Annotated in this window: 47 protein-coding genes and 5 pseudogenes (1 of these 52 only partly in view); 28 read left to right on the top strand and 24 right to left on the bottom strand. The window is 71.4% G+C overall.

Annotated elements, in window-relative coordinates; genetic code table 11:
- From ACFWVP_RS03040 to ACFWVP_RS03030, 3 genes are all read right to left on the bottom strand, one after another.
- On the bottom strand, window positions 1–840 hold an 840-nt coding region (locus tag ACFWVP_RS03040; protein ID WP_384493176.1), incomplete at its 3' end, for a carboxylesterase family protein.
- A 104-nt stretch (window positions 841–944) separates the two neighbouring features.
- On the bottom strand, window positions 945–1,796 hold the full coding sequence (locus ACFWVP_RS03035; RefSeq protein WP_384493175.1) for a hypothetical protein: 852 nt from the start codon (window positions 1,794–1,796) through the stop codon (window positions 945–947).
- 369 nt (window positions 1,797–2,165) lie between these two features.
- Window positions 2,166–2,813 (bottom strand): DUF4232 domain-containing protein, encoded by a 648-nt coding sequence (locus ACFWVP_RS03030; RefSeq protein ID WP_384493174.1) that lies wholly within the window; start codon window positions 2,811–2,813, stop codon window positions 2,166–2,168.
- A gap of 392 nt (window positions 2,814–3,205) precedes the next feature.
- Between ACFWVP_RS03030 and ACFWVP_RS03025 the strand changes: the two genes are divergently transcribed.
- Complete coding sequence (locus ACFWVP_RS03025; RefSeq protein WP_384493173.1) at window positions 3,206–4,486, top strand: YhgE/Pip domain-containing protein; 1,281 nt, start codon at window positions 3,206–3,208, stop codon at window positions 4,484–4,486.
- 37 nt (window positions 4,487–4,523) lie between these two features.
- Here ACFWVP_RS03025 and ACFWVP_RS03020 read toward each other — a convergent pair.
- The 3 genes and pseudogenes from ACFWVP_RS03020 to ACFWVP_RS03010 form a co-directional block, all read right to left on the bottom strand.
- Window positions 4,524–5,018: pseudogene (locus ACFWVP_RS03020) on the bottom strand (GNAT family N-acetyltransferase).
- An 86-nt stretch (window positions 5,019–5,104) separates the two neighbouring features.
- The gene (locus ACFWVP_RS03015) at window positions 5,105–7,138 is read right to left on the bottom strand and encodes a prolyl oligopeptidase family protein (protein WP_384493172.1); all 2,034 of its coding nucleotides are present in this window, start codon (window positions 7,136–7,138) and stop codon (window positions 5,105–5,107) included.
- 227 nt (window positions 7,139–7,365) lie between these two features.
- Entirely contained in the window at window positions 7,366–8,406 is a 1,041-nt protein-coding gene (locus ACFWVP_RS03010; RefSeq protein WP_384493171.1) for an NAD(P)-dependent alcohol dehydrogenase, read from the bottom strand.
- Between the two features lie 169 nt (window positions 8,407–8,575).
- Here ACFWVP_RS03010 and ACFWVP_RS03005 point away from each other — a divergent pair, with 169 nt between their 5' ends.
- Window positions 8,576–9,520: a helix-turn-helix domain-containing protein gene (locus ACFWVP_RS03005; RefSeq protein WP_384493170.1), complete on the top strand. Its 945-nt coding sequence runs from the start codon at window positions 8,576–8,578 to the stop codon at window positions 9,518–9,520.
- A gap of 60 nt (window positions 9,521–9,580) precedes the next feature.
- Here the strand turns inward: ACFWVP_RS03005 and ACFWVP_RS03000 are convergent, their stop codons facing one another.
- The 4 genes from ACFWVP_RS03000 to ACFWVP_RS02985 form a co-directional block, all read right to left on the bottom strand.
- Window positions 9,581–9,733, bottom strand: coding sequence for a hypothetical protein (locus tag ACFWVP_RS03000; protein WP_384493169.1), 153 nt, complete (start codon window positions 9,731–9,733; stop codon window positions 9,581–9,583).
- On the bottom strand, window positions 9,673–10,101 hold the full coding sequence (locus ACFWVP_RS02995) for a hypothetical protein (RefSeq protein ID WP_384493168.1): 429 nt from the start codon (window positions 10,099–10,101) through the stop codon (window positions 9,673–9,675). The genes ACFWVP_RS03000 and ACFWVP_RS02995 overlap by 61 nt, the downstream gene beginning before the upstream one ends.
- Before the next feature lie 72 nt (window positions 10,102–10,173).
- A complete protein-coding gene (locus ACFWVP_RS02990) occupies window positions 10,174–11,577 on the bottom strand; it encodes an MFS transporter (RefSeq protein ID WP_384493167.1) in 1,404 nt (467 codons plus the stop codon).
- Window positions 11,578–11,610: 33 nt separating this feature from the next.
- Window positions 11,611–12,204 (bottom strand): ArsR/SmtB family transcription factor, encoded by a 594-nt coding sequence (locus ACFWVP_RS02985; protein WP_384493166.1) that lies wholly within the window; start codon window positions 12,202–12,204, stop codon window positions 11,611–11,613.
- A gap of 309 nt (window positions 12,205–12,513) precedes the next feature.
- Here ACFWVP_RS02985 and ACFWVP_RS02980 point away from each other — a divergent pair, with 309 nt between their 5' ends.
- Entirely contained in the window at window positions 12,514–13,242 is a 729-nt protein-coding gene (locus ACFWVP_RS02980; protein ID WP_384493165.1) for a hypothetical protein, read from the top strand.
- Window positions 13,243–13,384: 142 nt separating this feature from the next.
- On the opposite strand, the gene ACFWVP_RS02975 is transcribed toward ACFWVP_RS02980, so the two are convergent.
- A complete protein-coding gene (locus ACFWVP_RS02975) occupies window positions 13,385–15,199 on the bottom strand; it encodes an ABC transporter ATP-binding protein (protein ID WP_384493164.1) in 1,815 nt (604 codons plus the stop codon).
- 860 nt (window positions 15,200–16,059) lie between these two features.
- On the opposite strand from ACFWVP_RS02975, the gene ACFWVP_RS02970 reads away from it, so the two are divergent.
- The 11 genes from ACFWVP_RS02970 (at window position 16,060) to ACFWVP_RS02920 (ending at window position 26,783) form a co-directional block, all read left to right on the top strand.
- Window positions 16,060–16,608, top strand: a complete 549-nt coding sequence (locus ACFWVP_RS02970) for a hypothetical protein (RefSeq protein WP_384493163.1) — start codon at window positions 16,060–16,062, stop codon at window positions 16,606–16,608.
- Between the two features lie 113 nt (window positions 16,609–16,721).
- Entirely contained in the window at window positions 16,722–17,075 is a 354-nt protein-coding gene (locus ACFWVP_RS02965) for an NUDIX hydrolase (protein ID WP_384493162.1), read from the top strand.
- Window positions 17,076–17,098: 23 nt separating this feature from the next.
- Window positions 17,099–19,066, top strand: a complete 1,968-nt coding sequence (locus tag ACFWVP_RS02960) for an ABC transporter ATP-binding protein (protein WP_384493301.1) — start codon at window positions 17,099–17,101, stop codon at window positions 19,064–19,066.
- A gap of 251 nt (window positions 19,067–19,317) precedes the next feature.
- A complete protein-coding gene (locus tag ACFWVP_RS02955; RefSeq protein ID WP_384493161.1) occupies window positions 19,318–19,500 on the top strand; it encodes a hypothetical protein in 183 nt (60 codons plus the stop codon).
- A gap of 59 nt (window positions 19,501–19,559) precedes the next feature.
- Window positions 19,560–21,635, top strand: coding sequence for a DUF4139 domain-containing protein (locus ACFWVP_RS02950; RefSeq protein WP_384493160.1), 2,076 nt, complete (start codon window positions 19,560–19,562; stop codon window positions 21,633–21,635).
- A gap of 8 nt (window positions 21,636–21,643) precedes the next feature.
- Complete coding sequence (locus tag ACFWVP_RS02945; protein ID WP_384493159.1) at window positions 21,644–23,206, top strand: mucoidy inhibitor MuiA family protein; 1,563 nt, start codon at window positions 21,644–21,646, stop codon at window positions 23,204–23,206.
- 224 nt (window positions 23,207–23,430) lie between these two features.
- On the top strand, window positions 23,431–23,757 hold the full coding sequence (locus ACFWVP_RS02940) for a hypothetical protein (RefSeq protein ID WP_384493158.1): 327 nt from the start codon (window positions 23,431–23,433) through the stop codon (window positions 23,755–23,757).
- 104 nt (window positions 23,758–23,861) lie between these two features.
- Entirely contained in the window at window positions 23,862–24,536 is a 675-nt protein-coding gene (locus ACFWVP_RS02935; RefSeq protein ID WP_384493157.1) for a HEAT repeat domain-containing protein, read from the top strand.
- 3 nt (window positions 24,537–24,539) lie between these two features.
- Entirely contained in the window at window positions 24,540–25,559 is a 1,020-nt protein-coding gene (locus ACFWVP_RS02930) for a MerR family transcriptional regulator (RefSeq protein ID WP_384493156.1), read from the top strand.
- Between the two features lie 122 nt (window positions 25,560–25,681).
- On the top strand, window positions 25,682–26,083 hold the full coding sequence (locus ACFWVP_RS02925; RefSeq protein WP_384493155.1) for a hypothetical protein: 402 nt from the start codon (window positions 25,682–25,684) through the stop codon (window positions 26,081–26,083).
- Window positions 26,084–26,165: 82 nt separating this feature from the next.
- On the top strand, window positions 26,166–26,783 hold the full coding sequence (locus ACFWVP_RS02920; RefSeq protein WP_384493154.1) for a DUF1707 domain-containing protein: 618 nt from the start codon (window positions 26,166–26,168) through the stop codon (window positions 26,781–26,783).
- 146 nt (window positions 26,784–26,929) lie between these two features.
- On the opposite strand, the gene ACFWVP_RS02915 is transcribed toward ACFWVP_RS02920, so the two are convergent.
- Entirely contained in the window at window positions 26,930–27,565 is a 636-nt protein-coding gene (locus tag ACFWVP_RS02915; RefSeq protein WP_384493153.1) for a sugar O-acetyltransferase, read from the bottom strand.
- A gap of 135 nt (window positions 27,566–27,700) precedes the next feature.
- Window positions 27,701–28,345, bottom strand: coding sequence for a dihydrofolate reductase family protein (locus ACFWVP_RS02910; RefSeq protein ID WP_384493152.1), 645 nt, complete (start codon window positions 28,343–28,345; stop codon window positions 27,701–27,703).
- Window positions 28,346–28,520: 175 nt separating this feature from the next.
- Between ACFWVP_RS02910 and ACFWVP_RS02905 the strand changes: the two genes are divergently transcribed.
- A complete protein-coding gene (locus ACFWVP_RS02905) occupies window positions 28,521–29,156 on the top strand; it encodes a hypothetical protein (protein WP_384493151.1) in 636 nt (211 codons plus the stop codon).
- A 131-nt stretch (window positions 29,157–29,287) separates the two neighbouring features.
- Here the strand turns inward: ACFWVP_RS02905 and ACFWVP_RS02900 are convergent, their stop codons facing one another.
- The 4 genes from ACFWVP_RS02900 to ACFWVP_RS02885 form a co-directional block, all read right to left on the bottom strand.
- The gene (locus ACFWVP_RS02900) at window positions 29,288–30,313 is read right to left on the bottom strand and encodes a LacI family DNA-binding transcriptional regulator (RefSeq protein ID WP_384493150.1); all 1,026 of its coding nucleotides are present in this window, start codon (window positions 30,311–30,313) and stop codon (window positions 29,288–29,290) included.
- Window positions 30,310–30,684: a hypothetical protein gene (locus ACFWVP_RS02895; RefSeq protein ID WP_384493149.1), complete on the bottom strand. Its 375-nt coding sequence runs from the start codon at window positions 30,682–30,684 to the stop codon at window positions 30,310–30,312. Before ACFWVP_RS02895 ends, ACFWVP_RS02900 begins: the two co-directional genes overlap by 4 nt.
- 583 nt (window positions 30,685–31,267) lie before the next feature.
- On the bottom strand, window positions 31,268–32,476 hold the full coding sequence (manA, locus tag ACFWVP_RS02890) for a mannose-6-phosphate isomerase, class I (RefSeq protein WP_384493148.1): 1,209 nt from the start codon (window positions 32,474–32,476) through the stop codon (window positions 31,268–31,270).
- Between the two features lie 49 nt (window positions 32,477–32,525).
- Window positions 32,526–33,491, bottom strand: a complete 966-nt coding sequence (locus tag ACFWVP_RS02885; RefSeq protein WP_384493147.1) for an ROK family protein — start codon at window positions 33,489–33,491, stop codon at window positions 32,526–32,528.
- Between the two features lie 632 nt (window positions 33,492–34,123).
- Here ACFWVP_RS02885 and ACFWVP_RS02880 point away from each other — a divergent pair.
- Window positions 34,124–35,236, top strand: a complete 1,113-nt coding sequence (locus ACFWVP_RS02880; protein ID WP_384493146.1) for a cellulase family glycosylhydrolase — start codon at window positions 34,124–34,126, stop codon at window positions 35,234–35,236.
- Between the two features lie 374 nt (window positions 35,237–35,610).
- A complete protein-coding gene (locus tag ACFWVP_RS02875; protein WP_384493145.1) occupies window positions 35,611–36,075 on the top strand; it encodes an ATP-binding protein in 465 nt (154 codons plus the stop codon).
- A gap of 256 nt (window positions 36,076–36,331) precedes the next feature.
- Here the strand turns inward: ACFWVP_RS02875 and ACFWVP_RS02870 are convergent, their stop codons facing one another.
- Window positions 36,332–38,503 (bottom strand): hypothetical protein, encoded by a 2,172-nt coding sequence (locus ACFWVP_RS02870; RefSeq protein ID WP_384493144.1) that lies wholly within the window; start codon window positions 38,501–38,503, stop codon window positions 36,332–36,334.
- Window positions 38,504–39,432: 929 nt separating this feature from the next.
- Between ACFWVP_RS02870 and ACFWVP_RS02865 the strand changes: the two genes are divergently transcribed.
- The 3 genes from ACFWVP_RS02865 (at window position 39,433) to ACFWVP_RS02855 (ending at window position 42,113) form a co-directional block, all read left to right on the top strand.
- A complete protein-coding gene (locus ACFWVP_RS02865) occupies window positions 39,433–39,954 on the top strand; it encodes a hypothetical protein (RefSeq protein WP_384493300.1) in 522 nt (173 codons plus the stop codon).
- Between the two features lie 109 nt (window positions 39,955–40,063).
- Entirely contained in the window at window positions 40,064–41,221 is a 1,158-nt protein-coding gene (locus ACFWVP_RS02860; RefSeq protein WP_384493143.1) for a macro domain-containing protein, read from the top strand.
- Window positions 41,222–41,396: 175 nt separating this feature from the next.
- Complete coding sequence (locus tag ACFWVP_RS02855) at window positions 41,397–42,113, top strand: hypothetical protein (RefSeq protein ID WP_384493142.1); 717 nt, start codon at window positions 41,397–41,399, stop codon at window positions 42,111–42,113.
- A gap of 412 nt (window positions 42,114–42,525) precedes the next feature.
- Here ACFWVP_RS02855 and ACFWVP_RS02850 read toward each other — a convergent pair whose 3' ends face one another.
- Window positions 42,526–42,882, bottom strand: coding sequence for a hypothetical protein (locus ACFWVP_RS02850; RefSeq protein WP_384493141.1), 357 nt, complete (start codon window positions 42,880–42,882; stop codon window positions 42,526–42,528).
- A 566-nt stretch (window positions 42,883–43,448) separates the two neighbouring features.
- Here ACFWVP_RS02850 and ACFWVP_RS02845 point away from each other — a divergent pair.
- The 3 genes from ACFWVP_RS02845 to ACFWVP_RS02835 all read left to right on the top strand — a co-directional run bounded on the left by ACFWVP_RS02845 (window position 43,449) and on the right by ACFWVP_RS02835 (window position 46,407).
- Window positions 43,449–44,132, top strand: a complete 684-nt coding sequence (locus tag ACFWVP_RS02845; protein WP_384493140.1) for a response regulator — start codon at window positions 43,449–43,451, stop codon at window positions 44,130–44,132.
- Window positions 44,133–44,227: 95 nt separating this feature from the next.
- Window positions 44,228–45,748, top strand: coding sequence for an ATP-binding protein (locus tag ACFWVP_RS02840; RefSeq protein ID WP_384493139.1), 1,521 nt, complete (start codon window positions 44,228–44,230; stop codon window positions 45,746–45,748).
- A gap of 8 nt (window positions 45,749–45,756) precedes the next feature.
- A complete protein-coding gene (locus ACFWVP_RS02835) occupies window positions 45,757–46,407 on the top strand; it encodes a hypothetical protein (protein WP_384493138.1) in 651 nt (216 codons plus the stop codon).
- A gap of 222 nt (window positions 46,408–46,629) precedes the next feature.
- Here ACFWVP_RS02835 and ACFWVP_RS02830 read toward each other — a convergent pair whose 3' ends face one another.
- Entirely contained in the window at window positions 46,630–49,971 is a 3,342-nt protein-coding gene (locus ACFWVP_RS02830) for a S8 family serine peptidase (RefSeq protein ID WP_384493137.1), read from the bottom strand.
- 275 nt (window positions 49,972–50,246) lie between these two features.
- Between ACFWVP_RS02830 and ACFWVP_RS02825 the strand changes: the two are divergent.
- The 3 genes and pseudogenes from ACFWVP_RS02825 to ACFWVP_RS02815 form a co-directional block, all read left to right on the top strand.
- Window positions 50,247–51,248, top strand: a pseudogene (locus tag ACFWVP_RS02825) (SGNH hydrolase domain-containing protein); the annotation flags it as partial.
- 345 nt (window positions 51,249–51,593) lie between these two features.
- The gene (locus ACFWVP_RS02820; protein WP_384493299.1) at window positions 51,594–51,920 is read left to right on the top strand and encodes a hypothetical protein; all 327 of its coding nucleotides are present in this window, start codon (window positions 51,594–51,596) and stop codon (window positions 51,918–51,920) included.
- Between the two features lie 138 nt (window positions 51,921–52,058).
- Window positions 52,059–52,320: pseudogene (locus ACFWVP_RS02815) on the top strand (SAM-dependent methyltransferase); the annotation flags it as partial.
- A 147-nt stretch (window positions 52,321–52,467) separates the two neighbouring features.
- On the opposite strand, the gene ACFWVP_RS02810 reads toward ACFWVP_RS02815, so the two are convergent.
- Window positions 52,468–53,262 (bottom strand): MBL fold metallo-hydrolase, encoded by a 795-nt coding sequence (locus tag ACFWVP_RS02810; protein WP_384493136.1) that lies wholly within the window; start codon window positions 53,260–53,262, stop codon window positions 52,468–52,470.
- 91 nt (window positions 53,263–53,353) lie between these two features.
- Between ACFWVP_RS02810 and ACFWVP_RS02805 the strand changes: the two genes are divergently transcribed.
- Window positions 53,354–53,953 carry a CGNR zinc finger domain-containing protein gene (locus ACFWVP_RS02805; RefSeq protein ID WP_384493135.1) on the top strand — a complete coding sequence of 200 codons (600 nt, stop codon included), beginning with the start codon at window positions 53,354–53,356 and terminating at the stop codon, window positions 53,951–53,953.
- 34 nt (window positions 53,954–53,987) lie between these two features.
- Here the strand turns inward: ACFWVP_RS02805 and ACFWVP_RS02800 are convergent.
- A pseudogene (locus ACFWVP_RS02800) lies at window positions 53,988–54,231 on the bottom strand (rhodanese-like domain-containing protein); the annotation flags it as partial.
- A gap of 81 nt (window positions 54,232–54,312) precedes the next feature.
- Between ACFWVP_RS02800 and ACFWVP_RS02795 the strand changes: the two are divergent.
- Window positions 54,313–54,600 (top strand): metal-sensitive transcriptional regulator, encoded by a 288-nt coding sequence (locus ACFWVP_RS02795; RefSeq protein WP_384493298.1) that lies wholly within the window; start codon window positions 54,313–54,315, stop codon window positions 54,598–54,600.
- 20 nt (window positions 54,601–54,620) lie between these two features.
- On the opposite strand, the pseudogene ACFWVP_RS02790 reads toward ACFWVP_RS02795, so the two are convergent.
- Window positions 54,621–55,031, bottom strand: a pseudogene (locus tag ACFWVP_RS02790) (sulfite exporter TauE/SafE family protein); the annotation flags it as partial.
- 501 nt (window positions 55,032–55,532) lie between these two features.
- Window positions 55,533–55,733, bottom strand: partial view of a RidA family protein gene (locus ACFWVP_RS02785; protein ID WP_384493134.1) — the 3' end only. The gene runs 222 nt beyond the window's last position; 201 of the gene's 423 nt are visible here — the last part of the coding sequence; the start codon falls outside the window, past its right edge; the stop codon is at window positions 55,533–55,535.

The following is a 55,733-nucleotide window of genomic DNA, read 5'->3' as shown; positions in this document are numbered from 1 at the left end:
CCCGCCGTCCACCGCGTCGCCGCCCCGTCTGTGCACGCCGGCCCCGCCACTGATCGGGTCGGCCCCGCCTACCACCTCGTCCGGGGCGTCCAGCAGCCGTTCGCGGCTCACGGCGGCGAACTCCTCCGCCGTGGCGGGCACCCTCAGTGCCTTCGCCATGGCCCTCACGGTCCTCGCGCCCCGGGCGCGCGTCACGGTCCGCGGCGGGCCGCTCCGCAGGATCGCCCGGTGGAACAGGCCTTCCGCACGGGGGCTGGTCAGCAGGGCGGCGATGCTGATGGCCCCGGCCGACTCGCCGCACACGGTGACGCACCCGGGGTCTCCGCCGAATCCCGCGATGTTGTCCTTCACCCAGGCCAGGGCCGCGATCTGGTCCAGCAGGCCCCGGTTGTCCGGTGCGTCGGGGAACACACCGAAGCCCTCGACGCCGAGCCGGTAGTTGACCGAGACGAGGACGACGCCGTCGCGGGCGAAGGCACGGCCGTCGTACAGGGGCATGGCCGCCGAGCCGTTCCGCGGTGATCCCCCGTGGATCCACACCATCACCGGCAGCGGTCCGCGGTCGGCCTCCGGGGTCCAGATGTTGAGGTTGAGGCACTCCTCCCCCGGGATGTCCACTCGGGGATCAGCCGGTCGAGCGGCGGCCGGTAGGGGCGTTGCGGGGCGGTGGGTCCGAACTTGCGCGCGTCCTGCCCCCTCCCAGGGCCCGACAGGTGCGGGGGCGCGGAACCGGTGGACGCCGAAGGGCGCGCCAGCGTACGGGATCCCCAGGTACGCGGCGATCCGTTCCCGGACGCTGCCTCGTACCTTGCCCTGGCGGGTCGTCGCGATGATGTCCATGTCGGTCCTTTTCACGAGAAGTGCCCGCCTGCCTGCCGCGGAGGGGCGACAGGGGAGGCGGTGAGTGAGGCTCTGAAGGGGTTACGGAGTGTTGGCCGGGACGCTCAGGGCCAGGCTGTTCCGGCGGACGTCGGACCAGGTGGTGGTGTCGGTGCAGATGCCGCAGCCGGGGCCGAAGAACTGGGCACGGGCCGTCCGGTCGCCCATGAGGTGGGCTCGGAACCACGCGGTGGTCGGTGCGGCGAACGGGCCGGGGTCGCCGACGACCGTGAAGTGGTCGGCCCCGCGCAGCTCGCCGTAGAGGGCCGGTATGTGGTCGGCGGCGTTGTAGAAGGCCTTGACGAGGAAGGGGAAGACGATGCTGTCCTTCCGGCCAGCAGCAGCGCGGGGACGCGCACCGCGTCGATGTCGGCCGGCGGACCGGGCTGGATCGGCAGGACGGTGTCGATGCGGGGGTGCGCGCCGACCACGATGGCCGCCGCGCCGCCCTGCGAGTGGCCCGAGGCCCCGATGTGCTCCAGGTCGACGCGGTCCCGGAAGACGCTGTCCGGGTCGGCGTCCCTGCGGGTGAGCATGTCGATGCCCGCGCGCATGGAGATGCCGAGGTTGGACTGCGGGGTGTTCGCCACGGCGACGACGAAGCCCTGGCTCGCCCAGTGGAGCAGCAGGTCCCGGTAGACGAGGGGAATGCCGTTGGTGCCGTTGCCCCACACGATCACGGGGTGGCGGCGGTCGCTGTTCGCGATGTCGCGCGGGTAGTAGAGGGTGGTGATCGCTCCGACCTCGACCGCGGTGGCGTACGGGCCGGGGGCCGCGAAGTCAGCGGTGGCCGTGGTTATGGGGGTGGCGACGGCGGAGGTATCCGTGGGGGTGGATGCCGTGGCCGCGCCGGCCGGCGCGCTCAGGACCAGGGCGAGGGCGACCGACGGGACGAACAGTTTCCGTCTCCACAGCACGGCGACTCCTGACGTCGTCAAGGTGAACTGAGTGATCCATCCGGATCACATCGGTGTCTGACCGCACATCTTGTGGGAGTGACCGGCGGCCGTCTCTGCGCAATCGCGGCAATCACCGACGGCGGAGTTCGTGCGACTTACCGAGGGGTGGGGGCCCTGCGGCGGTGCCATGCTCGGTCGGGTCAGGGCATGTCAGGGGCGGGGGTCGACTTCTCGTGGCCGGCCGGGGCCGGTCGGCCCTCCGCGGCCGGTTCCCGCTTGTGCGTCGTGCCGGTGGACGTCAGCGGGAGGCTGTCGCGGGACTTGACGCTGCGGGGGGTACTTCCAGCCGGGGTGACGACGCCTCCCGGACACCCCGGACCCGCCCGGTCAGCCGGCCACGGCCGTGGTCGTGAAGCGGTCGCCGCAGACGTGGAGTTGAGGGGTGCGCAGGGTGAGTGCCTCGGTGGAGCCGGGCGGATAGACCCTGAGGTAGTCGGGCCGGTCCCAGCAACCGGGGCCGTCGATGCCCTGGTTCAGCGTGTGGAGGGAGACGTCCGCCGTGCCACCGGGAGCGATCACCGTCCGCTCCCGTGTGCCGCCCTCGCGCCCGGCCGGGTCGCCGATCACACTGCCGTCACGCTTGATCAGTGAGACGCCGGGGAAGCCGTGCAGGGTGCAGGGCTCCTCGGACGTGTTCTCGAACGTGAGCCGGTAGTGGATCTGCCCCGCGCCCGCTTCGCCACGGCCCAGGCTCATGGACAGGCCGTCGGCCGTGCAGCGCCCGGAATCCTGACCGGTGGCCGCGGGCTCCGAACCGGCGGGTTCGCCGGGGGCTGTCGTGGGCGCGGAGGACGGCACACCCGCGGAGGACGGCACACCCGCGGAGCTCGCCGTACCCGGTGCGGTGCCGCCGGGCACGGAACGCGTCGCGCCGGCCGGTGCGGCCGTGTCCGAGGAGTCGCCGCAGCCGGCGGCGGTGAGCGCGAGCGACGCCATGGCGACCGGGACGAGGAGGTGCCGACGGCTCGTCCACACCCCCCGGTGCTTCCTCCGGCCCCGCGGCCGGAGCGTTCGCTCGGACGGTGATGCGGTGGTGCGCGAGAGTGAGTCCATATCCCTCGCCTGCTCGGTTCGGGCCCTTCCGAACCCGCCGGTGCGCGATCCGAGGCTCGAATTCTCTTCCAGGTCGTCCGCCCTGCCGGGGTAAGGAGACGGTGATGCTGCCCGCGAGTGCGGCCGTACCCCCTGACGACCTGGCGGCCTTCCACCGGCGTGCGCGGCGTAGGTGAGGAGGGCTACGCCAACAGGGCGAAGTAGAGGGAGGTTTCTGACGACTCGCCGTACCTCCTCGCCCTGACCGGCCACCTCGCCCACGATCGGCTCCGGAGCGGACCCCCACCCGCAGGTCCCAGAGACGACGGAGATCGATGACCGCCGACGGCACCACCCCCGACACCGGCCCGCAGACACGCGCCGGCGCTCTTCTGCGCAGGCCCAGGCTGTGGCTGATGCCCACCGTCCTCACCGGGCTGCTCGCCCTGCTGCTGTCCCTGCTCTACATGGGCGGCATCGTCAGTCCGCAGAGTGAGCTGCACGACCTGCCCATCGCGCTCGTCGACTCGGACCGGGGCGAGCCGCTGCCCGGGCAGAAGGAGAACCTGGGTGCGCAGATCACCCGGGCCATCGTCTCCGACGGCGCGTCCGACAAGGCCGAGTGGCGCACGCTCACACGCCGCCAGGCCCAGGACCAGTTGGAGACCGACAGGGTCTACGGCGTCCTGGTCATCCCCGCCGGCTTCACCGAGGCCGTCGCCGCGCTCACCACCTCGAAGGCCACCGCCCGCCCGACGATGACGGTGCTGACCAACCCCGCCAAGGGCAGTCTCGGGTCCTCGCTGGCGAGCCAGATCAGTACGGCGGCCGCGCAACAGGCCTCATCGACGATCGGCAGGCAGCTGACGGCGGCCGCCTCGGGCGCGGACTCGACGCGCAGGCTCCTGCTCGCCGACCCCGTCTCCGTCAGGACCGAGGTCGGCCAACCCGTCGGCAGCCACAGCGGTCTCGGCCTGAGCGCCTTCTACTACACCCTGCTGCTGGTGCTGGCCGGCTTCATGGGCGGCAACGTCATCAGCAACGGCGTCGACACCGGACTCGGCTACGCCGACAACGAGATCGGCCCCTGGCACACCCGCCGCCCGACCGTGCCGATCAACCGCTCCCAGACACTGCTCCTGAAGATGGCCATGACGGCGGGCATCACGGTCATCAGTGTCTCCCTCGTGGTACTCGCCTGCGTCGGCATCCTCGGCATGGACGCGTCGCACATCCCCCTGCTGTGGATCTACTCCTACTGCGCGGCCCTCGCGGTCGGTCTCGGCGTGCAGGCCATCAACGCGGCCTTCGGCGGGATCGGCCAGCTCGTCTCCATGTTCGTGTTCATCGTCCTGGGACTGCCGTCGTCGGGTGCCACCGTGCCGCTCCAGGCGGTGCCGGGTTTCTACCGTTTCCTGTCGCACTTCGAGCCCATGCGGCAGCTCAGCGACGGCGTCCGCGCGATCCTGTACTTCGACGCGCGCGGCGACGCCGGACTCACCCGCGCCTGGGTCATGATCGCGATCGGTACGCTGCTGGCTCTGGTCTTCGGCTTCCTGATGACCTCGTACTACGACCGGAAGGGCCACAAGCGCCTGACGCCGCAGCCCGCCTGATCCGGCAGCCGCCGGCACCCGGAGGCGCCGTACTCCCTCACCCGGTGGTGATGTCCTTGCGCATCAGGGTGCACATCGTCTCGTAGCGGCGCAGCGACCCGTCCGGGGCGCGTTCGTCCCGGGCGTCCGGCTCGCGGTCGTTGGCGACGTGGCCCAGGCGTTCGTACAGCGCACGGGCCCGGAGGCTGTTCTCCTCCACGCCGAACTCGGCGTGGCGCAGTCCACGGTTCCTGATGCGTTCCTAGGCGGCCCCGACGAGGAACGTGCCGACTCCGCAGGACCGCAGCGCGGGATGTACCGAGAGCTGCCACAGGGCGCCGACGCCCTCCTCGACCCGGTAGTCGATCCCGCCTTTCGCCGCGGGGACGTCCGTCGCGGTGCAGACCGCGAGGTAGTCGACCTCGCCGGGCCCGGCCCGCCTCAACTGGCGTGCCGCACCGGCCGGATGGGGTTCGGACCCCGACCATCCGCAGGACGCCAGGTCTGCGGGCCTCAGATCGCGGACCGTCAGCCGCACCCGCACATCGATCATTCTCATCGCCCCCGGTCGGCATGCCCTGGTTCCGGGCGCACGGGGCGCAACGCCCTTTCGCCCCGGCGCACGGCGGAACGCGGCGGTCAGCCGGAGGCCGGCCCGTCCGGCCGGGCGAGGTGCTGCCACAGGAACGTCTGCACCAGGGCCCTGTTGTGGGCGGCCTGTTCGTTGTCGTTGGCGCCCGCGTGGCCACCGCCGGTGTTCTCGTGGAACAGGACCTGGTGGCCGAGTTCGCGCAGCCGCGCGGCGGCCTTGCGGGCGTGACCGGGGTGGACGCGGTCGTCGCGGGTGGAGGTCGTCAGCAGCACCGGCGGGTAGTCCTGGTCCGCCGTGAGCTGGTGGTAGGGCGAGATCGCGCGCAGGTGAGGACGGTCTGCCTCGTCGTCCGGGTTGCCGTACTCGGCGATCCAGGACGCGCCGGCGAGGAGCTTGTGGAAGCGGAGCATGTCCAGCAGCGGAACCTCGGCGACGATCGCGCCGAACAGCCGCGGGTAGCGGGTGATCATCGCGCCCATGAGCAGGCCGCCGTTGCTGCCGCCCGTGGCGCCGAGCATGGCGGGGGTGGTGATGTCGCGGGCGACGAGGTCCGTGGCGACGGCCGCGAAGTCCTCGAAGGCTCGCGGCCGGTCCGCGCGGAGCGCGGCCTGGTGCCAGCCCGGTCCGTATTCGCTGCCCCCACGGATGTTGGCGATCACGTAGGTGCCGCCGCGCTCCAGCCACCCCCGGCCCGTCACCGCGCCGTAGTAGGGGGTGAGTGGGACCTCGAAGCCGCCGTAGCCGTAGAGCAGGGCGGGCCCGGGTCCGGTGGCGGTCCTGTCGGGCCCGATCACGAAGTACGGCACGCGCGTGCCGTCCTGGGAGACCGCGAAGAACTGCCGCACCTCCAGCCCGGACGCGTCGAAGCGGGCCGGAGCCTGCTTGATGATCTCCGAGTCGGCGCCGACGTGCCCGTGGTGGAGGGTGGACGGCTGCAGGAACCCCGACACGTCCAGGAAGTACTCGTCGGAGACGTCCGGGTCCGTGTCCACGACGGTGGCGGCGGACAGCGCCGGGACGTCCGCGAGCGAGGTACGCGTCCACGGGCCGTCGGGCGTGGGGGTGAGCACCTCGATGCGGGTGCTGACGTCGTGCATCGTCTCCAGGATCAGGTGGTGCCGGGTCCAGGAGTGCCCGGCCAGGGACGTCCGTTCGTCCGGGGTGAACAGCACCCGTGCGGTGCGGTCGCCCGCGAGGAAGGAGTCGAAGCCGAACGCCAGCAGGGAGCCCGCCCGCTGTCCGAGCCAGTCGGACTTCAGGGTGACGAGCAGGTGCTCGCGGTGGACGTCGGCGTCGGCGTCGTCGGGTACGTCGATCCTGACGAGCGAGTCGTCGGGGGCCAGCAGATAGGTCTCACCGCGGTAGAAGTCCATCGACCGCGAGACGAAGTCCCGTTCGAAGCCGGGTGTGCTGTCGTGCCATCCTCCGGCCGACACGTCCTCCGTCCCCGCTTCGAAGACGAGGGCGGCCTGGTCCAGCGGTGTGCCGCGCCGCCACCTGCGCACCGTGCGCGGATAGCCTGAGTCGGTCAGCGAGCCGGGTCCGGAGTCGGTGCCGATGAAGACGGTGTCGTCGTCGATCCACCCGATCCTGGTCTTCGCCTCCCCCACCTGGAACCCGTCCTCGACGAAGGTCCGCGTGGCGAGGTCGAACTCCCGCACCACGACGGCGTCACCGCCGTCGCGCGACAGGTACACCAGTGCCCGGTCGTGGTCCGGCGGGCGCACCCGCGCACCGGCCCACACCCACTTCTCGTCCTCCGCGGCGACGAGCGCGTCGACATCGAGGAGGACGTCCCACTCGGGAGCGTCCTTGCGGTACTGCTCCGCCGTCGTACGCCGCCAGACGCCGCGCACATGGTCGGCGTCCTGCCAGAAGTTGTAGAGGAACGCGCCGCGACGGACGGTGTAGGGGATGCGGTCCGACGCGTCCAGCACCTCCCGCAGACTCTTCTTCAGGGAGGCGAAACCGGCGCCGGCGGTCAGTGCCGCCGCCGTCTCCGCGTTCCGCTCGGCCACCCACGCGAGCGCGGCCTCGCTCTCGACGTCTTCCAGCCACAGGTACGGGTCACGATCAGTCACGAGCTCAATTGTGCAGGTCCGAAACCCGTGGCGGGACCACGTCCGCGGAGATCGTCCTCGGGTGCCCGCGCCGACGGGCCGGCTCCGGACCCGTGCCCACCACGGGGCGCATCGCGATCAGGTACGGCCCGACGCCGGTGATCCGGGAGCCGGTGTGGCAGTGCAGGCCCGTCAGCGGGAGGCCGTACGCCGGGCAGGAACCCGGCGTGACCCGGCAGGGTATGCCCTCAGATGGTGGCCGTGTCGATCACGAACCGGTAGCGCACATCGCTGTTCAGCACGCGCTCGTACGCCTCGTTGATCTCGGACGCCCCGATCAGCTCGATCTCCGCGCCGAAGCCGTGCTCGGCGCAGAAGTCCAGCATGTCCTGGGTCTCCTTGATGCCTCCGATGCCGGAGCCCGAGAGGGACTTGCGGCCACCGATCAGTGAGAAGAGGTTGACGGAGACCGGCTCCTCCGGGGCGCCGACGTTCACCAGCGCACCGTCCGTCTTCAGGAGGGCGAGGTAGGCCCCGAAGTCCAGCGGCGCGGACACCGTGGACAGGATGATGTCGAACGTGCCGGCCAGTTCCTCGAAGGTCTTCGGGTCGCTGGTGGCGAAGTAGTGGTCGGCGCCGAGCTTCAGTCCGTCCTCCTGCTTGCGCAGGGACTGCGAGAGCACGGTCACCTCCGCGCCGAGCGCGTGCGCGATCTTGACGCCCACGTGCCCGAGGCCGCCCATACCGAGGACGGCGACCTTCTTGCCGGGTCCGGCGTTCCAGTGCTTCAGCGGGGAGTACGTGGTGATTCCGGCGCAGAGCAGCGGTGCGGCCTCGTCCAGCGACAGGCCGTCGGGGATGCGGACGGTGTAGTTCTCGTCCACGACGATGTGCGTCGAGTAGCCGCCGTAGGTGGGGTCACCGTTCTTGTCCAGGGCGTTGTACGTGCCGGTGTTGCCCTTGGCGCAGTACTGCTCCAGGCCGGCCTTGCAGTTGTCGCACTCGCGGCAGGAGTCGACCATGCAGCCGACGCCCACACGGTCGCCCACGGCGAACCTGGTGACGCCGGGGCCGGCCTCGGTGACGATGCCCGCGATCTCGTGGCCGGGCACCATCGGGAATATGCCCTGGCCCCAGCCGTCGCGGGCCTGGTGGATGTCCGAGTGGCAGATGCCGGCGAACTTGATGTCGATCAGGACGTCGAACTCGCCGACCGCACGACGCTCGACGGTGGTGCGCTCCAGCGGAGCATTGGCGGCGGGTGCGGCGTACGCGGCGACAGTGGTCATGCGGAAGTTCTCCTAAGCAGTGGTCCGTGCCCGGCAGCCTCCGTCCGGACACGTCGTCCAGCCTGCCCCAGCTCGCCCGCCTCACCCAGACCACGGTTCAGCCTACGTCCAGTGGTCCTACTACTGGCGGGGTCAGGATGTTGTGCGTACGACGGTGGATACTGGGCTCATGGACGAGCAGCCCGCATTCGAGCCTCGGCCCCCTGGCGACGGCTCCGCCCCCGGTGACGGCACGGGGCAGGCCCTCGCGCGCGCCGAGCTCAGCGAATTCCTGCGCACCCGGCGGGCCCGGCTGAAGCCGGAGGATGTGGGACTGCCCGATTTCGGGCGGCACCGCCGTGTTCCGGGGCTGCGCCGCGAGGAGCTGGCGCAGTTGGCCGGGGTGTCCGTGGCGTACTACACACGACTTGAGCAGGGCAACGGACGGAACGTGTCCGCGGAGGTACTGGACGCGATCGCGCGTGCGCTGCGGCTGACGGACGCCGAGCAGGCGCACCTCACCCATCTGGCGAAGCCCAAGCAGCACCGGAAGAAGCCGTCGGCGCGGCAGCAGCGGGTGCGCGGGACGCTGTGCGGGCTGCTCGACACCATGGAGGGTGTGCCGGCGTACGTCATCGGGCGGCGTTCGGAGGTCCTGGCGTGGAACCGGATGGCCGCGGCGGTGTTCGGCGACTGGTCGGAGCTGCCGCCGCAGGAGCGCAACTGGGCGCGGATGGTGTTCCTGATGCCCGAGTACCGCGAGCTGTTCGTGGAGTGGGACCAGAAGGCGACGGACATCGTCAGCTACCTGCGGATGGACGCGGGCTGCCATCCCGACGACCCGCGACTCTCCGCTCTCGTCGGCGAGCTCTCCGTGAAGAGCCAGGAGTTCCGGCGGCTGTGGGCCACCCATGACGTCAAGGAGAAGAGTCACGGCGTAAAGCGGCTGCACCACCCGCTGGTGGGTGAGCTGTCGCTCTCCTTCGAGACGTTCGCCCTGCCCGACGACGCCGAGCAGTCGGTGGTCGTCTATCACGCGGAGGCCGGTTCGGCCTCGGCGCAGGCGCTGCGGCTGCTCGCCAGCTGGGGTACGGACGCGACGCGGGCGGGCGCGTCCGTACCCGGGAAGCAGTAGTGCCGGCTCACGGCACCGACGGCGCCGGGGCCATGGCCGGGAGGAGCCTGCGAGGTCTGCCTACTTCGTGCCGAGGTAGTAGCTGACCTGTGGCGGCTGGTTGTACCCGGTGTTCTGGAGGGCTACGCCGAGCCGGTAGACCGGGTCGTGCATCAGGGTCGGCAGCCGGAACTCGGTGGGGCGCGGCGTGGTGCGGAGGCGCAGCGCGCCCACGTTGGTCGACGCGTTGCTGTCGAACTTCCAGCGGCGGACCAGGGCGGGTTCGAAGGCACGGAGTCCATGACCCTGCCGGTCCGGCCGTTGAAGACCGACAGGAACCCGGGGCCGCTGAGCACGGCGCAGTCCTCGGCGAGGTGCGAAGCGGTCGCGCTGCCGATGACCGTGCCCGCCGAGTCCTTCGACCCGTCCGACGTACGCACGGACATCTCGGCCGTGCCGTCGCCGTCGTAGTCGTACACCTGGAACGAGTCGTGGTGCGAGCCGCTGCGCACATGGGTGCCGAGGTTCACGCGCCACAGCCGGGTGCCGTCCAGCTCGTACGCGTCGAAGTCGCGAACCCTCTGGTCGGTGAACGACCGCACGGCACCAACGGTCGCTCTCGCGGTCTGCGAGAACCCGTGGAACGCCGCCGAAGCCGTCCACCGCACCACTCGTCAGCTGCGTGATCGGCACCTGGACGATCCGATCGCCTGGGTGCCCTTCCCGCACATCGGCGCCTGAGCACCGTCCCGGGTGCCGCCCTGCGGCCCGCCCTCCTGGGCGGTCGCGCCCGGCCGGGGCAGCTGGGCCTGCCGTACCGCGCCGGACGACAGGGTGACGGCCACGCCGAGGACGGCGAAGACGCCGCAGCCGACGAACACCGGGGCTGCGCCCCAGGCTCCGATCGCCGCGCCCACGACGGGATAGCCGAGGGGCGCGAGCCCCACCATGGTGAGCATGACCACGGAGGTGACCCGGCCGAGATAGGCGGGGTCCGCCGCGGTCTGCAGAAGGGTGTTGTTCAGGCTGCCGAAGAGGCCCGCGCCCAGTCCGATGACCACGGCCAGCACCACGGCGGTCCCCAGGGTGGGAACGAGCGCGATGGTGGCCGCTCCCGCGCAGCAGACGAGCAGTGACCCCGACAGCATGAGTCCTGCGCGCGGCAGCCAGCCCGCGACGGTGAGCAGCACGGCGCTCACGGCCGCTCCCGCGCCGAAGCCGCTGATGACGAAGCCGTAGCCCGAAGGCCCCCAGCCGCGTTCGGCGTTGAGCAGCACCATGCCGACGTTGAGGGTGCCGATGAGGCCGAGTTCGCAGACGGCGCCCGCGGCGACGAGCGGGCCGATGAGCCGGTGGTGGCGGATGTAGCGCAGGCCGTCGAGGAGGTCCTCGCGTGCCGTGCCGGGTTCCGGTCGCTTCCCGGCCCGCACCCCGAGGCCGCCATGTGCCCCGAGGCCGGCGCGTTCCGCGAGGGGGCGCAGCCGTGTCGTCAGCAGGAGCGGCAGGGACACGGCGAAGAGGAGGCCCGCGACGGCGAAGGTGGCCGCCTCGCCGCCGAGTCCCATGGCCAGGCCACCGATGGGCGGTCCCGCGATCTGGCTGAGGCGCATGGACAGGGAGCGCATCCCGGTGACGCGGGCCAGTTGGTCGGGGCCGGTGATCCGCGGCGGGAGGGCACCGATCGCGGGTACGAACAGGGCGTCCACGACGCCGAAGACGAGCGCCACCGCGACCAGGAGCCACAGGTCCGGGGCGGTCAGTGCGACGGCGGCGGCCACCGAGAGGATGAGGACGCAGCGCAGCGCGTCGCTGCCGAGGATCACCCGGCGGGGGTCGACCCGGTCGGCCAGCACGCCTCCGCCGAGCATGAGTATCGCCCGGGGCAGCGCGCCGGCGGCCAGTACCAGGCCGACCTCGGTGGGTCCTGCGGCCTGCTGGGCGGACCAGGCGAGTGCGACGAAGTACACGCTGTCGCCCACGAGGGACGCGGTGTAGGCGGTGAGCCAGCGCAGCACGTTGCCGTCGCGGTAGGCCGGTGTGGTGGCGCTTTCGGGCACGTCTGTCTCAGTGGTGGTCACGGCAGGGCTCCGGCTGGTCGGAAGGGGACGGCGTCAGGTGCGGAAGGGGAAGCCGTAGACGTGCACGGCCACGTGCTCACGGGCCTCGGTACCGCCGGCCTCCGCGGAGGCCTGTCCGCGCTCCCGCCAGCGTCGGGACAGGGCCGCGAACTCCTCGCTCATCTCGGTGAGTTCGGCGGCGGTCAGGTCGACCATCCACTCGGCGTTGAAGGCCGCGTCGGTCCACTCCTTGCCCCAGGCGGCCTTCTCCTCCAGATAGGCGCGGTACTGCCCGGTGCGGGTGTCGACGATGCCGCGGACCACCGCGCCGACGGCCGCGGCCCCCTCGGGCGTGTCGGCGAAGTCCGAGTCGCGGAAGCCCCAGCCCTCCTCGGACGCCACCCGCCACCACCGCTCCCTGCCGTCGGCGCCCTGCCCCGCCGCCTCGGCCACGAAGCCGTGCTCGGCCAGCTTGCGCAGGTGGTAGCTGACCAGCGACGGCGCCTGGTCGACCTGCTCGGCGAGCTGGGAGGCGGTCGCCGTCCCGGCGACGTACAGCAGTCGGTACAGCCGCATCCGCAGGGGGTTGGTGAATGCCTTCAGCCGGGTCAGGTCGGTGATCTGATCGGGCTCGCGCTTCGGTCGCATGACACTCACCGTAGATGCGAAAATAGAGTTGCGCAATATTTCTTTCGGAAAACTGGCGGGCTGTCACGGACTCACGCGGGGGCAGGACCTCGCGCAGCCGGCCGGAACCCGGCACGGGACGTTCCGGCACGGCTCGGGGTGCGGCGGCGGCCGGTCGTGTCGTGTGTCGTGGAGACTTGAGAGGCTGGACGGAGGCAGGTCCCTGCTGGCAGCCTCGCAGCCGAGACATGCGGAGCGGGGCCCGAGTGCCCTGCCCCGCTGAAGCACCGGAACACCGCCGACGAGGAGGACCCGATCAGCACCCCCGGGATGGACCCGCTGGACCCCGCCGGAGTCGTGAACGCGCGGGAGACCCTCTTCGAACTGCTGGGCCGCGCCGGAGTCTTCCGTGACGAGGCCGAAACGCTGATCTCGCTCGTCGAGGCGGGCGCGATCGCGGACGCGCACAGCGAGGTCGCGAAGTCCGGGGACTTCCCGGAAGAGGAGGAGCCGTACGCCCTGGGCCGGCACGACGGCGCCCGGGCCGTCGGCGACGAGCTCGCCCGTATCGCCGGGCGAGCCCTGGAGCGTGCCATCGGGCCGACGGCGTCCGGCTCCGCGGGGGACGCGGCACGAGACCGCCACCCCGTCGGGCGGGTGGACGTGGAACGTGCGAAGGTCGCCGTGACGCCGCTCTCGCTCGCCTTCGCCGATGCCTCGGACCTCGACCCCGAGGTGTCGGACGAGGTCCTCGCCGCCGTGCTCGGCACGATGAGTGTCGTAGGACGGGTCGGGTACGCGGGCCGTCTGGAGCGGTTCACCGAGTCCCACCGGGAGCGGCTGGATCGCCTGTACGCGCGGTACGGACCCCGCAGCCGCATCGCCGTCCACGGCCGCTACTCCCTCCTCCACTCCCCCACGAGCATCGCCGTGCTCGAACGCCTCACCGCCGCACCGTCGGCGCTCCGGACGGAGTGGGAACACGCGGAGCTGCCGCCGGCCTGGCTGGACGGACTCGCGACGGCCTGGGGCGCGTCGGAGTCCCCACCACCGGAGTGACGCCCGGCCGGCCGGGGCTCCGGGCCCCCGCCCGGATGCCTCCGACGTCACCGGCGGCCGTGCGCGGCCTGTCGGCGACGGGGGCGGGCGCCCCGGACGTCGTTCGTACGCCGCGATGCCCGCCCGCCCCCGGCCACGCGGTTCAGGTCACCTCGGCCTGCTCCTCGGCGCCGGCCAGGAAACCGCCCGACTGGTGCTGCCACAGCTTCGCGTACGCGCCTTCGGCCGCCAGCAGCTGCTCGTGGGTGCCCTGCTCGACGATCCGCCCCCGGTCCAGGACGACGAGCCGGTCCATGCCCGCGACCGTGCTGAGCCGGTGCGCCACGACCAGGGCCGTCCGCCCCTCCATAAGGTTCCACAGCGCCTTCTGGACGAGGACTTCGCTTTCCGAGTCCAGGGCGCTGGTCGCCTCGTCGAGCAACAGGATCGGCGCGTCGCGCAGGATCGCCCGGGCGAGGGCGACCCGCTGCCGCTGCCCACCGGACAGCTTGACGCCCCGCTCGCCCACCATGGTGTCGAAACCGTCCGGCAGCGCGTCGATGAACTCCGTGACGTGAGCCGCCTCCGCCGCACGCCGGATCTCGGCTTCGGTGGCGTCCGGCCGGGCGAACGCGATGTTGTCGCGCAGGGTGCGGTGGAACATCGCCGGGTCCTGCGGCACATAGGCGATCTGACCGCGCAGATCAGCCTGACGCAGTTTGCTGATGTCCTGCCCGCCGATCAGGATCCTGCCGTCGTCGATGTCCGTCATCCGCAGCAGCAGTCGGCTGAGCGTGGTCTTGCCGCCACCGGACCGGCCGACGAGGCCGATCCTCGCGCCGCTGCTCACCTCCAGGTCGAGACGGTCGAAGAGCGGCTTGCCGCCCGCGTGGGCGAAGGTCACCTGCTCGAAGCGGATGTCGGCGGCCTCGGACCGCAGCGGTTCCGGTGACGGCGGGTCGAGGACGGTGGGCTGGGACAGCAGCAGTTCTGTGAACTGCCCTGCCTCCGTCATCGAGCTCTCCAGGCGACGGTAGATCTGGTTGAACTCGAACATGATCCGTGTCGCGTTCGAGTAGTACGTGAACGCGACCACGACCGCCTCCACTCCGTGTCCGCCCCCGCCGAGGGTGACCGCGAGCAGCAGGCCCATGGCGTTGGTCAGCACGGACATCGGAGCGACCAGTGTGTCGATGCGCAGGTTGCCGTAGTCCCAGGACCGCAGGGTGAGCCGGCGCGATTCCGCGACCCGGGAGCGGTGCTCGGCGGCCTCGCGTTCCTCGGCGCCGAAGGCCCGGACCGTGTCCATGTTCATCAGGCTGTCGGCGACGTGACCGGACACCTGGGCGATCGCCTCCTCGCGCTGGTCGACGAGTCTCTGGCGGCGGCGGATGAGGGGCATGACGCACAGCGCGGTCAGGGCGATCATCACCAGGAGGCCAACGACGAGCAGCGGTTCGTAGCTCCAGAGCACGACCGACCCGAAGATCAGCGGCACGAAGCTGCCCACGACCGAGAAGGTCAGTGTGTCGATGAACTCCTCGAAGCGGGAGGCGAAACTCAGCACCCGCTTGGTCAGCGAGCCGGCGAAGTTCTCGTGGAAGAACGTGGCGTCCTTGGCGAACAGTTCGTCCATGCCGACCACGTACAGGTGCTCGATGCCCCGGGCGTCCAGGCGGTTCAGGAAGTGCAGGCCGATGCGCCAGAACGCCTCGGCGAGCAGCAGGACGCCGGCGAAGCCGAGCACGTAGGGCATCAGCGAGCCGAGGGTGGTGTCACCGCCGTCGGCCAGGTGCCCCACGAGTTTCGCGACGATCAGCGGGGCGATGTAGTTGATGCCGATGTTGCCCAGCGCCGGCGACAGCATCGCGGGTGCCGTCAGCCATTTCTGCCGGGTCAACTCCCTTCCGTAGTAACGCAGCGCCAGGAGCACCGAACCCTTGCCCGGCGATTCCTTGTGTGCTTCGGTCAGTCCCATTCCCACCCTGTACGTCGTGCGGAGCCCGCTCCACGCGTCCTCGCAGAGGCGTCGGTGCGGAGCCGGCCGCGGGGCGATCCGTTTCGGCCGCATGTCCTCGGCCGGATCGCGTTCCGGCGGACAGGGCATGACGGCGGAGCCCACACGGCTCGCGGTGATGCGTCCGCGCGAGTCCGGGGCCCGGGAACCGAAGTCTCCCGCGACGGCGTCGGGGCGGTCCACGCGTTTTTCTCGGCCACCGCGGTACCGCGAACGCGTCAGCCCGGCCCCCGGGCCGGTCGGAGAGTGCGGGGCTCACTGCCGAGCAAGAGCATTCGCACATGCGTGCGTGTCGGCGGGGCTACCGGGCCGGAAATGCTCTCTGCCGACAGTCGGATCGTCCGACCAGCAGCCTCTCGACGTCCCGCACCGCCAGGAATAGGTCCATGGGGCGGCCGGTGTCACCGAGCACGGTCCGGCCCGGCCCGCCCCGAGCTGGAGGCCCCGGACGCGAGAAGCGCGACCGGAACCGCATCTCCCCCATCCAGGCAATCCCCCGACAGGAGTACCCACACCCACAGGAGTGATTCGAACGCAGCGTCACGTCACACAAGGGCCATTCCGACGGGATCGCAGAGGGATACGACATCACGTTCGAGATCTCGCCCTCGCGGACCCGTGACGGGCACGCCGAACCCCCGTTATCCGAGCACCTGTCCGTCTCTTCGCATCACGGGAGCCGTCGTGCATCGCACCCCCTTCTTCACCGACCTTCATCCTGCGTTCGAAAGCAGCCCCCAGGATCCCGCCCGGGGAGACCGCGGCACCGAACGCCGCCCGGCACCCGGGGCCTCATCACGCCGGGGTCCGAGGTACCTGGCATGAGTGCGGCCACAGCGATGCCCGGCGACCTCGCACGCTGGGTCACGAGAACGGTGGGCCCGGTCTCCGAGGTACGGAGCGCCTCGCGGGAGCGGGCGGGCTCCCGCGTCTGGGAAGTCATCGTCCGCACGGATGTCCGATACTTCGTGAAGGTCGCCCCCGAACCGGCGTTCTACACGAGGGAGACATTCGCCTACCGGCACGTGGTGCCGGTGCTCGGAGGCGGACGGGCCGCGGCCCTGGTCGACAGCTCGCCCCGTCGACCGGCCATGGTCCTCACCGCCGTCGACGGGGTGCCCCTCGACCGGCGTTCGCTGTCACACGGTGTGCGCCGCGAGGCACACCGCCAGGCCGGGACGCTGCTGCGTGGCGCGTTCTTCGGCGGGTACGGACGCCGGCTGTCCGAGGCCGAACAGCACGCCCTGGTCTGCTTCGCGGCGGCGGATGCCGCCGGCTGCCTGGCCCGTGGGGCACGGAACGGGGGCCGGCCGGTGACCGAGCGGGGCCGGCGCACGGTGGACCGGCTGATGAAGGGGGCGTACGCGTGACGCGGGATCGCTGCCGGCCGAACGCCGACGCGGTACAGGTGTTGCTCCGCCGGGACGGGCGGGCATGGTGCGTACGAAAGGTGGCCGGAGCGCGCGGCGGGGGCGGACCAGCCGTGACGGGTGGGCATCGGGAGGACGGCGAGCCGCTCGACCGGGGCGCGCGTCGCGCACCGCGTGAGGAGACGGGGGCCGATGTCGAGGCGTGCCATCAGGAGTCGCACGCGCCGTCGCACTGCGGATCTCCGCGAGGCGGCGTGCGCGTCGGAGCGGTGTCGGTCGCGCCGGGCCGGCCGGGCGGGCCGTACGGCTCCGGGCCCGGCGAGCACGACGGCCTCTTCCGGGCACCGACGGAACGCCGTGAGGACGACTGCCACCCCCGCACCGTCGCGGTCTTCCGCGTGCTCACCGAAGGCCCGTCCTACCTGGCACCGAACTGGATGAACTCCGCCCGAGGAGGCAGCGAGTGAGGAAGTACCTACGACGGGTCCGGATGGTGGACCCGACGGTCTCCGAGGCGGAGCGGGAGCTCTTCGGCGGTCCTCTGCGCTACGACATGGGCTTCACCGAACATGAGCACGCCCCTCTGGAACTGACGATGCTCTCGGCGATCCGGGCGATGCCCCGACTGGTGGGCAGCACGCTGCGCCGGGCATGGGCGGCCGACCGTCCGGCGCTGCTCGTCGTCGGCGTCAGCGAGGTCGGTCAGGGCATCGCGGCGGCCGTGGGTCTGCTGGCCGTCAACTCCGTGATGCACGCCCTGCTCGGCGGTGGGGACCCGGTCGACCGGCTGCGTGCAGCACTGCCCGCGCTGATCGTGGGCGCGGTGGTCGCGGTGGTGAACGCGGGTCTGGCAGGTCTGTCCACCTCACGGGCGGGCCGGCTGGAGCCGCTGGTCGAGCGGATCGCGACGACGGAGTACCTGGCCGCGGCCACGGCGGTCGAGCTGGAGGCGATCGAGGAGCCGGAGTTCCGTCGTCTCATCGACGTGGCCCAGTTCGGGGCGGCGTCCGCACGCCGCATGATCAGTGCGTGTGTGGCCGCGCTGAACGGCACGATCTCCCTGATCGCGACGGCGGGCATCCTGACCGTCCTGCATCCGGCGCTCCTGCCGATGCTGCTGCTGATCGCGGCCCCGCGCGGCTGGGGGGCGATGCGGGTGGCGCAGCAGCGGTACGTGTCGGTGATGACGTGGGTCGAGCATGTGCGCGCCAGCCGTCTGATCAGCAATCTGCTGACGGAACGCACGGCGGCCCAGGAGGTACGGATCCACGGGGTCGGGGCGTTCCTGCTGGAGAAGTACCGCGGTATGGCGCAGAGCGCGGAGGCCGAGCAGAAGCGGCTCGCGAACGGCAAGGCACTGACCGAGCTGGTGGCCGCCGCACTGTCCGGACTGGCGATGGCGGGGACGTACGGGGTGATGCTCTGGCTGATCGTGTCCGGCCACATGAGTCTGGCCGTGGCCGGTACGGCGGTGATCGCCGTGCGGTCCGGATCGGCGAGTCTGGGCGCTCTGGTCATGAACGTCAACCAGCTGCACGAGGAGAGCCTCTATGTGCGCGACCACGACCGGTTCCTCGCCGAGGCCGGGCGCAGGGCGATCCCCGAGGGCGGGCGGCACCTGCCCGAGCGGGTGGGCCGGGTCCACCTCGACTGCGTCACCTACTCCTACCCGGAACGCGACGCTCCGGCGCTGGACGGCGTCTCGATGACCCTTCCGATGGGCTCGGTGACCGCCGTCGTGGGCGAGAACGGCTCGGGCAAGAGCACCCTGATGAAGGTCCTGGCCGGGCTGCTGCTGCCGCAGAGCGGCACGGTGCGCTGGGGCGACGCGGAGCTGTCCGCGCTGAACCGCTCACAGGTCTTCGACCGCGTGGCCCTGCTGACCCAGGACTTCCAGCGCTGGCCGGTGACCGCCGCCCTCAACATCCGCATCGGCCGCCCCGGCCGGCCCGCGGGGCACGAGGACCTACGGCCTTCCGTGGACTACGCCGGTGCGGGCCCGGTCATCGCGAAGCTCCCCCAGGGGCTGGGCAGTCTGCTGGCCCGCGTGTTCCGCGGGGCGTCCGAACTCTCCGGTGGTGAGTGGCAGAAGATCGGGCTGGCCCGCACCCACTGGCGTACGGAAACCGGTTCCGCGGACAGTGTCCTGATCGTCGACGAGCCCACGTCGGCCCTCGACCCGGAGGCCGAGATCGCCGCCTTCGACTCCATCCGCAGGCTCGCCGGCCCGCACCGGGCCGTCGTCCTCGTCACCCACCGCATGTCCGGTGTCCGGCACGCCGACACCATCTACGTCCTGAACCGGGGCCGCCTCACCGAACACGGCAGCCACGACGAACTCATGGCCGCACGGGGCCGCTACGCCACCATGTTCGCCACGCAGGCCGCCCAGTACGCGCCGGAGCACCGTGCCGCCGTACCGCACCCCAGCGCGCCCCCGGTCCAGGAGCGCTCATGACACCGCCCACCGGGGAGAACTACCGGCGCTCCTCATCCCGTTCCGTAGGGGAACCCGCACAGCCACGATGAGCGCGTAGAGCGTCACACGGCTGTCCGGACCACCCCGGTCACCAGCTCGTTCCGGCCGGGCGACCGGCGTACAGCGGCCCCGTCACGGAAGAATCCCGTGGCGGGGCCGCCTCTTGGCCGGAACCTGGTCGGAACGGTACCGGGGCGCCTCGTCCGGAGCCGGACCGCACGGGTCGCAAGGTGGCCGTCGTCCGCGTCGGCACCTGCGACCTCTCCGTGGCCCGCGAGGCGCTCGTCGAACCCATCGCCGTCCTCACACAGTGGGCGAGGTCCCACGGCGAAGCCGTCGTCAGCTTCCAGGAAGCGGCGAACGAGGGCCCCGGCCGCGCCCTGACCCCGGCGGGCGCTTCATCGCACGGTTGACGCCGACGCGCGGGCTGCGCGGGCGTACGCTTCGCTCAGTACGAATGGGGGCGGGACATATGACAGCCGAGGCAGCGCACAGGTGGGGGTCGACCCTCGACTCCGTGGTGGTGTACGAGCAGGGCGCGGTGTGCTGCCGTCTGGCCCGGGGCAGCGTCCCGCCGGACGGAAGGGTGCGGGTGACGGGGTTGCCCCGCAGCCTGGACCCTGGATCGCTGCGGGCCCGTGTGCTGGGTGCTCCCGGGGTGCGTGTCGGCGAGGCCCGGGTGGAGGTCGAGGCCGAGCCGTACGGTGCCGACGCACCCGACTCGTTGCGGCGCAGGGTCGAGCACCTGCGCGACGAGCAGGCGGCGACGCGGCGAAGCCGGGACCATCTGCTGGGCCTTGTCGGTGAGATCAGGGCTCTGCACCCGGTCCCGCCGGTCCGCAAGCGGGACGACCCGCACCGTCGCACCCCGGTCGACGCCTGGCTGGAGCTGGCCGGTTTCGTGGACGAGCGGCTGACGGGACTGCACACCCGTCTCGCCGACGTGGAGGACGCGCTGCGGCGTGTCGGGCACGAGCTGGACATCGCCGAGGACAGGCTCGCCCGCGCCTCCACCGACACACCGTCGGCGCACGTGGAGACCACGGTCTCGGCCTTCCTGTTCCTCGACGGCACCTCCGGCACCGGCGAGGCGGAGGCCCAGGTCGAGGTCGAGTTGGAATACGGGGTGCCGGGCGCCGTCTGGGTGCCGGCCTACCGTCTCGCCTACCGACAGGGGGACAGCAGCGGCCGCCTGGTGCTGCGTGCGTCGGTCGCCCAGCGCACCGGCGAGGACTGGACCGGCGTGTCCATCGCCCTGGCCACGGCCGACCTGCGGCGCGGCACCGACCTGCCGAAGCTGCGCTCGATCCGGATCGGGCGCCGCCAGGCCGCCGCCGTGCCCTCCGGCTGGCGCGAGCCCCCGGCCGGTCTCGCCGGTCTGTTCACCGGTTACGACGCGGCGGGGCCGCCCCCTCCCGTGACTGTCGCGCCCGGCGCCGTCGCGGGCGGACACGTCCCACCGCCCGCCCCGCAGGCCTACGGCGGGGCACCTCCTCCGCCGAGCCCGCAGGCCTTCGGCGGGGCTCCCCCACCGCCGATGTCGGTCGGCGTACCGGAGCTCGCCGTCGGCGGCAGCGGGATATCCGCACCCTCACAACCGGTCCGGGCGCGCAGGAGTGCCCCGCCTCCCCAGCCCCCTGCCTCCGGCTTCCCCGCGGCTCCCGGGGGAGCCGCGCCCGTGCCGCCTCCCCCGCCCGCACCGGCGGTGGGTCCACCGCAGCCGAGCGGTGCGGAACTCGACTACGCGGCCCTGGTGCTGTCCGGCCCCGACGAGCACGGCGGTCGCAGGGGCAGGCTTTTCCCCGGCACCCCCGTCGACCTGGTGGCGACCGAGTACCGGCGCCGCGCCGAAAGGGTGGCCGCGCTCCCGTTGCCCGGGCACGCCGTGCGGCCCCGCGAGTCGGCGGGCTCCTTCGACCACCGCTTCGACGCCGCGGCCCGCGCCGACATCCCGTCGGACGGCACCTGGCACACCGTCACCATCGGTGACATCTCCGTCGGTCTGCACACCGAGTACCTCTGCACGCCGTCCGTGGAGCAGACCGTGTACGCCACGTCGGTGCTCTCCAACGCCACCGGCCAGGCTCTGCTCGCCGGCCCGGTGGAGGTCACCGTGGACGACGACTTCCTCCTGACCGCCGCGCTGCCCACGCTGGCCCCCGGCGGCGTCTGCCGGGTCGGGCTCGGACCGGCCGAGGGCATCCAGGTCGCCCGCCGTACGAACGTGCACGAGTCCACCTCCGGTCTGCGCAACACGACCACCGTGCTCGACCACCGCGTCCACGTGGAGCTGGCCAACCGCCTGGCCAGGCCAGTCACCATCGAAGTCCACGAGCGGGTTCCCGTCACCTCCGAACCGGATGTCCGGATCGAGGAACGGGCCGACTGGACAGCCCCCGGGGACGGCCAGGGGCCCGATCGCCACGCCCCGGGCACCCGCGTCTGGCGGGTGGACCTGCCCGCCGGCGGCACCGCCGTGCTCGACGGCGGCTACGAGATCCGCATCCCGGCCGGCAAGGCCCTCGTCGGTGGCAACCGCAGGAGCTGACACACCCCATGACCACGACCCCGAAGCCGATCGCCCTCCCCGTCACCGCCGTGACCTGCCTGGAGGATCGCGCCCACGTCGAGCGTGCCGTCGTGCTCGACCTGGAGGCGGGAGTCCAGCGGCTGCGTCTCGGGCCGGTGAGTGCGCTGGCCGTCGACCGCACCCTCCATGCCGAACTGACGGCCGATCACCCGGCGTCCGTACTCGACGTGCGGCTGGTCCGCAGGTGGACGCCGCGCGGGCCGCTACCGAACCCTGATGAGGACTCCGCCCTTCGCCGGCACATACACGCGCTCGAAGGGGAACAGCTCACCCTCGCACAGCACCGTGACCGGCTGCAGGCCCGCCGGGACCTCCTCGGCCGTCTCGCCGCCGATCTGCTGCGGGAGATCGGTGAGGGCGCCGGGCAAGGGGAGGCCGACGGACCGCGGTGGGCCGGCGAGTTGGACCGGGTGGACGAGGAGCGCGACACGTGCGGCGAACAACTGCGCATCGCCGAAGCCAGGTTGGCGTCTCTCGCGGACGAACTCGGCGAGGCCGAACGGGCCGTGTACGCGTCCGAGGGGGACCCTGCCGAGCTCGTCGGCCATGTCGAGCTGACGGTGGAGTCGGCGGTGGCCGGACCGGTCGGGCTGCGGCTGAGCCATCTCATCCCGTGTGCGCTGTGGAGACCCGCCTACCGGGCCGTGCTCGACGGCGACTCCCTGACGCTGGAGACCGACGCGATGGTCTGGCAGCGCACCGGCGAGGACTGGTCGGACGTACGGCTGACGTTGTCGACGGCCCGCTCGGCGCTCGCGACCGACCCTCCGCGCCTGGACGAGGACCGGCTCACGCTCACGGACCGCTCCGTCGCGGAGCGCCGCACGGTCGACGTCGAGCTGCGCGAGGAGGAGATCGGGACTCTCGGGCCCGCCCCGGTGCTCGGTCTGCCGGGGGTGGACGACGGTGGCGAGGCACGGGTGTTGCGGGCCCCGGCGCCGGTCTCGGTGTCGAGTGACGGTTCCGCGCACCGTGTGCCGCTGTCCGCCTTCACCACGGCCGCGCGCAGTGAGTACGCCTGCTCGCCCGAGCTTTCCCCGCTGGTCACCCGGGTGGCGCGGTTCCACAACACGGCGGGCCACGCCCTGCTCGCCGGCCCTGTGGACCTGGTCCGAGGCAGCGGGTCCGGCGGTCGCGGCACGCTGGACTTCACCGCTCCCGGCGCCCCCGTCGATCTCGCCTTCGGCAGCTGCGACGACCACCGGGTGGTCCGGCACGCCGAGGAGTCGCGGGACACCACCGGAATCACCCAGCGGACCGTCATCACCCGCACGGTCCGACTGCACCTGTCCCGCTTCGGCGCCCCCGCCGAGCAGGGAGACCGCGTGGTCACGCTCCGGGAGCGGCTGCCTGTCTCCGAAGTCGCGGCGGTGGAGATACGCGTGCGTGAGGAATCCTGCTCCCCGGCGCCGGACGTGGTCGACGCCGAGGGCATCGCCCGCTGGGACGTGAGCCTCCCGCCCGGCGGCCGTCGCACGGTCACCCTGGTGTACGAGGTGTCGGCGAACGCGAAGGTGACCGGGCTCTGAGCCCCATGGCGTGACCGTGTCCCCTACGGCGTGACCGTGCTCCTACGCATGACCGCGCCCCCACGGCGTGACCACGTCCCGCACGGCATCGTGCGGGACGGCCATACGGCACCCCGGGCCCGCACCGTCACCTCGCGGGGGCAGGTTCCGGCCCCCGCGAGGTGGGGTCCCGCGCCACCCGGAGGTGGTTCCGCGCACCCATCCGCGCACCCCTCTCCCGCACCATGCGTCCGGAATCCGAGAAGCGCGACTCACTGGCCCTCGCCATGGCACGCACCTGCGAGCCGAAGCTGCTCATCGCGGACGAGCCCACCACCGCTTTGGACGTGTCCGTGCAGGCGGAGATGCTGGAGCTGATCGACGGCCTGGTCAGGGAGCGGGAGGGCGGAGAGGCGCACGACCGGATGGACCGGAAGTACCTGGGTGTCGAGCGGTTCGAGTGGACCATGCCGGAGGAGCAGCGGGTCGCGGTGATCGCGCGCCCGCTCAAGGTGCGGCACGTCGTCGGGGTGGAGCGCTTCCGTCCCGGTGGCCCCACCCCTGCCCCCTGACCCGGCCGCGCCGGGAGCGGGGGCGGCGGAGTGATCGCTGAGCAGGCCTGTTTGACCTTGACACGGTGGCAGGGCCTTCACTGCTTGCCGAGGAGGTGGTCTCGATGACGACCACGACAACACAGGACGAGGACAGGGAACGGGCGTTCCAGGCGCTGGGGGACGGCCGTGCGTCCGTGCGGCTGCGGGCTGCTCTGGCGGTCGGTACGACGCCTGACCCGCGGTACGTCGACAAGCTCGTCGAACGCTGCGCGTATGAGCGCGAGTTCTTCGTCCGCGACATGCTGACCTGGGCACTCACCCGCCACCCGGTGTCCGTGACACTCCCCCGGCTGCTCCGCGAGGTCCGTTCGGAGCGTGCGCAGGCCCGGAGCCAGGCCCTGCACACACTGTCCAAGATCGGCGACCGGCGGGCGTGGCCCGCGATCACACGGGCGCTGCTGTCCGACGCCGACGACGAGGTGGCGCGGAGCGCCTGGCGGACCGCGGTCGTGCTCGTACCGGAAGGCGAGGAGACCGGGCTGGCCACGGTGCTGGCGACGCAGCTCGGGCGGGGCGAGCGGGCGACGCAGACGAGTCTCAGCCGGGCGCTGATCGCGCTGGGTGACGTCATCGCGCCGGTCCTGCGTGCTGCGACCGCGGCCCCCGACCCGCGCGTGCGCGCGCACGCGCTCGCCACGGAGCGGCTGCTGCACGACCCGGACACCGGATTCGAGTTCGCGATCGATGAGGCCAGGCGCGTCGTCGCCCTCGGCGGGTCCGGCCGGATGGGACGATAGGGCGTGTTGATCGGTGAGGTGGCGCGACGGTCCGGGGTCAGTGCCCGCATGCTCAGGCACTACGAGTCGCTCGGCCTGGTGCGTCCTTCGGGCCGCACCGGTTCCGGCTACAGGGAGTACGCCGGGGAGGACATCCGGCGGATCTTCCATATCGAGAGCCTGCGGTCACTGGGGCTGTCGCTGCGCGAGATCGGGCGCGCGCTCGGGGATCCCGGTTTCACGCCTTCGGCTCTCGTCGGCGACCTCATCCGTCAGACGCGCGAACGCATCGCGGCGGAGACGGACCTGCTCACACGGCTGCGCCGGATCGACGCCGCGGATCCCGCCGGATGGGGGGACGTCCTGCAGGCCGTCGCGCTCCTCCAGGCTCTGGGGTCGAAAAGCGCCGACGCGCGCCAGCGCGCGGCCCTCTCCTCGGTCGACGAGGTTCCGGTACCGGTGGAGGCCCTGGTCGAGGCGGCACTGAGCGAGACGGTGCCCAACGTCGCAGGGGCCCTTCGGTGGGCGCTGGCGCGCTCGGGCGACGGCGGCCCTGCGCTGCTCGCGGAAGGCCTCGGCTCACCGGTGGCCGCGGTGCGGGAGCGTGCCGTGCAGTGCCTCGCGGAGATGCCGGGCCACGAGGCGGCCGCGCACCTGCGGGACGCTCTCACGAGCCCCGATGCCGTGGTCCGTGGGTACGCGGCTCTCGCACTCGGGACACAGGGTGTGGTCGAGGCGGTACCGACGCTCATCGACATGATCGTGGCCGGCAGGAACGACACCGACGCAGCCGACGCGCTGAGCGTGCTGGCGAGCAACGGGGCGACGGCGGACCGGATCGCGGCCGGGCTCGTCGACCGCCTGGTCCACGACACCGCCGGAGCGCCCGCACGCGGACGGCTGACCCAGGCACTGGCGGGCATCCCGGGGGCGGTGGCCTCACGTGCACTCGTCGAGCTGTCGCACGACGCGGATCCTGCTGTCGCGCTGACCTCGACGTACCTTCTTCGGCTACGGGGCACCTCGGTGACGGACGAGGTGTGAGGTACACCGGGGCGGCCGATAAGTCCTGGTGATCCGCGCCGAGTTCGGCTGCGGGCACTGGACGATCGGCTCGTTGGACCCCTACCGTGATGCCGGTCGGCGGCGCTGCGACACTGGCGGCCATGAGCAGATACACCGAGGTCATCGTGTTGGCGCGGGGCGCGGAAGAGGTGATGGAGCCTCTCACCCGACGCGACGGGAACCGCGAGTGGCACCAGTGCTTCACACGCGTGGACGACGGCGCGTTCGACGGATCCGCAATGCCGAGGGACGAGTGTTACACCTGGGTCATCCAGTTCATCCGCCACAACTGGACGGGGCTGATGGCCCATCTGGAATCTCTGCCGTGGCCCGACCCGTGGTCGGTACAGGTTCTGGTGCGCGACGAGGACGACGACTGCTTCGGGATGTGGATGCTCTACGACGGCCACCTGGAGGAGGTGCCGATCCCCCGGACCAGGCGGGAGCCCTTCTCGACCACCATCGTCGGGGTGCTCTCCCGCACGGACCGTCCCGGCCGCTGAGTCCGTACGACGGCGAGGTGTCCGCACGACCCTGACCGTGACAGTTCCTTGTCCCGGCCCGCCGGTTGACTATCCTTGAGACATGACTGCCCAGCTCCCGGAGCCCTCTCCGCGCCCTGTTCTCCCAGGCGATCTCCGCGCCTCCTACGACGACCGGGAAGCGGTAGTGGAGCAGCTGCGTGACGCGGCTGCCGAGGGGCGGCTGGACCTGGAGGAGTTGGACGCGCGCCTGGAGCAGGCGCTGTTGTCCAAGACCTATGCCGAGCTGGCCGTCCTCACCGCCGACCTGCCCAAGCCGCATTCCCCTGCGGACCAGCCCCCTCTCGTCCTCAAGGGCGGCATGCACGGCGCGTCCCGAGGACCGGGGCGCTGGGAGGTTCCCGGTCGCGTGGTGGCCCACGGAGGCATGGCGGGCGTGAAGATCGACTTCACCCGCACCGAGTGCCGCCTCCCCGAGGTCGCCGTGGAGGCGTACGGGGAGATGGCGGGTGTCACGATCGTCATCCCCGACACCTGGGCCGCGGACACCAACGGTATGGATCCCGGTATCGGTGGCCTGACGGACAAGACGACTCCCGACCGGCTCCCCGGAAATCCGCTGATCCGGCTCACCGGGTCCGGAGGCATGGCGGGAGTCGTCATCCGCCACCCCAATCGCTGGGAGCGGCGCAAGCTGCGCACCAACCCGGCGCTCCGGTGAAACGTCGCGCCGAGAGCGGACCAGGGGTGCGAGTCACGCCGACCGGCACACTCTTCTCTCCCGTCACGCCGTTCACCTCGGTCATGGGGGCGTGAGGCCGTCCGAGACCGCTCGAGAGGCGGAACCCCTGAGAGATCGCCCGGTCCTCACCCGGTCAGCCGTCGGGCCGAACCGGTGCCCTGAGGTCCGGCGGAACGTGTGGTGAGGTCCTCGTCCGTGATGGTGCGGACAACCCGGCAAGGGGTGCCGACCGCGACGGTCATCGGGGGGACGCTTCGGCTGACGACGCTGCCGGCGCCGATGACCGACCCGTATCCGATACGGACGCCGGGCAGGACCACCGCGTTGCTGCCGATCCACACCTTGTCCTCGATCACGATGGGTTCCGAGAACCGCCCGAAGTCAGCGCGTCGCGAGGGATGCACCGGATGTCCCGTCGTGGTCAGTGTGACGCTGGGGGCGATCATGACATCGTCGCCTATGCGGATGTCCACGTCGTCGACGAACGTCAGGTTCACGTTCCCGAAGAAGTCGTCGCCGATGTGGACGTTGCTGCCGAACGCGGCGTGGAACGGCGGCAGCAGCACCGTGCGTTCGCCGACCGAACCGAAGATCGCGGCGAGCAGCGACCGGCGCTTCTCCGTCTCGCTCGGCGGTGTCCGGTTGTACGCGAAGACCTCGTCCGCACGACGCCGGGAGGCCAGAAAGGCCGCCTCCGACTCGGTGTAGACGAGCCCTTCGGCGATTCGGGCCAGGACGTCTTCCTCGTGCCCACCCGTCATCGTGGGACACCCCCTCGTCGAAATCCCCCGGGCGCGGGCCCGAGGCGCGCCCGGTCGGCCGTGCGCGCCCCGGAGCCTATGTCCGAGGCAGGCAACCCGTACCGCCGAGGCGCTTACGGTAATCCTGACAGTCCGTCACTTACGCCAGAACAGGTGGTGCGTCACCCCGCTCGGGCTGGGAACGACGTCCAGGTGGAACCGGTCGAGCAGTTCGTCGGGCGACTCCCAGAGTTTCACTCCGGACCCGAGCCTCATCGGCGAGACCGCGATGTGCAGGGTGTCGACGAGGTCGGCGTCGAGGAACTCCCGGATGGTGGTGGCCCCGCCACCGAGCCGCACGTCCTTGCCCTGTGCCGCCTCCCGGGCCTGTTCGAGCACTGCGGCCGGGTCGCCGTCGACGAAGTGGAAGGTGGTGTCGGAAAGCGTGAACGAAGGACGCTTGTGGTGGGTCAGGACGAATACCGGGGTACGGAAGGGCGGCTCGTCGCCCCACCAGCCCTGCCACTCAAGGTCGTGCCAGGGGCCGCGCTGGGGCCCGAACTTGTTGCGGCCCATGATCTCGGCACCGATGTTCCGGGGGTAGTCCCGCGTGAGGTAGTCGTCCAGGCCCCGGCTGCCCCCGGGGTCGGTGCGCATGGGCCAGCTCGCCGTGGCACCGGCCCAGGAGAACAGCCTCCCGGGGTCGACATGTCCGAACGGCCGCTCCAGGGTCTGGTCCTCACCGGCACCGATCCCGTCGCTCGAGACGTTGAAGTTCTGGACTCTCAGCAGCTGAGCCACGTGTTCCTCCTGTGATGGCGCGATATCGGTGGTGAGACCATCCTGGCCGCGAAAACTCATCGCCGCGTCGGGAACCGGCCGGAAATCGGCACACCCTACGACGGCCGAGGACGGATGTCGCCTCCTGGACGACCCGACCTGACCGACAGGTGCGGTGAGCCATAGAGTTCAGGGCATGTCAGCCCTCTCCGACTTCGCCACCGCGCTGCCCGCGCCGGATCAACTGCGCGAACGGCTGCGCGCCCTCACTGTCCTCGAGGCGTGCTTCGGCTTCAGGTGGCCCCGATACAGCTTCACGCCGAGCGACGACAGTGGGTTCGAGCACTTCCGGTTCGAGAACGGCGGCGGTGACGACTACCACGTGTTCTTCGGCCGGTCGCTGGTCTTCCTCCGTGCCTTCGACCACGAGTCGCCGCTGAGTCCCTACGCCCAGGACGCCGTCTGGCCGGGCCTGCTCGACGGGCTCCCCGAGTCCCTCGAGCCGTTGATCCGTCTCGCGGACGACGAGGACTACCCCTGCGTCACCCTGGCGCTCTGGCACGACGGCACCGCATGGCGCCACGGCGATCCACAACCCGACGACGGCAAGGAGGCCGAGCTGACCAACTGGATGCTCGGGGCGCTGCTGGACGGCCCTGCCGACATCGCCTCCGGCCTGAGCCACTACTACTCGCGCCCGGTGGACACCGAGGCGGTGGAAGCGGTCCTGCGCAGGGAGCCCGTCGACCGCGCACTCGCCGAACGTGTGGCCCCGGGGTCACTGTCCGATGGGGAGCGCGTCGCGGAACTCGCCCGTACGTTGGACTCCTGACGGGGTTTCGGCGCGACCCGGAGCTCGTAGCTGTCCTTTCACCGAGGATGCGAACGCGCACACATCGCCCCGGAAGCGGCCGACGGCCACACCCCCGGCGGAGGCATGGCCGTCGATCATGCGGTGACGGACTACCGAGGTGCCGGTGCGGTGGATCCCCTGGGGGTGAGTGAAGGGGTGGGCACCTGGAGTGCTCCGGTGTGCTTGCCCTCGATCAGGGAGAAGAGGGCTCGGGCGACCTCCGCGCCGAAGTGGTGTACGTCGTGACTCATCGCCGACAGGGTGGGGTGGGTGATCCGGCACAGCTGGGAGTCGTCCCATGCGAGCAGGGAGATGTCGTCCGGGACGACGAACCCCATCTCCGCCGCCACCCCGGCGCCCGCGACCGCCATGATGTCGTTGTCGTAGATGATGGCGGTGGGACGGTCCGCGGACAGCAGCAAGGACCGGGTCGCGCGTGCGCCTTCGCGTTCGTCGAAGCCGGTCGCTATCTGCCGCCCTTCCTCCAGCCCCAGCTCAAGCACCGTGGCGGCGAAGGCCTCGGTTCTGATGCCGCTGTGCCCGAAACGGGCCGGCCCGCCCACCCGTGCGAGGCGCCGGTGGCCCAGCGCCGCCAGATAGCGGACCGCCTCGGCGGTGGCCGTGGCGTCGTCGGTCCATACGGCGGGGAAGGATCCGGTCAGCGACGGGTGGCCGACGGCGACCGCCGGCAGGCCGATGGACCCCAGCGCCGGGACCCGCGGGTCCTCCTCCTGGAAGTCGACCAGGACGGCCCCGGCGATCGTCTGGCTGCGCCACCAGTTCTTGTACAGGTCGATCTCTTCGTCGACGTCGCGCACCAGCCTCAGGAGCAGGGAGCACGACCGCTCGGCCAGGACACTCTCGATCCCGGAGATGAAGTCCATGTAGAACGGCTCCAGGCCCAGCAGCCGGGCGGGCCGGCACAGGGCCAGACCGATGATGTCGACCCGTTGGCTGGAGAGACTGCGTGCTGTCTGGTTCGGCGCCCAGCCCAGGTCCCGGGCCGCTTCGAAGATGCGCTCCCGCGTCGCTCCGGAGACTCCGGGCTTGTGGTTGAACGCCAGGGAGACGGCCCCCTTCGACACGCCCGCCCGGGCAGCGACGTCCTTGATGGTGATGCGTGCCGGACTGTTCACTTCGTATCCGCGCAGAACAAGGCCGCCCGGACGTCGTCCACGGTCGCCGTGCCGCAGCCGTCGACCCGGATCCGGACCTGTTCGCCGGGCAGCAGTGTCGTGAGGCCCTGGTCGGCGGCGGCGTGCGGACCGAGCCGGTCGGCCTGGAGGAGGAGGTCTCTGACGAGAGTGTGTGCGTTCACCACGACGTCGACCTTACCGTCGTTGCCCGCGACGGGTTCCAGCACGATGTCGAAGTGCGGCCGCACGCAGGCGAAGTCCTTGTCGGGGACGGGGAAGAACAGTGCGCGCAGGCCGTCGGCGTCGCCGACGAGGAACTCCTTGGCCGTGGACCCGGCCGGCACCAGCAGGTCGGGGACCGGAAGCCGCACGACGGAGCGCGGGCCGCTGTCACCTCGATCGCCTCCCGGCCGACCGTCCTGCCGTCGCCCTCGAGACACCGCAGGGTCACCGAGGTCCGCCACCGGGTCGCGGACCGGCTGACGACGGCGAGGACCGGGCCCTCGTCGCCGGGCTGGATGGTCAAGCAGCCGGTCCGCGTAGACGCGGCGCGGCTCGCGGTCCGGCCCAGGTCGGACAGGCCATCGCCACCCTCGAGTCCCGGCGGATACTCCGCAGGCTCCGCCGCTCGACGACCCTGATCGCCACACTCGTCCAAGCCGTCCTCATCCTCCATCCGGCCGGATCGATCCGAGGATGCAAAAGGCTCAGCTCTCCGCATTGCACGGCTGCGCAATATCGCACGTGCTGCGGAATGGAGGCGAATTGCCGGTCCCCGCCGTTCACGACGACTTGAAGCGCGGGCGGGAGGAGGGAATCGGACCCTTACGAACCCGATGAAGGAATCACGCACGGCATGGGATCGCACACCTCCATCGGCAACTGCACAAAGGCTGGGGCGGAAGCCGCGATCAGACAACAGCTGGTACCGAACCGGTTGAGTTCAGCTGCGGTTCATGACCCGCTGGGGGCGCGGCGTGTCCGCCCGGCGTCGACGGTGGCCCGGAAGGCCTCTCCGTCGCCCTCCACGCTCACCTGCTCCCCTGCCGGCGTGTAGGCCGAGCCGCCCGGGTCGAGGGTGAGTGAGCCGTGCGGGCCGGTCAGACGGATTCGTCCCCGCGTGCAGACGATGATCTGCGGAGCCGTCGCGTCCAGGACCGCGGCCGAGCCGGCCGACGGACGGATCCTGGAGAGGCGGAAGTCGTCGACCGGAGCCGGATAGACGTCCTCTCCCCCGCGTGCGGTGGGCCGCAGGATCCGTACGGGGGTGGGGGTGAACCGGACCACGCGCATCAGCTCCTCGGTGTCCACGTGCTTGGAGGTCAGGCCGCACCTAAGGACGTTGTCCGAGGCAGCCATGATCTCGACCCCGAGCCCCCGAAGGTAGGCGTGCGGAACACCCGCCCCCAGGAACAGTCCCTCCCCCGGGGCCAGCCGGAAGTACCGCAGCATCATCGCCGCCAGCAGCCCTCGATCGCCCGGATGCGCCCGGGCGACGGCGTCGTAGGCCTCGAACGTGGGCTGGTACGGTCCCGTGCCCCGGGCCTCACGCGCTGTCGCCGCGGCGACGGCGTCGACCAGGGCGGGCGGGGCGGCGAGGAAGGCGGCGAAGACCGCACGCAGGGCGGACTCCTCACCCTCCACGCGCAGGGCCGCCGTGTGGGGAGCGAGTTCGGGCAGGCCGAGCGCGTCGAGCAGGTCGGCGCATCCCGCCGGGGACCGGAAGCCGCAGAGCCCTTCGAAGTCGCCGATGGCGACGATCATCTCGGGCTTGTGGTTGCCGTCCCGGTAGTTGCGGTGCGGGGCATCGAGGGGGATGCCCCGGGAGTTCTCGATCCTGTGGCCGGTGGCCGCCTGGGCCAGGTCGGGGTGCACCTGGACGGAGAGCGGCGATTCGGCGGCCAGCAGCTTGAGGAGGAAGGGCAGCCTGGGCCCGAACCTGCGCAGCGTCGCCTCCCCCAGCTCGGCCGTCGGCCCTGATCCGATCAGTGCGCCCAGCGACAGAAGGCCGCCGGGACGCCGGACACGGGACGGCGCCGCAGGGTGCGCCCCCATCCACAGCTCCGCCTGCGGCGTGCCGTCGGGGTCGCTTCCCATCAGGCCGGGCAGGGCGGTGGTCGAGCCCCAGGCGTAAGGGCGTATCTCGTTGACGAGCTGGTCCACGGGTGGTTCCTTCCGGGGGCCGCCCCGACGGGGACGGCGGACGACGGTGTCAGGGGGTCAGGGCGGATGCCGGCCGCAGTCGGACGCCCCCTCGGGACGAGGCGGTGGCAGCCGCTCCGATGAGCCCCGCGTCCAACGCGAGACCGGCGGGCACGATGGAGATGCCACGGGTGAAGTCGAGTACGGCGTAGTCGTTCACGCACCGCCGCAGCGGGCCGAAGAGGACGTCCCCCGCCTGCGCCACACCGCCGCCGATGACCACGCGTTCGAGCTCGACGAGGGCGGCGGTCGCGGCTATCGCCGCAGCCAGCGCCTGGGCCGCCCGCCCGTAGGCCGCGAGCGCGCGTTCGTCACCGGCACGGGCCGCGTCGGCCACCGCTGCCGCGTTCGGCGGCGTGCCGGGGGGAGCCGTCCAGCCGAGCGCCCGGGCATGGGCGGCGATCGCGGTTCCGCTGGCGAGACTCTCGACGCATCCCGGCGCTCCGCAGGCGCACCGCGGGCCGTTCAGGTCGACGGTGATGTGTCCTATGTGTCCGGCATTGCCCGTCCGGCCCGCATGCACCTTCCCGTCAAGTACCAACCCGCCCCCGACCCCCGTCGAGACGACCATGCAGAGCGCGTTGTCCACTCCGCGCGCGGCACCGAGCCAGTGCTCGGCAGCCGTCATGGCAACAGCGTCGCCGACGAGCACCGGAAGGATCCCGAGTGGCAACCGCGGGTGCGTCCGTACGAGATCGACGAGGGGAAAACCGCGCCACCCGGGAATGTTGACCGGACTCACCGTGCCCGCGGCCGTGTCGACCGGCCCCGCGCTGGCGACACCCAGGCAGGACAGCTCCTGCCAGGCAGGGTGCGCCGCCAGGTCGTCCAGGACCGCCGTCACCGCCGCGGCGAGTTCACCCGCCGGCCTCCTGGCCGGCGTCGCACGCTGAGCCCGCGCGACGAGACGGCCGCCCTCGTCGACGAGCGCCCCCGCGATCTTGGTGCCGCCAATGTCGAGTGCTCCGTACACCATCACGTTCCGCCTTTCATGGACGGAGCGCCCGATCGCTCCGGACCGCTACTGTGCCCTGATCTGACAACGTTGTCTAGGCGCCACGGTTCAGTACAGTATTGGTTTAGTAAAATCCCTCTCCTCCCTGCCTCGGCCCTCACTCGGACCAACCCGCGCGAAAGCCGTCTCTTTCCCGAATTTCGGCGCGCCCCCGGAAGGCGGTGAACGCTCCAGGAAAGAGAGAGGAGCCATGCAGGGCGGCAGATGCACAAGACACCCGTCTGTACGGCAATGGAAACACCCGTGACACATCTATTGACATGGCGAGAACATCGGGTGCCTCATATGGGTGCGACATCCGGCCAACAGGGCGTGACACCACGGGACTTCTCCCCGCATCACGGCGGGGCCCGCTGGGCGTCTCCGCCACGTGGGCGCGGATCCGCGCCGACAACACCGGTCATCCAGCCGCTCACGCGGGGCTGCCCTCACCCCCCGGCAGGCCGATGACAACGTTGTCCGGCACCTCGGCGCGCTTCCTGGCCGTCGAGGCCGTACCAGCCGCTCTTCGCTCGGGTTCCGGCCCGGGCTGTCCGCATCCCCACTTGAGGAGAGACATGGAAATGCCACCGAGAAGCACTCGGTACACGGCCGTGACCCTTGCGATCGCCGGTCTGGTCGGTGTCCTGCTGTCCGTCTTCGGCCCCACCACCGACGCGGAGGCCGCCACTGGTCTCCGGGTCAGCAACGGGCGTGTGTACGAGGCGAACGGGAACGAGTTCGTGATGCGTGGCGTGAACCATGCCCACGCCTGGTACCCCGGCGAGACCGGCTCGATCGCCGACATCGCGGCGAAGGGCGCCAACACCGTCCGTATCGTCCTCGGCAGCGGCGACCGCTGGACGAGGACGAGCGCCTCCGAGGTCTCCTCCCTCATCGCCCAGTGCAAGGCCGGCAAGCTGATCTGTGTACTGGAGGTGCACGACACGACCGGCTACGGCGAGGACAGCGCCGCGTCCTCCCTGGACAAGGCGGCCGACTACTGGATCGGCATCAAGAGCGCCCTGGAGGGCCAGGAGAACTACGTCGTCGTCAACATCGGCAACGAGCCGTTCGGCAACACCGGCTACACCGCCTGGACGGACGCCACCAAGAACGCCATCAGCAAGATCCGCGGCGCCGGCATCCACCACGCCCTGATGGTGGATGCCCCCAACTGGGGCCAGGACTGGTCCAACACCATGAGGACCAACGCCGCGTCCGTCTTCAACTCCGACCCCGACCGGAACACGATCTTCTCGATCCACATGTACGGGGTCTACGACACCGCCGCCGAGGTACAGGACTACCTGAACTACTTCGTCAACAACCGACTTCCCATCGTCGTAGGCGAGTTCGGCGACCAGCACAGCGACGGCAACCCGAACGAGGATGCCATCATGGCGACGGCCCAGTCCCTGAAGGTGGGGTACATGGGCTGGTCCTGGAGCGGTAACGGCAGCGGGGTCGAGTACCTCGACATGGTCAACGGTTTCGACGCGAACTCGCTGACCAGCTGGGGTACGCGCTTCCTCACCGGCAGCAACGGCATCTCCGCCACCTCGAAGCCGGCCACCGTATACGGCGGTAGCGGGGGCGGCGACACCGGCACCGCGCCGAACGGCTACCCGTACTGCGCGAGCAGTTCTTCCGACCCCGACGGCGACGGCTGGGGCTGGGAGAACAGCCGCTCCTGCGTGGTCCGCGGCAGCTCCGCTGACGCCTGACCCGCACTCCGGCCCTTCGCGGTAGAAGCACTGTGATCAAGATGCCTTCCCGCCCCGCACTGTGGGCGGGAAGGCACCGCGGCGCTCCCGCGGTCTCCTTCCGACCGGTCGCACGCCATCGGGACCGGGCGCGGCCCACCCATCCACACAACCGGGCGGGTCCGTGCCGCCGTCAGGCTTCCGGATCTACGCGATCGACGGTGTCGAGTTCGATCTGAAGGCACTCCTGAGTGGCGGCCGGGCGCTCCTGCTCGTCCCCGTCTTCCTCGTCCTCTTCCGGCCACAGGCCGACACCCGGGAACCCTCATCGCCGACCCCGGCACCACACCGTCCGGCGCCCCGCAAGGGCGCCGCGTCCTCGTCGGGACACCGCCATGACCTCAACGACCGCACCCCCACCCGTCACAGCGGGCCGGATCGGCCCGCAGACGATTCCCCTGCCGACCGGACCGGAGGCCGCCCCGCACGCCCGCCGTGCAGCGGTCGCCTTCCTCCGCCGGATCCGGCCCTCGCTCGCCCCGGAACGCAGTGACGACGTCCTGCTGATCGTGTCCGAACTGGTCACCAACGCGGTCCGGCACGCGCCCGGCCCGAGCACCCTGACCCTGACCACCGCTGCGGGCGACCTGGACATCGCGGTGACGGACTGCTCACGCGTCCCGCCGGCCCCACGGGTCCCGGATCTGACGGATGGCACCGGCGGCATGGGCCTGCACATCGCGGAGGATCTGGGAGCCCGCGTCTTCACCGAACCGCTCCCGCACGGAAAGTGTGTGCACGCGGCCTTCGACGGCACCGGATGCCCTCAGGACCGGCTGGGCACGGCGTCCGGCGGATGAACACGGCGTCCGGCACGCGCGGACCGCCTCTGTTCCGGGACGGCTGATGGCGGCGAGGTCGGCAAGGACCTCTCCCGGCGTGCCCCCCGGGCGTCGCGGGCCGCCCGCAACGCTTCGGCACACACGAGGACCGGGAGGCGTCACATGGACGCCTCCCGGTCGAAGTCGAGGGCGAGGAGAGCGAAAGGACTTGGTTTCATGTGGAGTGAATGAGAAGGAAGCCCTTTCATGGCCTCGCCGTGGACAACGCTAGCACTCAGCCCGGGATCACGTCGCGCAGATTTCCGAGGGTGATGATCCGGGAGTCCGGGTGCAGTCCCTCGGGGCGTTCGAGGCCGATGTACGTCACGGGCCCGTCCGGGACCCGCTCGCGGTCCCACCGGTCCATGACCGTGGTGTCGTCGGACATCAGGTCGATCAGGTACCCCACCGTCAGTTGCTCGCGTTCGACGACGGCGCGCACCACCTTGGACACCGATATCTGGTTCTGCTCGACCTGGTTGGCCGACGATACGCCCTTCAGGTACAGGTGCAGCCACTTCGCGTGCCACCGGCCGCCGGGTCCGCGCCGGAACACCAGTGGCAGGGCCACCCGGCCCACCCCGCGCAGCTCCGACTTCATCCGCACCGTGCGGGGCTCGAACGGCCGGCCTTTCTGCTCGCCGTCGCGCAGCATGAAGCCGAAGAACGACTCCTCGGCCTCCTCGAAGCCCTCGCCGGTGTAGATGTTGACCTGAGGCACGACGAACGTGCCGCGCACCCGGTCCAGAGTCAGGTCGATGAACTCCGAGGCACCCTCGGGTGCCTCGGTGACATCGCCCGAGTGCTGACCGCCGACGGCCGTGAGAGACGTGTAGGAGAGCCAGGAGTCGGTGCTGTAGTCGGCATGGAGCAGCAGCGTCGACAGGTCGTAGTCGGTCCGCCGGCCGGTCTCCTTCCAGTACACGAAGAAGCGCAGGTTTTCGCCGTCGACCGCCGAGACCGACCCTCGCGGCAGGACGCCGAGCCCGGTCGCGGTCGCCCGGCCGCTCAGCGGAAGCGCCACGTCGAGGACGTCCGGGTCGACGAGCAGCCGGCCGGGCGCCGGGAGTCGCCGGCGTATCTCGGCGTCGAGGGCGGCGATCAGCCGGTCGCGGTCGGCCGCGGGTATCGACAGCCGGAAGTCGTGGGCCACCCAGGCGCGGCCCCGGCGGTTGACGAAGATCCGGGGGCGGTCGCTCTCCCGCTCCCGGTTGTGGAAATGCTCGCGCACCGACAGCACGACCCTGCCGGAGACGTCGGGAGCGACCTGTACGGCGGCGTCGACCACCATGTCCCGCTCCTCCTGGTTCGCGGCTGTGCGCAGCAGGAGGTCCAGGGTGCGGAAGAGTCTGCCGGGCGCGGACTCCAGCAGCCGCACCGCACCGGGGACGTCGAACGCGTCGAGCCGCGTCTCGACGCGACTGCCGAAGGAGCGCGCCTCCTTCTCGCCCCGTGCCACGGCGAACACATCGGCGGCGTGTGGCCAGCGCGGGTACTCGTGCGGGTGAATACGCTCACCGAGCCGCTTGAACGGCTCACGGTGTGCGTGCACATCGGCCAGTTTGGCGGGGTTCGCCGCGACCAACGCGTCCAGGCCCGCGAGCAGCGCACGACGGACCCGCCGCGGCAGGGACCGGAACCGGGTCGGCTCCCGCAGCGTCACGTCACCGCCCGACAGTGCGCAGGCCAGCCGCAGCACATCGGTGACGGTGTCCAGCAGGAGGTCCGCACCCGCGGCGATGCGGGCCTCGTTGACGACCGCCCGGTTCTCCCGGACCGGGATCGTCTCCGGCTGGGGGCCGAGCGCGCACCGCTCGGCGAGGCTCCTCAGGTCGCGCAGGTGGTCCTCACCAAGTGGCGTCGTGCTGCCGGCCAAGGACCGGTACAGGTCCGCGAGTTCGTCGGCGAGTTCCCGCCCGAGGTGCAGGACTGTCACCCGGTCGCCCGCCGAGGCGATCAGCTCGTCCTGTGCCGCGAGCATCTCCTCGTAGGTGTGCTGGTACCTGCCGTACGTAGGGAGGCTGAGCAGGTCCAGCACCCCGTTCCGCAGTTGCGTCAGCACGTTTCCGCGCGATTTCCCGTCGCCGAGCGCCTTCGCCACGCACCGCGTCCAGAACTCTTCGGTGTCCGGCATGTTCGCCGGGAAGTCGATGAAGTACGTGTTGTGCCGGACGTGGTCGCCCACCATCTCGCTCACGGTGTGCAGGGTCCGCCTGGCGGTGTGCCGGACCGCGTCCTCGGACAGCTCCGACAGCCGGTCCAGCAGCTCCGCCGAGAGCTTGAAGCCCACCGATGTCAGCGCCACGTCGAACTGCCGCGCGGCGACGGCTCCTTCCCCGGCGGATCCGACGGGGGAGGGAATTCGGTGGGTGTGCCGGATGACCAGCGATTCGGGACTGTGCGCCATGCGGGGATGATCGCAGAGGTGCACGAGCCGACGCACAGGAGTTTCCCTGAAGGGGTTCGTGACGGAGTTCGTGAAGGCGTGCCGCGAATGGGTGGGCGTGACTGCTCGGCACGTGTCCTCAGTGGCTTCCGGGGTGCGCCGTCGACGCGTTCAATCGTACGAACGGCGTTGGCCGCTTCTGCCGGGCGGGAGCCGGGACGGGACCAGGATCGTGTGTGCGTGCTCGGCCGAGCACGGACACGTGCTCACTTCAGAAGACCACCCTCAGAGCCCGGATCCCCGACGGCCCGCACTCCGTCGCCAAGCGGAACGAGCAGCATCTGACCCTCCAGGACGCCAAGGCCCCCGCGGTGGTCCTGCCGCCCACCGGTCAGCCCGGTGAGCAGGAATGGCACGTCGAGACGCGGTCCAACGGCAACGTGACCATCAAGAACCTGCGCCACGAGACGTACCTCAGCTACGACGGGCTCCCCGAGGCCAACAAGATGCTCCGCGGCTCCTCCCAGGCCACCGAGTGGCGGCTCCAGCAGGCGGCCGAGCCGTTCGCGTTCCACATCGTCGTGCCGGGCGGCCCGGTCGACGGAACCGAGCTGACGGCAGACCTCGGCCTCCTGCGGATCTTCCCGCCGATGACGGCACTGCGTCCGATGGAGACCGAGGACGTCCGGCAGGCGTGGCGCTTCGGGTTCCACGAGTGGTTCGCCCGCCACGGCCGTCCGCCCCACCGGGCGGGCGGTCGTGGCCGTCCCGACCCTGGCGGAGCCTGCGGCGATATGCCACGCCTTGCCGAGAAGGAACATCGACGCGGCAATGGCAGAACCTGCGACCGGTCCGGCGCGAAGTCCGTCGGACCACTTCGTGGAGCAACGAACCGAATTGCGGAGGACTGTGACGCAGGAGTGTGCCGGAGGTGCTCTACGTTGGCTCCCGTGTGTGTGCGGGGGCGGAGTTACCGATACGTAGGGCCGGTCGAGCTGAAGGCCGCGGTCCGGCCTGGCAGTGGCGGGTGCCGGATCAGCTCGGCGGCCGACCTCGACGAGTGGATCACTGAGCGACCGGCGGCGGAGGTGGCCGAGCCGTTCACCTTCGTGGTCGGCACGGACGGGCTGTTCCGGCTGGCGCCTCGGCGTAGTGAGCACGTGGCCTGCGCCGGCGGGGACATGGTTCTGAGCGCCGGTGAGATCGGTTTCCTGCGTGAGGCGGGCCGATGGGCCGTGGATGGTGTCAGCAACCACTCCACCGGATACTGCCCGGACATCAGCTCCTGGCCGGCGGTCGCTCGTGCTCTGGACGGCGTCGGGCTCGGGCGTCCGTCCGGCTTCACCCATGAGGTGGTGTTCCGGCGGTGTCCCGGCTGCCAGGAGCACAACATCGTCCGCGAGGACGACTTCGTCTGCGTCTTCTGCGGCGGCGGACTTCCCGCAGCGTGGAACGTGGATCCCACCGCTTGACGACGAGGCCACAAACGCCCTTCAGGAGGTGTTCCTCGCACACCCGCGGTGACGACCCCGAGCCGACGAAGGCCGGTGCGGGGAGGGGGTGCGCTGGTAATCTCGGGCGATGAGCCTGGTTCCCGACCCGCCGGCAGGCCCCGCCGCACTCGCAGACCTGGTCGCGGAGCTGAATTCGGTCCGGGTCAGCGGTCTGTTGCGGCTGCGCAGGCTGTCGCTGCCCGCGTTGCACTCGTCGGCCGTCACCTGTGGGTTCGCCGACGGGTTCACCGATGCCGGCGAAGTGCCGCCGGAGGCGGTGGAGAAGCTGCTGGGCGCGGCCGTCGGGACGATGAGCGGGGAAGTGCTGCGCCGGGCCGCGGAGTTGACTTTCGGTGTGGGGCGCGGTGCCAAGGACGCGCACGCGCAGGACCGGCGACGGGAGGCCGCCAAGTGCTTCGGGGTCGGGACCGAGCATTTCCGTAAGCACCAGGAGAGACTGGTGATCGAGCAGACGGCCGAGGCCGTCCTCAGCCTGTGCCGTGCCCGCCGGGCCTCGCCCCCGCAGCGGCCGGAGGTGCCAGTGTCCCCGGATCAGCCACCGGGCGGACCGCCGATGTCTCCGCAGACCGTGCCGGTGCGCTTCGCGCACGGCACCGTGCCGGTCACCGTGCACACCACCTCGATCGAACTGCTCAGTGGTGTGGACGTGTTGGTGGCCTCGGAGAACACCTATCTGGAGATGTCCCGTACCTTCCGGTCCACGACGTCCGGCAGGCTGCGCCGCGCGGGTGCGCGGCAGGACGCGGCGGGCGGGATCCTTGAGGATGTGGTGGCGGCCGAACTGCGGCAGTGGCTGGTCGAGTTCGCCACGCCGGGCCTGCCGGTCGCTGCCGGCACGGTCGTGGCCACCTCGTCCGGTGCCCTCGCTGCCCGCTCGGTCCTCCGCATCTACCACGCGGCGGTCGTCAGTCCGCGCGCCGACGACGGGTACGAGGTGCCGCCGGGAGCGGTGGAGACGGCCGTGACCCGCGTCTTCGCCTGCGCGGCAGCCGAACGGAACCTTCTGGAGCGTCCGTTGCGCTCGGTGGGCCTGCCTCTGCTCGGGGCGGGCCGTGGCGGGCTGGAGCCGGAGGACAGTCTGCGCAGGATGCTCGCCGCGCTGGGCCCGGCACTCGCCGAGGACCCGTCCTGGGACGTCCACCTGGTGGCCCACCGCGGGGGGAACGCCCGGGTCGTCGTCGACGTCCTGGCCGGATACGGGCCGCTGCCGAAGCCCTGCCGCTGACCGCACCGGCTCCCCTGCGAGCCGGGGTTCCGTCCGGGGGCCGCACGCGCGCCAGCCCGGCCGTTCCCCGGAAGACGCCCTCGGTCGCCCCGGACGCTACCCGGTGCCGTGCCACCTCACCGGGAAGGAGCACCACGGGGCGGCACGAGGCCGTCCCGGCGAAGGGGGCGGGACCATGGGCGAGGGTACGGCGGCCTTGGTGGTGGGTGCGGTCGGGATCATCGGCACGCTGGCGTCGGCGCTGCTGTCGTACCGCCAGGCCGAGCGGACTCATCGCGCGGACCGGGACCACAGCGATCTGCGGTCGGCCCGGCAGGAGCGCGACCGTCTGCGGGAGGCGCGCGCCACGCTGTACGCCGAGCTGAACGCCACGGCCCGGCAGTATCTGACCGCGCTGTCCGACTACTGCCACGCGCTGCGGCGCGGCGACGTCCGGGACCACGCGGCCGAGGCACTGGACACCGCGCGGGCCTCGTACCGGAACACGTACGCGCAGGCACAGATGACCGTCTCCGATCCCGTCCTCGAAGCGCTGCGGACGGTCAACCGGACGCTCGGGGCGCTCTACGGCTCACTGATGCGGCTCGCGTCGGACCCTGGCGGCCAGGGTCCCGGCGGCACCCCGGACGGCCAGGTTTCCGGCGATCCCACTCACACCGTCGAGTCCGTGGAGGCGGAGGTCCGGCGTGGCTGGGCGCACCTGGCGGGGCTGCGCGACAGCCTGCGTGCCGATCTGTACCCGGGCACCGTCCCGGCATCGGAGCCGGACCAGGCCCCCGGCCCGGAACCGGGCGCCGGGTCGGCGCCCCCGGCCCGTCGACCCCGTTCATCGAGAGCGAGATTTCGACGACGAGGATCACCGGGAAGATCGCGAACCTCTCGCCTTCTGTGAACGCGGACATGATTCCTCCTGAAGGGTGTGCCGATTTACGCGATCGGCGGATGGGTGGAAAGGTGCTGCGGGATGTGCCGAGGGTGCGCGAATGAACTGTCCGCACCTTGATCGGGCAAGGACAGCACCGTGGAATTGGTCGCACGGGAACGCGTATCGACGCGTACGGAAGTACTGGGCCGGCAGGGAAGGCACCGCACATCCGGTGTTTTAGGCACCCGGTGGTGTGCCGATGGATTGCCCCGTCTGTCGAGCTCCCACCGAATCAGATGATGGCATTGGCGAAAGCCGCCGGAGCCCCCGGACACCCCTCGCCCGGAGCGCGACCGGATCACACCCGGATTCTGCCCGGGTCCCGCCCGGCAGCCGTCCTTCCGGGTGGAGCGGGGGGGGTCCGGCGGCCGTGGTGACCTCAGTTCGGCGGCGCGCCCACGTGGACGTCGTACCGGCTCATCGTCTGTTCCAGCCAGTGCCGGCCGGCCTCGTCGTCCAGGTCGATCGAGGACTTCGACAGTCGCCGCAGCACCTCGACGGGCCGCTGTGCGGGCTTTGGCAGCACTGCCTCGTGCGCTGCGCATGGATCAGGGGTGGGCCACGGCTGTCCGAGCCGGTCGGCGGACAGGACGATCGCGGGATACACCACTACCTCGGCGGCCACGGTCATGCCGAGGCCCCGGACGCCGCCGGTTCCCCCGCGGGACGCGCTGCGCGCGGCGCAGTTGTGGATGCTCGACCCGCACCGCACGGTCCCCGCCGCCCTGCGTGGCATCGCGGCATCGCCGTCGAAACCGTCGGCCGTCCCTTCGCCTCCCCTCGTATCTGGGCGGCCTTCGCCCATCACGGACACTGAAGGCGGCGGCAGGACCGGGGCCCTCACAGCCGTCGGACCAGCACGTGCTCTGCCGACGGGTCGTCACCACCTGGGAGACGCCTGGGAGGATGAGGAGTCAGCATCACGACTGCCTCACCTCCTGGAGTACGCCCATGACCCGTCGCCACCTCGCGCTCTCCGCCGCTCCCCAGCACCGGGTGGGTCGCCGCGGGGCGGGAGCGCCGGGACGAAGTCGCGGTCGTGTTCGCGCGGCGGGCGCGGCTTCCACGGCTGACCGAGCCGGACGCGCCCGACGCGCTGCCGGGCCGGGCCTCCGACCGCCTGCGCCGGAGCGCTCCGCACCGGAGCCGCCGGCGCGGGCCGCCGGCTGACCGGCGATGCGCGAGAACACGGGCGCTGTCACCCGACCATCGGTCCGGTCCTGTCCCCGCCGTTCGGTCCCCGCCCTTCAGTCGCCGAACCCTTCACCCCTGCCCGTCCCCCACGCCCCCGGAGACCCCGCCATGCCACGCGTCCTCCTCGTCGAAGACGACCCCTCCGTGCGCGAGGGCGTCGAGCTCGGGCTGCGCCGCCGTGGACACGACGTCCTCGCCACCGCGACCGGTGAGGCCGGTCTGGAGGCACTGCGTGCCTTCCGCCCCGATCTCCTGCTGCTCGACCTGATGCTGCCCGCCATGAGCGGCGTCGAGGTGTGCTGCCGGGTACGCGAGACCAGCCAGTTGCCGATCATCATGCTGACCGCGCGCGGCGACGACGTGGACATCGTCGTCGGCCTGGACGCGGGTGCGGACGACTACATCGTCAAGCCCGCCCGTACCGAGGTCATCGAAGCCCGGATACGTGCCGTCCTGCGCAGCGTCGAAGCTCCGGTGGACGCGCGTCCCGCCGTCGAGCACCACGGTGAGCTCCACATCGACCGTGCCGGTCACACCGTCCTCAGGTCGGGCGCCCCGGTCGCCCTCGCACCCTCCGAACTGAAGCTGTTGCTGCACCTGTCGGCGGTGCCGGAACAGGTCTTCAGCAGGCAGCGGCTCCTGGAAGCGGTCTGGGCGCACAGTTATCACAGTGACGTCCGTCTGGTGGACGCCTGTGTGCGCCGGTTGCGCACCAAGATCGAAGATCCGTCCGGTGATCCCAGATACATACAGACGCTGCGTGGCTTCGGCTACCGCTTCGGTCCGCTGTGAGGCTGGTTGTGGGGCTCGCTGGGAGGTTGGCCGGGAGGTTCACCGGAAGGAGGTCCTCCGCGAAGCCGGAACCGGTCGCAGGGTCCGCCGGGAGAATGTCCGGCGCGACCGCGGCGTTCGGCCTCCGGACCCGGCTGGTGATCGCGTTCCTGCTGGTGGCCTCGGTCAGCGCCGTCACGACCGCCGCGTTGACCTATCGGGAGGCGCGCAGCGCGGTCCTCGTGCGGGCGCAGGACACGGCCGTAGCCTCCTTCCGGGAGGAGGCCGAGCGGTTCGCCCCCGGCCTGCCCCTGGACCCTGATTCGCTGCGGTGGTACCTCTACGACATCGCGGCGCGCGCCAAACCCCATCCGTGGATCGTCTTCGCCGAGTACGGCTCGTTGCGCGCCTCCTCGGGTGACCGGCCCGTCTCCGGTGTTCTGACCGCGGAGCTGCGCCGCACCGCGCACACCTCTCCGCACGGCAGCTTCGAGCGGGTCGTCAAGGACGGGAAGGCGTATCTGACGATCGGGCTGCCGGTGATGACTCGCGTCGTCGCCGGCGGTGACGCGGTACCCAGTGGCCTGGTCCTCTTCGCCGTGATGCCCTTGACGAACGAGGAGGCGGACATCGAGGCGCTGGTGACCGCTGCGCGCGACGGGGCGCTGCCAGGGCTGGCCGTGGCCCTGGTGCCCGCACTGCTCGCGGCGCGTAGCGTGCTGCGCCCCGTCCGTGAACTGCGGCGAGCCGCGCAGTCCATGGGCGGTGGGCGGCTCGACACCCGCATCCCCGTACACGGCCGGGACGAGATGGCCGACCTGGCCAGGACGTTCAACGAGTCGGCGGCCCGTCTGGAGCGCTCCGTGCAGGAGTTGCGGGATGCCGGGGCGCGGGCCCGGCGCTTCGCCTCGGACGTCTCGCACGAGTTGCGCACCCCGCTCGCCGGCATGCTCGCCGTCACGGACGTGGTGGACGAGGACGCCGGGACGCTCGCCCCGGACACCGCTCGGGCGGTGCGCCTGATCAGTGCCGAGACCACCAAACTGGCGGTGCTGGTGGAGGATCTGATGGAGATATCCCGTTTCGACGCCCGCGCGGCGGAGCTCACCACCGACGAGGTGGACGCCGCGGAGGCCGTACGCAGCACCCTGTCCGGCAGACAGTGGACCGGCCGGGTCCGGGCGGAGCTGCCCGACGGCCTCCGTATCCGCCTCGACCCGCGCCGCTTCGACGTCATCGTGGCCAATCTGGTGGGCAACGCCCTTCGCCACGGTGCGGAACCGGTCGCCGTACGCCTGTCGGCACGCGGGGACGTGCTGGTCACCGAGGTACGCGACAGCGGCCCCGGGATCGCACCGGACGCGCTGCCGCACATCTTCGACCGTTTCTACAAGGCGGACACCGCGCGTTCCCGTTCGTCGGGCAGCGGTCTCGGGCTTGCGATCACCGCGGAGAACGTACAGCTGCACGGCGGCACGATCCGCGCGGAGAACGCGCCCGACGGCGGCGCGTCGTTCACCGTCGAGCTGCCCTTCGCCGGGCCCTCGCCCGGCATCGGCGCGCCGGACGGTCCGTCGGAGGCGCACGGTGGCAGGGGACCGGCGGACGGCCGGGACCGGACGGAGGCCGGGGCGTGAGGATTCCGGTGTCCCGTGCGGGTCGGGCGGTACGGCTCGCGACACTGCTGGTGCTGGCCGGGGGCCCGCTCGTGGGCTGCGGTATCCAGGAGACGGCCGTGGTCGAGGCCGGCAGTCCGGCTGTCGCCGATCTGCTCCCCCCGCGTGAGGGACGGGTGCTGGTGTTCCTCTTCTCCCCCGACGAGGAACTGTTGCCCGTGCCACGCCACGTCGACTCACCGTGGCCGAACGGCGTGGCGGGCTCCGCCGGACCGGATGGCTCGGCGTCCGGCACCGCCGGGTTCCCCGGACGTGACGGCCTCGACGGTTCGCCCTCGGTGGGTGAGGAGACGAGCGAGTCCCTCTCGCCTCTCGCGGCCGTCACCGCCCTGCTCACCGGCCCGGACAAGGCCGAACGGCGGGCCGGGTTCCGCAATGCTCCCTCGCTGCCGCGTGCGGCATCCACCGTGGACCGGGTCGTGACCCGTGGCCCGGCCGTCGAGGTCGAACTGCGTCTGCGGGTGGCTCGGCTGTCCGCCCCCGCCCGTGACCAGCTCGTCTGCACGGCCGCGTTCGCCGCGCACAAGCAGGGGGCCGTGTCCGTGATCCTGGTCGGGCGGGACGAACGCCTCGCCCCCGCGGACTGCCCCGTTCGACCGGTCCAGGTGCCGGCACGCTGAACCGCGGCGGAGGGTATGCGAATCGAAACGCTCGACGCGGCCGATCGGCCGATTCCGGCGGAGTCGGGGCTCCTGGAAGAGCCACGCTTCCCTCACGCGGGAAGGCGGCCCGCCGGAACATCCGTTCCGGCGGGCCGCGCTCCTCGACTCACCCGGGGCCGTGTCACGTCCGTCGGTGGCTCACCCGATCGCGCGCCCCGTGGCTTGCGGCCCCGTGCGGTGTCACCTGCCGGAGTAGGCGTCGTGAATCGTGACCGTCGACCGGTTGTCGTCCTTGTCGGTGACGACGGCCTTCAGCGAGATCGACCTGCCCTTCTCCGGGGCGCGTACCGTGATCCTGTCCGCCCTGACCGGGACGGGCAGCCACTTCGTGTCGTCGTACGACACCAGGACCTGCAGGGTCTTCAGGCCGTCGCCCGCAGCCGCGCCCTGTACCTCGACGGGGAAGGTCTGCTTGCCGCCCGCTGGAACGGTGGAGTCCAGCGCGAGCTGCGGCAGGAAGCGGACCGTGGAGACCGGCAGCATGGCCGCACTGTCCGTACGGGCCGACTTGAAGCTCCACGAGGCGTCGATCCGGGTGCCGGTGCGGTTGATCGCAGGGTTCCGGTTGATCGTGGTCGACACCGTGTACGCGGCGGTGTCCGACGGCAGCGTGAAGGGCTCCTGGTCGATGGCGACGTCCTTCTGTGTGTACAGCTCGCCGTTGCGGTGGATGGTCGTGCTCGCACTCGCGTACTCGGCGAATCCGGAATGGCCTGACCCGTCACTGACCAGCGGGAACGCGCCGTAGATGTCGTCGCCGTCGCGTACGATCCCGTCGTCCGCCTTCAACCGCGGCCCTGCGACACCGACGTTGAAGGTCTCGGTGTACGTCGCCCCCGCCGTGAACCGCTGCGGCCCGTCGAGCTCGTAAGCCGAGTCGAAGTTCCGGTATCCCGCCGGGTCCGCCTCGCCCAGCACGCCCGCGACGATGTTCCAGGCGGCCCCGTCGGCCGTGGACAGGTACACGTTGCGCGTTCCCGGTGCCGACCGCACCAGGTAGGGGGCCTCGACGCCGCCTCCCCAGTCCAGCGTGCCGTGCGCCGCCAAAGCGCCGTCCATACCGGGTACGGACGACCCGAGCCTCGCCTTCACCAGGGCCATGTCCTTGGCCGTGTACGTCTTGCTGTAGCCGGTGGCCAGCTCCTGGACCGGGCCGCCGGTGAGGACGTTGTATTCGTTGGTGCCCCGCTCCCAGTGCGCGGACCACTGCTGGGCGAGGACGCCGTCGTCCATCTTGGGGCCCTGGTACGCGGTGCGCAGGTTGTCGAAGCTGCTGAACTCGCCCCCTTCGATGATGAAGGTCTCGGGTGTGTTCAGGGTGGACATCATTCCGGCGCGCGTGGGACGCGCGTCGGCGTCCGGCACCTTGAAGTCCACCGGCCTGGTGGTCCGGGCGTCGAGGGTGACCGTGGTGGGACCGGTCACCGGGAGCTGCGGATTGTTGATCAGGTCGACGCCCTTGTCCGGGGCCGCGGGGTCGACCAGCATGTCGGCGGCGAGGCTGTAGGTGCCGCGCGGCAGCCGGACCGTGGTGGTGCCCGACGACAGGTCCGGGAAGAACCGCAGGCCCGCCGCGGATCCGCGGTAACCCTTCAGGTCGGCCTGCCAGTTGGTGCCGGCTCCACCGTCCCGCCCGATGGTCTTGAACGTGACGTCGTACGACTCGCTCTCCCGGTCCACCGAGGTCGTGGTGCGCACGGTCCGGCCGTCTCCGGACGCGACGACCGTGGCCGAGTACGAGCCGTCGACCGTGCCGCCCAGCCGGGTGTCGGCCGTCAGGTCCACGGCGGCGTCGCCGCCCGCCGGGACGGTGATCCGCTGGGCTCCGAGGGTGAAGAACCCGGCCGGGGCGGGCTGTCCGTCGCCGCCGGTGGGCGCTGCCAGCGACAGGTCGAGCGTGACGTCGGTGGTGCCGGTGTTCCGGTACGTCACCTGCTCGGTGACGGGTGTGTCGTCGGTGTGGGGCCACTGCTGGGTACCCAGGCTGACCGAGCCCGGTTCGGAGACGAGCGTCTGGTCGATCGCCTTGTCGACCGTGAGCCGGCCCGCGCCCTGCTGGAAGACCGAGTGGGAGCCGTCCGTGGCCGAGCCCGTCAGGACGGCCTTGATCTGTGCGCCCGTCCAGGTGGGGTTCTTCTGCTTGAGGATCGCCGCGGCGCCGGCGACGTGCGGGGTCGCCATCGACGTGCCGCTCTGGCTGACGTATCCGGGGGGGTTCTGTCCCGGGGTGCCGGCCGCGGCGGCCGCCGTGATGTCGACGCCCGGCGCGGTGATGTCGGGCTTGACGGCACCGTCCCCGGTGCGGGGGCCGACGCTGGAGAAGTCGGCGATCTGCTCGTCGTCGTCGACGGCGCCGACCGTCAGGGCCGCGTCCGCGCTGCCCGGCGACGCGACCGTGCCCCGTCCCGAGCCGCTGTTGCCCGCGGCTATCGCGAACAGGATGCCCTTCTCCGCGGAGATCTTGTTGACCTGGGCCTCCAGTGGGTCGATCCCCAGGGTGTCGGGGCTGCCCAGGCTCATGTTGATGACGTCGGCACCCTGGGCGACGGCCCAGTCGACCCCGGCGAGGATGCCGGAGTCGTCACCGACGCCCCGGTCGTCCAGCACCTTCGCGTTGATCAGCTGGGCGCCGGGCGCGACGCCCTTGAACCGGGCGTCCTTCGCTCCCGAACCGGCCGCGACGGAGGCCACGTGCGTGCCGTGGCCCACACGGTCCAGGACGTCCGGGGAGCCGCTGAAGTTCCGCGCCGCCACCACTCGGCCCGTCAGGTCCGGGTGAGAGGCGTCGATCCCGGTGTCCACGACGGCGATCTTCACACCGGTGCCGTCGTACGAGCGGGCCCAGGCCGCCGGGGCGCCGATCTGTCCGGTGCTGCGGTCGAGCGACGCCTTCCGTACGCCGTCCAGCCAGATCCGCGCGATACCGGAGGCCCTGGCCGCCGAACCGTCGTCCCGCTGACGGGTCACGGCGTCCCACAGCGAACCGTTGCTGTCGGTGGCTCCGGCGTCGGTGACGGCATCGGCGTCCAGGGCCGAAAGGGTCCGGCGGACGGTGGTGCCGTCGGAGGACCGCACCTCCGCGCGGGCCGACTCGGCCGCCGGTCCCCGGTAGCCGACGATCACCTTCAGGCCGGCCCGGTTGGCCTTGCGGCTCGCAGGTTCCGCGAGTCCGGTGACGTCGAACAGCCGCTCGTCCAGGGTGCCGTCGGCGATCAGCCGCCGGGCGTCACGCGGCATCACATAGGTACGGCCGTCCTGCGTCCGGGTGAAGAAGGGGATGTCCTCCCGGCCCTTCGCCCGCTGGATACCGCCGACCCGGCCACGGGAGTCCACCTGCACCCGGTCACCGGTGATCAAGGTGACGGTGTGGACGGTCCTGCCGGCTGTCCCCAAGCCCTTGGCACCGACCGGTGCTGTCGTGTCCGGGCCACTGGTCCTCGCCGTTGCCGGGCCGGTCATGCCGGCGGTCAGGACGACGGCGGCCGCAGCGACGACGTACGCCTTCTTTGATCGTTTACGCAAGATTGTCCCTGCTCAGGAGTGAATCGGGCGGGCGAAGGCCCAGCCCGCGCGGGGTGTGTTCGGATTCGTTCGACCCCGGGGCCCTGAAGTATTCCGGGGTCGCTCGGACGCACTCAATGATCGTTGTGTAACAGCCGCTCGGGATGATCCGGCTTACTCGGTAGGGCGTCCGGCGCCCGGTTCCCCGCACATGCGGATGCGCGGGCGCACCGGCCGGGAGGCCTCGCACGTGGCGGCGGGCGACCGGCACTCACGACGCGGGGCCTCACCGCCTGATGCCGGCTCGCGGAGGAGCGCGCCGCACCGGCCCTCGCTCAAGGCATGTCACCGCACCGGAAGGTGAACCGTTGATTCCCGCGGCTGAACCTTCGCGCTTCCGGCGAGGTCGGGGCGGCAACGGCGCAACCCCTGGTTCTCGGCGCCGCGCTGTCGGCCGGCGTCTCGGCGCTGTCCCTGACGGCGACGGCGGTCCCGCCGACGATCGAGGTGGGCGGCCCCGCGCCGGCGCTGGCGCCTGCTCTCTCCGGCGCACCGGCCCCGCAGGCACACCTCGCCGAACTCCTGGCGTCGTCCCCCACGTCCCTGCCGAGCAACATCGCCCCGCCCCTGCTGAAGGTGAGGTCATCGCGCTCCGCGGTCTACCCGGACAGCTGCCACGCCGACTACGCCACCACCACGACCAGGTGCTGCGTCTACGGCGACGGACGTCCTCGCGTACGGTCGTCCTCTTCGGCGACTCGCACGCGGCCCAGTGGTTCCCCGCCCTGGAACGGCTCGCGACCACACGCGGCTGGAAGCTGGTCCCGCTGACGAAGGCCTCCTGCAAGGTCGCCGCCGTGACCATCATCAGCGGCCGCCAGCCGTACAGCGCCTGCGACACCTGGCGCACCGCCGCGATGGCGAGGATCGAGACCCTGCACCCCGAGCTGGTCGTCGTCTCCTCCTCGGACGCCGGGGACCCGTACCGCCCCGCCGCGGACCCCCTCCGCCAGTGGAGCACCGGCTACCAGCACACCTTCCGCGAGCGGGCCTCCCCCGGAACCCGGGTCGCCGCCCTGCTCGACACCCCGTGGCCCAAGGGCGACCCGGTCGACTGCGCCGCCGGGAACTCCCCGCAACTGCGCGCCTGAGCGAACCACTTGCCGGAAGCGACGCGCGACGCGACCCGCGGTGCCGCCCTCCGCGCCGCCGCGTCCAGAACGGCCACCACGGTCATCGACCCCACGCCGTGGCTCTGCGCTCCCGGCACCGGCATCTGCCCCGTAGTCGTCGCCGACACCGCCGTCTACCGCCACGAGAGCCACCTCTCGGAGGCGTACGCGAAGGCGCTGCGTCCCGGTTCTGGCGCCGTCGCTGGACCGACTGGTGGGCGCGCCGGAGTCACCGAGGACGGGCATCGCAGCGCCTTCCTGAAGGCACACGGCGGCGGCCGTGCAGTCCCAGTGGTCGGGGGCCTGCAGGGTGGGTTCGGGCCGGCGCCACCCGGCGCCCCGCTCTCCGACACCGTCTGCTCGATCCCGCGCGTCGGACCGATCAGGTTCGAACTCCTCTGCTCGGTGGCAGACTTGAGGTGTGTGCGGTACACGACGCCCACCGCGTCGTCCCAGGGAAGGCGGCTTTACATGATCACTGTTCGTCGCGCGCTTGCCCGCCTGCGAAAGGCCTTCACCGCGCATCCGCCCGTCCCCGTTCCGCCACGGGACCCGTCCCGGCCGCGGCACAACATGTTCGAAGCCGCCGCGACCTATGTGACCGCGAGCGCCGAGGACGACGCGGACCGCCTCGACGAGGCGGCCGGCTGGGTCGCACCCGACGCCCTGGCCTTCGGGATCAACGAGCTCGCCTGCCGAGCGGTGATCGCTCTGGCCAGGGAGCGAAACGAGTCCGTCGAAGTCGTGGCACGCGGCCTGCTCGGCCTGCCCCGAACCGAACACTCCCGGCCGGTATGAGAATGCCTGCCGGAATGATCTCCACGGTGGTCGGAACACTCCGGGGCTGGTGATCCGCGCCCGCCCCGAACGGTGTGATCGGAGCCGGTGGCAGGAAACGCATCGACAGCACCCCGGTACCCGGCAAAGTGAAGGCCCGTGACAAGCAGTGAGCTGTGGACCGTGCGACCGCCGACCGTTACGACGCCGAGGAGACCGCGATGTCCTCGGCCGCCGTTCTCGGACCGACTCTCACCTTCCTCGCCGAGCTCGCCGGAGACGGCCGGGCACCGGAGTTCGCCATCGGGACCGGCCGGTGGGTGTCCCGCTCCGGGAACGCGGCGTGCCGGTGGTGGGCATCGAGCTGTCCGAACACATGGCAGCGGTGCTGCGCCGCAAGATGACGGAGCGCCGTTCACCCAGGACTCCGCGAAGCACATCTCCGTGTGGCGCAAGCCGACCTGAGGTCGGCCACCGGGCCGTCAGCGCAAGCCGTGTCCGTCCTGCCACTCCTACCGGGAGTTCAGGCGTCGCCGGCACCAGTTGACCCGGCCGGCCCGACTCCGGCTCAGCCGCGCTGGATCCAGTCCGGGTCCAGGCGGTCCGCCAGACCGGCGGCGGTGAAGGCGGCCTCCAGCTCCTTGCGGCCCTCCGTGAAGTGCGCCCAGCTGTCGTGGTGGGCCGGAACCACGCGGCGGGCGCCGAGGATCTCGGTGGCCTGGGCGGCCTGGGCACTGTCCAGGACGACCAGGCCGCCGTCGAAAAGGACAGGGAGGCGGGGCGCGCCGGCGAACAGGACGGCGGTGTCCACCGGTCCGAACCGCTCGGCGACCTGCCTGACGGCGTCGAGCGACGCGTTGTCGCCGCTGACGTAGACGGTGGGCAGACCCTCTCCGGTCAGGACGAAGCCGACGACCTGGCCCGTGATCGGCTCGACCTTCTCCCGCGCGCCGGGACCGTGGACGGCGGGTACGCCGGTCACGGTCACCGTGCCGCCGTCGGGACGGTTCAGCTCGACGGCCTCCCAGTCGGCCAGGCCCCTGGCCGTGCCCCTGAGACGCAGACCGCCGCTCGGAGTGGTGAGCGTGAGCGGGACGTCGGCGAGCAGGGCGCGACCGGACTCGTCGAGGTTGTCGGCATGCTCGTCGTGCGAGAGCAGGACCACGTCGATAGGGCCCAGGGCGGCCGGGTCAGCGGCTGCGGGGGCGGTCTTGGTCAAGGTCGGGCCTGCCCCCGGGTAGTCGCCCGGGCCGTCGAAGGTCGGGTCGGTCAGGAAGCGCAGGCCGCCGTACTCGAAGAGGGTGGTCGGGCCGCCGAGAACACGGACCGGGAACTGGTCGGCCGTTGCGGGGAGAGAAGACATGAAGAAAGACACCTCACGGATAGTTTCAAGCGAAACGTGAGACGACTCTAGCCATTTCTCACGGATGGACGCAAGCCGTACCATGAGATATATGAAGGAGTCCATGATGGAAGAACCCGCGCCGCAGCCCGCGCAGGGCGAGGATGAACACCCCTCCCTCGCCCTCGCCAACAGTGCGATCGCGCTGCCCGGGGGGCACACGGCCGATTTCCTGGGCACCCCCGCCCAGGCGAACCACTGGCTGACCGAACACGGCCTCGCCCCGGTGGACGCCGGCCTGCAGGAGTTCTGCGCGACCCAACTGCGCGCGCTGCGCGAGCAGATCAGGACCCTGTTCACCTCCCGTACCGCAGGGCTCCCCGCCCGTCCCGCCGCTGTCGCCGCCATCAACGACGCGATGACACGCGTCCCCACCGCCCCCCTGCTGCAGTGGGACGAGAAGAACGGCCCCTACCGGGCCACGCCCCACCCCACCTCCGCGATCGTCGACCACGCCCTGGCAACCCTGGCCGCCGACGCCGCCGACCTCCTCACCGGTCCTGAGGCGGAGCGCTTGACCGCCTGTGGCTCCCCACCATGCAACCGCTATCTGATCCGCCAGGGCCGCCGCCACTGGTGCTCCACCCGCTGCGGCGACCGCGCCCGCGCCGCCCGCGCCTACGCCCGCCGCACTCGGCCCGGGACGGAATGACGGCTCACTCCTCCAGGTACGCGCCGCCCACCCCCTTTGCGAGGATCCCGCAGGCGATGCGGGAGCGGGGGCCGGAGGCGCACACGACCAGGACATCACCGCGGTCAGCCGCGTGGCGGATGCCGGGCAGGGCCCGCTGGATCCGGTCGAGGGGAGGTGTTGAGGGCGCCGGCGAGGTGACCGCCGGCGTACTCGCAAGGGGTACGGACGTCGATGACGGTCAGTTCGTGCAGGCGCGCGCGGGCCTGGCGGATGTCAAGGGCGGTGACCGCGGTCATGGCAGATGTCATCCTTGTTCTTCGACGGTGCCCCGACCAAGGGGAGTACATTACCCCTGGGGGTATCCATGAGGAGTGATGATGGAGCTTGAACTGGCAGGGGCGGAACTGAAGTCGGTCCTGAACCGGTTGCGCCGGGCTCAGGGGCAGATCTCCGGAGTGATCCGGATGATCGAGGAAGGCCGGGACTGCGAGGAGGTCGTCACCCAGCTGGCGGCCGCGTCGCGGGCGCTCGACCGGGCCGGTTTCGCGATCATCGCGACCGGCCTCCAGCAGTGCCTGACGGAGATGGCGGACGGGCAACGCTCCGGCGAGGACCCGAACGAGATGCGTGCCCGGCTGGAGAAGCTGTTCCTCTCGCTGGCCTGACCTCTCGGCGGCCTTCGTGATCAGACGATCACGTCGGCGAGCATGAGGGCCGCCACCGCCGGCAGAACGAAGGCGACAGCCCTCTGCAGGGTCACGTTTGTGATCTTCGTGGCGAGTCGCTTGCCGTCCCAGGCGCCGAGAATCGCGGCTCCCGTGAACGGTGCGATCACCTCCCATCGCAGCTCACCGCCGGTTCCCGATCGTGCGGTGAGCACCACCAGGGAGTTGACGGTGATGACCAGCAGGCTGGTGCCCACCGCCTGCTTCATGCGCGGACCGAGCACGCTCATCAGGGCGGGAACGACGAGGAATCCCCCGCCCACACCGAAATATCCCGTCACGGCCCCGAGCCTCCTCGAAGAACGTACGGGCCTTGGCCGGCACCAGAACGTAGCTGCCGAGCCAGACCGGGGTAAGGGCCGCATGGCTGCGGACCAGCAGGGTCATCCCCAGGTGCGGCGAGGTGCCGGACGGCGCGAGGGCAGCAGGCGCGTGTGGTAGACGGCGATCTTCGGGTTGCAGACATCGCCGACCAACCCGGTACGCCACGGATCGCCGACCGGGGGTGCTCGCCGCCTTACTCACCGAGCGATTGCGCCGGCTGCACAGCACGTCTGGACACCCAGGAAACCGAGAGGGACGGCACCGGCGAGCTTGACGACCGTGTACGCCGTGGCGGACGGCGCCAGGACGCGGCCGGACCCACCACGGTGAGCACGCGCCGTACGAGCAGTCCCGCCGTGACGCCCCGGACCGTGCGGAGGCCCGTCCTGCCGGCCGGACGCCACGGCCCGCTTGGTCGCCACCGCCGAGTCCGGGCCGGGAACCCTGGTCAGGACAGCGGGTACGACGGTAGCCGCGAGGAGCTGAACGAGCTCGGGCTCAGTCGCGCACCACGCGTCTCGCACCTCGGCGCGGCACCCCGCCCGGGGTCAGGTGCCGGCGGCGGCGACGGCCTGGACCTCGACCGCCGCGCCGTAATGCAGGCTCGACACCCCGGCGACCGCGCGGGAGGGACGGTGCGCGCCGATCCACTCGGCGTACAGGGCGTCGAACTCCGGCCAGTCGGCCATGTCGCTGACGTAGACCGTGACGGCGAGCAGACGGTCGCGGGAGGTCCCGGCTGCGGCGAG

Source organism: Streptomyces sp. NPDC058637 (assembly GCF_042717325.1).
Taxonomy (GTDB): domain Bacteria; phylum Actinomycetota; class Actinomycetes; order Streptomycetales; family Streptomycetaceae; genus Streptomyces.
Note: the sequence above shows the minus strand (reverse complement) of the source record. Positions and strands in the feature narration are given on the sequence as shown.

Coding starts and splice junctions, on each gene's coding strand:
- ACFWVP_RS03025 (WP_384493173.1), top strand. CDS start 3,206: ATGACCGCCGACGGCACCACCCCCGACACCGGCCCGCAGACACGCGCC.
- ACFWVP_RS03010 (WP_384493171.1), bottom strand. CDS start 8,406: ATGACCACTGTCGCCGCGTACGCCGCACCCGCCGCCAATGCTCCGCTG.
- ACFWVP_RS03005 (WP_384493170.1), top strand. CDS start 8,576: ATGGACGAGCAGCCCGCATTCGAGCCTCGGCCCCCTGGCGACGGCTCC.
- ACFWVP_RS02985 (WP_384493166.1), bottom strand. CDS start 12,204: ATGCGACCGAAGCGCGAGCCCGATCAGATCACCGACCTGACCCGGCTG.
- ACFWVP_RS02980 (WP_384493165.1), top strand. CDS start 12,514: ATGGACCCGCTGGACCCCGCCGGAGTCGTGAACGCGCGGGAGACCCTC.
- ACFWVP_RS02975 (WP_384493164.1), bottom strand. CDS start 15,199: ATGGGACTGACCGAAGCACACAAGGAATCGCCGGGCAAGGGTTCGGTG.
- ACFWVP_RS02970 (WP_384493163.1), top strand. CDS start 16,060: ATGAGTGCGGCCACAGCGATGCCCGGCGACCTCGCACGCTGGGTCACG.
- ACFWVP_RS02960 (WP_384493301.1), top strand. CDS start 17,099: ATGGTGGACCCGACGGTCTCCGAGGCGGAGCGGGAGCTCTTCGGCGGT.
- ACFWVP_RS02950 (WP_384493160.1), top strand. CDS start 19,560: ATGACAGCCGAGGCAGCGCACAGGTGGGGGTCGACCCTCGACTCCGTG.
- ACFWVP_RS02945 (WP_384493159.1), top strand. CDS start 21,644: ATGACCACGACCCCGAAGCCGATCGCCCTCCCCGTCACCGCCGTGACC.
- ACFWVP_RS02940 (WP_384493158.1), top strand. CDS start 23,431: ATGCGTCCGGAATCCGAGAAGCGCGACTCACTGGCCCTCGCCATGGCA.
- ACFWVP_RS02935 (WP_384493157.1), top strand. CDS start 23,862: ATGACGACCACGACAACACAGGACGAGGACAGGGAACGGGCGTTCCAG.
- ACFWVP_RS02925 (WP_384493155.1), top strand. CDS start 25,682: ATGAGCAGATACACCGAGGTCATCGTGTTGGCGCGGGGCGCGGAAGAG.
- ACFWVP_RS02920 (WP_384493154.1), top strand. CDS start 26,166: ATGACTGCCCAGCTCCCGGAGCCCTCTCCGCGCCCTGTTCTCCCAGGC.
- ACFWVP_RS02915 (WP_384493153.1), bottom strand. CDS start 27,565: ATGACGGGTGGGCACGAGGAAGACGTCCTGGCCCGAATCGCCGAAGGG.
- ACFWVP_RS02905 (WP_384493151.1), top strand. CDS start 28,521: ATGTCAGCCCTCTCCGACTTCGCCACCGCGCTGCCCGCGCCGGATCAA.
- ACFWVP_RS02885 (WP_384493147.1), bottom strand. CDS start 33,491: ATGGTGTACGGAGCACTCGACATTGGCGGCACCAAGATCGCGGGGGCG.
- ACFWVP_RS02875 (WP_384493145.1), top strand. CDS start 35,611: ATGACCTCAACGACCGCACCCCCACCCGTCACAGCGGGCCGGATCGGC.
- ACFWVP_RS02870 (WP_384493144.1), bottom strand. CDS start 38,503: ATGGCGCACAGTCCCGAATCGCTGGTCATCCGGCACACCCACCGAATT.
- ACFWVP_RS02860 (WP_384493143.1), top strand. CDS start 40,064: ATGAGCCTGGTTCCCGACCCGCCGGCAGGCCCCGCCGCACTCGCAGAC.
- ACFWVP_RS02855 (WP_384493142.1), top strand. CDS start 41,397: ATGGGCGAGGGTACGGCGGCCTTGGTGGTGGGTGCGGTCGGGATCATC.
- ACFWVP_RS02850 (WP_384493141.1), bottom strand. CDS start 42,882: ATGCCACGCAGGGCGGCGGGGACCGTGCGGTGCGGGTCGAGCATCCAC.
- ACFWVP_RS02845 (WP_384493140.1), top strand. CDS start 43,449: ATGCCACGCGTCCTCCTCGTCGAAGACGACCCCTCCGTGCGCGAGGGC.
- ACFWVP_RS02840 (WP_384493139.1), top strand. CDS start 44,228: ATGTCCGGCGCGACCGCGGCGTTCGGCCTCCGGACCCGGCTGGTGATC.
- ACFWVP_RS02820 (WP_384493299.1), top strand. CDS start 51,594: ATGATCACTGTTCGTCGCGCGCTTGCCCGCCTGCGAAAGGCCTTCACC.
- ACFWVP_RS02810 (WP_384493136.1), bottom strand. CDS start 53,262: ATGTCTTCTCTCCCCGCAACGGCCGACCAGTTCCCGGTCCGTGTTCTC.
- ACFWVP_RS02805 (WP_384493135.1), top strand. CDS start 53,354: ATGAAGGAGTCCATGATGGAAGAACCCGCGCCGCAGCCCGCGCAGGGC.
- ACFWVP_RS02795 (WP_384493298.1), top strand. CDS start 54,313: ATGGAGCTTGAACTGGCAGGGGCGGAACTGAAGTCGGTCCTGAACCGG.